Genomic DNA, 56,783 nt, shown 5'->3' on the forward strand with positions numbered 1-56,783 from the left:
TGCCGGGTGAGCCCCTGAAGACACTGATGACGATGGATCATGTGGCCACAGGGGGTGCGTTTTTTGGAGAAAACGCGGTGGTCATGCAGGGCGGCGGTCAGCTGCTTTATACGGGAATGCCGATACGAATGGGCTAGCCAAAAGCATCGCCAAATACGCAGGCTTTGTTATGCTGTGGCGGTTTTGCCGACCGACCGAGGCCACACCTGCTGTCTGTATCGGCATCAAGGGATTTTTTCCAACGAGAGACATCATGAAAAATACAATCTTGTATCTGGCACTGGGCATGGGCGTTGGGCTGGGCACTCTCTCGGGACAGGCTCTTGCCGCCAAGAGCCCGGCACTTCAGCAGGCCGAGCAGGCGGCAAGCCAGGTCGATATTTCCGGGGCCATTGAGCGTGATACGGATGGCATGAGCCGCTCCATGTATCTGGGGTCAAAGCCCATATCGCACGATTTCGACGTCAAGCAGGGCGGCGAATACATCATTGAAGCACGTGCCTTTCATGGCACTTCCGGGCTTTATGAGGTCAATGCAGAACTTCGTGATGATGCCGGCCAGACACTGGCCACGGCCAGCGGCAACAATCAGACCAACGGTCTGATGATCCGTCATCAGCTGGCGCCGGGCACTTATCACGTGGTGATCACCGGTCAAAGCCGCAGCCCGGCACGTGATCAAACCCAGTCCGTGACGGTTTCGGTCCAGCAGGCTGATGCCAGCGTGCGCGGCCAGGGGCTGGCCGATGCCAGTCGTATCGAGCGCCTGGGCAGTGCCAGTGCCGTTGCCGCCAGCAACAATGCCGATGCGCCAGCACGTCTGGGTCGTGACGGCGCAGTTCAGGGCGATGCCACCGCACCTGGCACCGGTGCCTCGCAGCGCAGTGCCAGCGTGACCACCGGCCCTGGCGAGACGCAGCCCGAGCCCGGTCCTTCCGGCAGGGCACTGGAACGTGCCGCGCAATCCGATACTGTCGAGGAAGGCGAGGGGCTGGCAGCCGACCAGGGCAGCGTCGATGCGGCCCATGACGGTCAGCAGGCTGCCGCGACAAGTGACAACGTTTCACCCATTCGCGAGCGGATCCTGCGTGATGTGCCCATGCGTACCGATGGGGAAGTGCTCAAGTTTGAGGTGGTCTCTGCCGGTACCGTGACCGTTGACAGTTTCACAATGGATTCCAGCGGCAACTACCGCATTTCCGGTGAGCTGGTCGACAGCAATGGCCAGGTGGTGGCCAGCGACAGCGGCAGTGGCTTCCAGGGCGATTTCCACCTGCGTGAGTCTCTTGAGCCCGGCATCTACAGCGTACGCGTGCGCGGTCAGAAGTTCGGTGGCGTGCGCAGTGGCGCCAATAACTTTACGCTGCGCATCGAGCAGCCCGGCGACTGACCCTTCCTGTATGGCCCGGGGGCATCCCGGGCCTGATTTATCTGCTTTCAAGGACATGCCCTCATGTACAAGGCCGCTCGTGCGCTGCTGTTTCGTCTCGACCCTGAAACGGCCCATGGCCTGACACTGTCATCACTGGATCTGGCGCATCGCCTTCATTTGCAGCGGGCACTGGCGTCTTCGCCCGTCGAGGATCCTGTCACGCTGATGGGGCTCCGCTTTGCCAATCGGGTCGGACTTGCTGCCGGCCTGGACAAGAACGGCGAACATCTCGACGCACTGGGGGCCATGGGGTTTGGGTTTGTGGAAGTCGGCACGGTAACGCCAAAGGCTCAGTCCGGTAATCCGCGACCGAGGCTTTTCCGTCTGCCTGAAAGCGGGGCGATCATCAATCGCATGGGATTCAACAACCAGGGCGTGGACCAGCTGTTGGCCAATGTGGCCAAAAGCCGTTATGACGGCGTCATTGGCATCAATATTGGCAAGAATCTGACCACCCCGGTCGAGCAGGCCGTGGATGACTACATGACCTGCCTGCGAGCGGTACATGATCATGCCCATTATGTGACCGTCAATATTTCATCACCCAATACGCCCGGGCTTCGCAGCCTGCAGTTTGGCGAGCAGCTCAATGCGCTTTTGTCGGCACTGCAGCAGGAAAACCGCACACTTGATCAGCGCCATGGCCGCCGGGTCCCGCTGGCGGTCAAGATTGCGCCGGACATGAGCGAGTCGGAAACGGATCTGGTCGCCGAGTGTCTGAAAGCCTGCGAGATTGAAGCGGTGATCGGCACCAACACGACCATCAGTCGTGATGGCATCGCGGGCAGTCCGCATGCCGAACAGGCCGGCGGTCTTTCGGGGCGTCCGGTAAGGCAGGCGTCAACGACGATTGTCAGACGCTTGCGCGAAAAGCTGGCGGACATCACCATTATCGGCGTGGGCGGGATCGATAGCGGCGAGGCAGCGCTTGAAAAGCAGCAGGCCGGTGCGGATCTGGTACAGATTTACAGTGGCCTGATTTATGAAGGGCCAGCACTGGTCAAACAGTGTGCCCAGGCGTTAAAGGACTCAAAAAAGGCAGTGTGATCAAAGACCGGGCACGCAGGTCGCGTACCCGGATGTCATGTCATGCGATGGGTTCAATGGTTCCAATGGCGAATCAGGTGGTCGCCATTGGATTAACGTGCAGACCCGAGACCCCTGTCATACCGGACCATTGCGCTTCACGGCCTTCACGCCAGCCGCTCATCCAGGACTCGCGCATTTCGATACCCTGACTGGGGCAGTCATCTCTGGAGCGTCCAGTCACACCGGCCTTGTAACCACTGACATAGGCTTTCTGGAAGGGATCACGTTTCTGTCTTTTCATTGGATAACCTCGCTTCACACAAAAAAGTGTTTCGTCCCGTGACAATGGCAGTGTCACTACCATGGGGGTCGTAGGTTGACAGCGATCGTGCGATCTTTCGTAGCTACCCCTATACCTTTACAGCAGCAGCAAGACGCTGTCGAAAATCATTTTCATCTAAGCAAATCGCTCATTAATCTTTTCAGGAATATGACACCGCATGATGCCCTCCAGCACTGAACACTTACCGGATACGGCTCATGAGGAGCTCTCCTTTCTCGCCACCTGTCCGCGCAGCATGGAAACCCTGCTGGTCGAGGAACTGACCGGACTTGGCGCCAATGTGGCCCGCACCAGTGTGTCCAGCGTCCATGGCAGCGCCTCCCGTGAGGTGCTTTATCGCCTGTGTCTCTGGTCACGTCTGGCCAATCGCATCATTCTGGTTACCGGCCGTTTCGAGGAGGTGGAAGATGGCCCGGCCCTGGTGGCGGCTTCCCACAGTATCGAGTGGGAGACCCTGATCACGCCCGGTGCCAGCCTGCGGGTCGATTTCCACGGCGAAAGCGCCCAGATTCGTCACACACGCTTTGGCGCACAATGCATCAAGGATGGCGTGGTGGATCGTTTTCAGGATCATGGGCTGGCCCGGCCGGAGATCGAGCCGAAAGGGGCAGATCTGCGTCTTTATGCGCATCTGCATCGTGGCCGGCTGGTATTGGGTCTCGATCTTTCCGGCGACAGCCTGCACCTGCGGGGCTATCGCCTGGACGGTGCCAATGCACCGCTCAAGGAGAATCTGGCGGCGGCACTTCTGGTGCGTGCCGACTGGCCCGCGCGCGCCGGACGTGGCGAAAGCCTGTTTGACCCGATGTGCGGCTCTGGCACGCTTTTGATCGAGGCGGCGCTCATGGCCTGTGATGTGGCCCCCAACCTGCAGCGCCGGCGTTTTGGTTTCCACGGCTGGGCCGGCCACGACGAGACGCAATGGCAGGAAGTTCATGGGGAAGCGGCGCATCGAGCCCGCGTTGGTCGACACGACTGTCAAATCACATTCTGCGGTCGCGATCACAACCTGCGTGCCGTGGAAGCGTCGCACGCCAATGCCGAACGGGCCGGCGTTGCGTCATTGATCCGCATCGAGCATGGTGATGCACTCTCCAATCCTCCGGTGATGACTCCCGGACTGGTGGTCACCAACCCGCCCTATGGCGAGCGCCTGGGCGAACTGCCGGCGTTGATCAGCCTGTATCAGGGTCTGGGGGCGCTGCTGCGCGAACACTTCACGGGCTGGTCGGTCGCGCTTTTGACCGGTGATCCAAAGCTTGGTCACCGGCTGGGCATGAAGGCCCATCGTCAGTACGCCTTCAAAAACGGCAGTCTGGATACCAAACTGTTGTTGATTGACGTGCATGCGCGGGCAACACCGGAAGTGCAGGAGCAGACGCCGGCTCCCCGGAAAGCGGATGACACTGCCAGCGCCGTGACCCATTCGGCCGGCGCGCAGATGTTTGCCAACCGTCTCAGGAAAAACCAGAAGCGCCTGTCGAAATGGCTCAAGCGCTCGGGCGTGGAGTGCTACCGGCTCTATGATGCGGACATGCCCGAATACGCGCTGGCCATCGATATTTATGGCGCCTGGGTCCATGTGCAGGAATACGCCGCACCGCGTTCGATCAATGCCGGCCAGGCCGAGCGACGTCTATTGGAAGCGGTAGGGGTGCTGCCGGAAGTGCTAGGCGTGGCGGCGGATTACATCTTCCTGAAGCGTCGTGAACGCCAGTCGGGCCGTGCCCAGTACGAACGTCGCGACAGCTCCGGACAGCGCTTTCAGGTAGGTGAGGGCAGCGCTAAACTATGGGTCAATCTGCGCGACTATCTTGATACCGGCCTGTTTCTGGACCATCGACCCGTGCGCCGCTGGCTGTTTGAAAACGCCTCCGGCAAGCGCGTGCTCAACCTGTTTTGCTATACCGCCACGGCCAGCGTGCAGGCGGTGCTGGGCGGGGCAAGCGAGAGTCTGAGTATCGATATGTCCAATACCTATCTTGGGTGGGCCGAGGACAACTTCCGCCTCAATCGGCTCGACATGTCACGTCATCGACTGGTGCGCGAGGACTGCATGGCCTGGCTTGAAAGATCCGGGCCGCAGTTTGATCTCATCTTCATGGATCCGCCGACGTTCTCCAACTCCAAGAAGATGGACAACGTGCTGGATATTCAGCGGGATCATGTCCACATGATCGAGCGGGCCATGGCGCATCTGACACCCACGGGCACGCTGTTGTTTTCCAACAATCTGCGTCGTTTCCAGATGGATGAAAGCGTCAATACACGCTTTGAAGTGACCGCGCTGTCAAAACAGATGCTGGATCCGGATTTCGAACGACGTCCCGATATTCACCACGTCTACGAGATTCGTCATCGTATTGCCTAGCGGCCATCCAGCAGCGACAGCTGGCGCACGGCGTCCCGGGCTTCCGGGGCGTCGTCACTGGTTTCCAGTACCTTTGCAAAGCCGCGCAGTCCCTGAATATGGTCCACGTCACTGACCCAGGTCATTGCCTGGGTGTAGTCCTCGGCCAGCGCATGCTGAATGCCCCCGTAGGCGGTACCGATCTGTCCCCAGGCGCGGACAAAGATCCAGTCACCGAACATGTCCTGATGAACGTGCACGAGGACATAGTCATGTTCGCTCTCCCAGCGGATGATCAAGGCAGCGCTCCTGTGTAATATTGAGAAGGAAAGTGAGGGCAGTGCTGGCGGCTGCGCCAGCAGGGCGCCGATTGTAACGGTCGCGGGCGTTTCGACAAAGCAGAGCACACCGGCAGTCGTTTGTTGCTCGGTGTGTCATTCATTCACGGCAGTGCAGGTATCGATTGAATCATGCGTATTGTGGCAGATGAGAACATTCCACTGGCCGAGGCCTTTTTCGCGGATCACGGCGAACTGGTGCGCCTTCCCGGTCGTGAGATGACCCGTGAGCAGGTGCGTGATGCCGATATCCTGCTGGTGCGCTCGGTCACTCGTGTCAATGCCGAGCTGCTGACAGGCTCGCGTGTCAGGTTTGTGGGTACGGCGACCATCGGGCGTGATCACGTGGATCAGGACTGGCTGGCTGAGCAGGGCATTGGCTTTGCCAGCGCCCCGGGATGCAACGCCGATTCGGTCGGTGACTATGTGATTTCGACGCTGCTGTTGTTCGGTGAGGAGGATGGCGTGGCGCTGACGGATCGCGTGGTCGGGGTCGTCGGCGCCGGCAACGTTGGCGGAAGACTGGTCGAGCGGCTTCGAGCGCTGGGCATCCGTTGCCTGATCTGTGATCCACCGCGCGCCGCGCAGGAGAGCAGTGAGGACTTTGTCAGCCTTGAAGCGCTGATCGAGCAGGCTGATGTCGTTTCCGTGCATACGCCGCTGATAAAAGGCGGAGACCATCCCACGCACCATCTTTTGTCCGGGTCGCATATCGAGGCACTGCGTACCGACCAGATCCTGATCAGTGCCGGGCGCGGTGACTGCGTGGATGGCCGGGCGCTGAGTGTGCGTCTTGAGCGCGATCCTGATCTGCGCGTGGTGCTCGATGTGTGGGAAAACGAGCCGGACATCGATGAAGTGCTGTATCGCCGGGCCGCCATTGCTACCCCCCACATTGCCGGCTACAGCCTGGATGGCAAGCTGAGGGGTACCGAGATGCTCTACCAGGCCATGAGTCGTCACTTTGGTCTGCCGGTGCGCAAGCAACTGGGACAGCTCAAGCCCGAGAACTGGCTGCGCCGGATTGCCATTTCCCGTCGGGCGCCCCCACAGGAAGCACTGCTGCTGTGTACGCGCACTTGCTATGACGTGCGCCGCGATACGCTGCTGTTTGAGCGCTACCGGCGTCAGTACGGCATGGCAAAGGGCTTTGATCTGATGCGCCGCGAATATCCCACGCGCCGTGAGTTCTCAACGCTGCGCGTGGAGCTCAAGCACAGTGCTGGCGCCGTGAGGGAGGTGCTAGAAAGCGCAGGCTTTGCCATACGCGCGCCGCGAAAGTAATACCTTGTTCAGGGCTATTTGCGGTGCGCCCTGTGTCGAGTTGGAACGCCCGGGCCATCCTGTCGATGAGCTGCCCGGGTCAGCATGCATTATGGGTATCGCTGCAGCAGCCAGAGGCCCAGCGCACTGACGCCAAGGCTTAAGGCGGCAAACATCGTGAAGGTGGCCGTGTAGCCCTGAGACCCCACAAGCCAGCCGGCCAGCGGGGAGCCGATGACCTGACCGATCGAGGTGGCCAGCAGCGGAGGGATGGGGCCAAGGGCGGGGGTATCCAGCATGATTTGTATGCCCCTGACCAGATAGAAGCCGGTCAGGGTCATGTAGCCGGCACCGAACAGGGTCGCTGACAGCAGGGCGCAAGGAAAATTGCCCGGGGCCAGCGCCAGCAGACCAAGCGCCACGGCAATGACCACAAGACCGGCCGCATGCGTCATGATGGCCCCAAAGCGGGCGATAAGATCACCAACGCTGCCGCCGGTCAGCCCACCCAGACCAACGGCAAGCCACATCCATGCTGCCTGACTGGACGCCATGCCACCGCCGGTCATGACAGCGTCAGGCGCAAAGACCCAGTAGGCGGCGCTGGCCATCCCCATCAGGGCTGCCAGCCCACTCAGACGTGCAATACTCAACCACTGCTCTAGTGTCACGGATGAAAGCACTGCCCGCCGCTGTGGCAGCTCGGCGTCTCGCACCTCTCCCGGCAGGTAGTAAAGCGCCCCCAGAGCGCCAAGGGCGGCCAGCGCGGCGAAACCCATATAGGCGCTGCGCCAGGCTTCGGCCCAGATCAAAACGGCCGGCATGGCAAAGGCAATGCCCACGCTGGTGCCTGCATTGGTAATGGCATTGACCCGTCCTCTCAGACTGTCAGGGACGATGCGATAGACGGCTTCGGCCATGACCGGTGAGGAAAGCCCGGTACTGATCCCGCAGGTCAGCACGCCGGCTGCCAAAATTGACGATGAGGGCGCCAGCGCAATCATGACCAGCCCGGCCGTGGCCAGAATTGTCGCGGCCACTGCGGTGCGTCTTACCCCCAGAAACCGTGTGATGCCGGGCGCTGCCACGATGGCGATGACAAAACTCAGAAAGGGCAGGGCGCCGATCACCCCGGCCATGGTGGGCATGATGGTCATCTCATCGCGTATGGCCGGCAGAAAAAGCCCAAAGACGAAGCGCGCCAGACCGTACGTAATGGCGATGATGCCGCTGCCAAGGATGGCCATGCCGACCGAGGTCAAGGGACTCATGGCCCATCCCTCATTGCTGCGTCGAGCACAAGCTCGATCATCTCTCGCGTATCGGCCAGCGCCGTGGCCACGCCCAGCAGCGCCACCGTGGTGTTACTGCCTTCAAGCACCGTGAACAGTCGTCTTGCAAGCCCCGGGCAGTGTGCCAGTCCATCACGGGCCACCGCTGCCTCGATGCGCTGTAAAAGATCATTTTTGGCGCCGACGGCGAGTGCATGAATGGTCGCGCTGTGTTCGGCGAATTCCCCCATGGCCTTGAGCATGATGCAGCCATGCTGACTGTAGGCGTTTAGCCATTGGCCATGTGCCTCGGCCAGTGCGCTTGTCGCATGACCTTCAGGAGCGCTGGCCACGGCGATATCAAGGCTTTTGATAAAGCGCTGGTTGCGCGCGTCCAGCACCGCAAGGATCAACGCCTCCTTGGAGCTGAAGTGATTGTAGAGGGTCATGCGGACCACGCCGGCCGCTGACACGATGCGATCGATCCCGGTGGCGTGAAACCCCTGCTCATGAAAAAGCTGTTCGGCAGTAGTCAGCAAATGGTCACGTTTGGAAACAGGCATGTGCGGCGCCTCCTGTATAGACCGATCTATATAAATTCGATGCAAGACCTCTGTCAAAGCGTTATCCGTGGGTATCGACCAAAGAGATTTAATGCCCCATCAATGGGGGTTGATACGACGAGCGAATCGATGCAAACGCCATGAAACGACCATAAAAAAGCCCGCCAGAAGGCGGGCTTTTTTGTGTCTGTCACGACATGTAGGTCATGGCATTACTGCTGGTAGGCCGCCTTTTTCAAAGCCGCGATGCGATCGTCCAGCGGCGGGTGGCTGGCAAAGAGCCTTTCCATGAGCTTGCGGGTCTGACCGGTCGTGATGGCAAAGGCGGTCAGCGAATCCGGCATCTGATCGGGCATGTTCTGCTGCGCCTTGAGGCGTGCCAGAGCATTGATCATGGCGCCGCTACCGGCAAGCCTTGCCCCGGCTTCATCGGCCCGGTACTCACGATAGCGCGAGAACCACGCCACGATAATGGAGGCGATCAGGCCGAACACGATCTCAAGCACCATGACCACGGCGAAATAGCCCATGAATCCGAGACCGCCGCCTTCATCGTCACGGCGCAGGAAGCTGTCCAGCACCTGGGCGACGATACGAGCGAAGAACATGACAAAGGTGTTCAAAACGCCCTGAATCAAGGACAGGGTGACCATGTCGCCGTTGGCCACGTGGCCAATTTCATGGCCCAGTACGGCGCGGACCTCTTCGGGGCGCATCTGGTTGAGCAGGCCGGCCGAGACACACACCAGCGCGTCGTTCTTGTTCCAGCCGGTGGCAAAGGCGTTGGCCTGCTGAGCCGGAAAGATACCCACTTCAGGCATCTTGATGCCGGCATCGCGCGCAAGCTCGGCCACGGTGTCGTAAAGCCACTGCTCGTTGGCATTGCTCGGGCGGTCGATGATCTGCGCCTTGGTGCTCATCTTCGCCATTTTCTTGGACAGCAGCAGCGATACCAGCGAACCGGCCATGCCGAAGACAAAGCAGAAGATCAGCAGCGAGGTCAGATTGAGCCCGCTGCCGGCAAGGTAGTTTTCCACGCCCAGAAGGCGCAGCGTAATGCTGGCCACCAGCACTACTGCCAGGTTGGTGGCAAGAAAGAGGACAATCCTCATCATGACCGGTGGTCTCCATTGGGTAATGCGTCGATCGGTAGTCCATAGGGACCGCGAGGGTCTCCAGCGACAGACTTTAGATAAGTGCTGTCGCCAGGAGTTTCAATCACACCTTAAGGATCGTTTAGGTGATCACGCCTGACGGCGGCGGGCGAGAAACCGCCCAAGGCGATCAATGGCATCTTCAAGCTGTTCGGCCCAGGGCAGGGTCACGATGCGCAGGTGATCGGGGGTCGGCCAGTTAAATGCGGTGCCCTGAACCAGCAGCATCTTCTCCTCAAGCAGTAGATCAAGCACCAGCTGCTGGTCGTTTTTGACGTCATACATGGCCGGGTCAAGCCGCGGGAACATGTAGAGGGCACCGCGGGGCTTCACGCAGCTGACACCAGGGATCTCGTTGAGCTTTTCCCACGCCGCATCGCGCTGGGCCAGCAGACGCCCGCCCGGCAGGACCAGATCATTGATCGACTGATATCCGCCAAGGGCGGTCTGGATGGCGTGCTGTGCCGGTACATTGGCGCAAAGACGCATGGAGGCGAGCATGTCCAGCCCCTGAATATAATCACGGGCATGGCGCTTTTCGCCGGAGACGATCATCCAGCCGGAGCGAAAACCGGCGCAGCGATAGCTCTTGGAAAGGCCGTTCATGGTAATGATCAAAAGATCATCGGCCAGTGACGCTGTGGGGGTATGGACTGCCCCGTCGTAAAGGATCTTGTCGTAGATCTCATCGGAAAAGACGATCAGGCCGTGCTCGCGGGCGACCTGCAGCACGTTTTCAATCACCTGCCTTGAATAGACCGCGCCGGTCGGGTTGTTCGGGTTGATCAGCACGATCGCCTTGGTGCGCGCCGTGACCTTTTGGCGAATATCCTCGATATCCGGCTCCCAGTCCTGCGCCTCGTCACACAGGTAATGCACGGCCTGGCCGCTGGCGAGATTGACCGCCGCCGTCCAGAGCGGATAGTCCGGGGCGGGCACCAGCACTTCATCGCTGTCATCGAGCAGCGCCTGCATGGCCATCACGATCAGCTCGGAGACGCCGTTGCCGACATAGATGTCCTCGATGCCCACGCCTTCCACGCGGTTGCGCTGGCATTCCTGCATGATGGCCTTGCGGGCCGAATAAAGACCCTTCGAGTCACAGTAGCCCTGTGCGGTCGGCAGGTTACGCATGACATCCTGCAGGATCTCTTCGGGGGCCTCGAAACCAAAGGGGGCCGGGTTACCGATATTGAGCTTCAGGATGCGATGCCCCTCATCCTCGAGCCGTTTGGCGTGCTCAAGTACCGGACCGCGAATGTCATAGGAGACGTGGTCGAGCTTGTGGGATTTTCTGATCGGCGTGGTCATGCTGCTCAATGGGTCCGCTGGAATGAAAGGGGACAGTCAACGGCCGGGCAAATGCTGTCCGGTGGATCTGCCATAACCAAAAAATGACAGACATCGTGGGATGGCTGTCATTTCAGCATACCGCGGCCTTTGCCCGTGATGCCATCGCTGTCTCACCGCATCGGAATCACTGCCCAGGTGGTGTGCCATCGTCGGGTGAGGCGTCATCATCGAGAAAGGTTTCGCCACGATTGAAGCGTTCACGCTCGGCGCGCATGGCTTCGATGCTTGCCTCGTCGGGAATGTCGGTCGGTGTTTCAAGCGACATGGGCCCCAGTTTGCCACCGCGCAGATCCATCAGCAGGACTTCGGCCCCGCGGTGCATGTCGACTTCACCGCCGGCACGCAGGCCACCGCGACGGGTGGCGATCTCGCGCACGATGGATTCACCGGTGTCACCCAGCGTGTCGAGCTTATAACGCTTTTTTAGTGCTTCGGGATAGCGTTCGGCCAATGCCAGGGCGGCCACCGAGGCAACATCAACATATTCCAGGGCGGTGTCGCGAATGGCGCCGCTGGCGGCCAGTCGGTAGGCGCTGTTTTGATCCTCGATGCGTGGCCAGAGCACGCCGGGCGTGTCGGTCAGGGCAATACGCTGACCGATTCGGATCTTCTGCTGTCGCTTGGTCACGGCCGGTTCGTTGCCCGTTTTGGCAATTTTCTTGCCGGCCAGCGTGTTGATCAGTGTGGACTTGCCCACGTTGGGAATGCCCATCACCATGACGCGCACATCACGATCTTCACGAATATGGCCCGCCAGTTCATGGCAGAGCCTGTAAAGCGGTTTGAGCTGACGCGTGTCGGTGGTGACCACGGCCATGGCCCGCACGTCAGGCAGGGCGTCAAAGTGCTCGATCCATTGCCGGGTAATGGCGGGGTCGGCCAGGTCGGCACGCGACAGCAGTTTCAGTGACGGCTTGTGGCGGATCAGGTCGGCCAGCATGGGATTGGCGCTGGAGTAGGGCAGGCGCGCATCCAGTACTTCGATGACCACATCAATTTCGGGCAGGGCTTCGCTGATCTGGCGTCTGGCCTTGTTCATATGCCCCGGGTACCAGCCCAGCATATCTCTCTCCTGTTGCTCTGTAATTTGGCGGGTACACTGCGCGCCCCGCGATGGTGGCCGCGCAGTGTACCCTGTCAGAGGTCGATGCGCTCTACGCGTGAGACAACGGGCTACTCGCCCTGATGAAAGGTCATGGCGACCGAGTTGATGCAGTAGCGAAGCCCTGTGGTGTCGCGCGGGCCATCCGGGAAAACGTGGCCCAGATGCGCATCACAGCGCCGGCAGGTGACTTCGATGCGGCGCATGCCGTGGGTTTCATCGGTATGCTCTTCCAGTGCCGCATCTGCCAGCGGACGATCAAAGCTCGGCCAGCCGCAGTGCGACTCGAACTTGTGCTCGTTTTCAAACAGCGGCGCATTGCAGCAGATACAGTGATAGATGCCCTGGACGGGCTCGACCTGATAGTCGCCGGTATAAGGGCGTTCGGTGCCTGCCTGACGCGTGACCCGATACTGCTCATCGGTGAGCTGTTCGCGCCACTCGCTGTCGCTCTTTTGTACCTTTTCCATGAAGTCCTCCTCGGTCCCTGTTCATGCACATCAGTCATGCACGTCAGTCATGCCAGCCAGACGGCTGTTCGGACAGGCCGGCATCCTAACAGGATAGAACGGTGCACGCCTGTTGGCGCCCTGTCGTGATGCAGGCTGCCTTGTTTCGCGTGATACCGGGTCACCGGAAGCGACCTACAGGCTTGCGGCGCCGCCATCGCTTCGCGGGTCATGCGCGCTTTCGATCAGACCGTCAGGGTGATGCACGATGGCGCCGGCATGTCCCATGGTGTCCGTAAAGGTTTCTGGCAGCACTTCCACGTCGTGGCCGGCCTTTCGGAGTTTATCCACCAGGGGAGGATGGACGCGTGACTCCAGCTTCAGGTTGGTGCTGTTGTCCCCCCAGGTGCGTCCCAGCAACCAGCGGGGGGCGGCAATCGCCTGCTGAAGGGGCATGCCGTGCAGGGCGTAGCGGGAGAAAATGGCCGCCTGGGTCTGCGGCTGGCCTTCACCGCCCATGGTGCCATAGACCATGGTGCGCCCGTCCTTGAAGCGTGCGAGCGCCGGATTAAGGGTGTGAAAGGGCTTGCGACCCGGGGCAAGGCTTCGCGGATGCTCAGGGTCAAGCGAGAAGCTGATGCCCCGGTTCTGCCACAAAATGCCGCTTTCAGCCAGCACCACACCGCTGCCGAACTCCCAGTACAGGCTCTGGATAAAGCTGACGGATCGCCCTTCGCTGTCGACCGTGCCCATCCAGATGGTATCGCCCGGCTCGGGGGTGTGCGGCCAGGCCATGGCCTTTTGTGGATCGATCATGGCGGTTTCCTGGTCCAGACGGTCGCTGCTCAACAGTGTCTGAAGGTCCATCGTCATGCGTCCGGGATCGGTGATGTATCGATCCCGCAGCAAGAAGGCGCGCTTGGTGGCCTCGATCAGCCCGTGCAGATGGTCAAAACCTTCGCCGCTTTCCACTCTGAGGCGATCATAAATCCCCAGGATCATGAGTGATGCCATGCCTTGGGTGGGGGCGGGCAGGTTATAGAGCGTGGCATCCTTCAGCGCCACCTCCAGCGGCGTTACGACCTGTGCCTGATAGTCATGGAAATCCTGAAGGCGCAGAGGGCTGCCGATGGCTTCAAGATCCTTCGCCATACTCTGCGCCAGTTCGCCTCGATAGAAATCATCAAGCCCTGAGCGGGCGAGATGGCGCAGCGTGGTGGCCAGACGCGGCTGACGCAGTCGTTCACCTTCACGAGGTGTCTCACCTTCCTTCAGAAGCGTGTCACTGAATCCGGGACTTTTGGACAGGCGCTCGATATGCTTGCGTGTCAGGGCTGCCTGACTTCTTGAAACAGCGATGCCCTGCTCGGCGTAGCGAATGGCGTCACCCAGAATGGTGCTCAGGGGCAGGGGAGCCCCCCAGTCTGCACCAATGTCGAGCGCCTTCTGCCAGCCACTGACGGTGCCTGCCATGGTGAGCGTGGCTTCAGGGCCGCGTTCCGGGATAGCCGGTTGGCCGGCATAAAAATCGGGTGTGGCCAGTTGCGCTGCGCCACCGCAGGCATCGATGGCAATTGGCGCCTTGCCCGGCTCATTGATCAGCCAGAAGCCGTCACCGCCCAGTGCATTCATGTGCGGGTAGGCCACCGCAATGGCTGCCGCGGCCGCCACCATGGCTTCGATCGCATTGCCGCCCTGTTTAAGAACATCCCGCCCGGCATTGGCGGCCAGATGATGAGGGGCGACACAGCTGCCGCCTCCATAACTTCGCTGGGTGTTAAAGGCAGCATCGACCTGAAAATTTGTGGTGGCCGGGCTTGCCGAGTGAGCCGGCACATCGGCTCTGCCAGCAGGCGTGCCGGCCGGGCCGGTGGTGGGCAGCTCGGTCGAAAGCGGCACTGCAGCAGCGTTTGACGCTTCGGGACGCGTAAGGGACATCAGACACCCGCCATTTGGAAATGAGTAGCACTGAATGCAAGAAACGCGCCAGATATCAGGCGGGTAGAACGGGTTAGTGCTCGGGCGGGATCTGTCGTTATTTCTTTTGTCGTGCCACGGGCAGGATCAAAAAATGAGGTTGATGTGAGTTGCATGCTTGACACGCTGGGCGTGCGTGGGTAATATGCGCGCCACTCGGTGAGGCGAACCGGATACGTCCCATTCGTCTAGTGGTCTAGGACACCGCCCTTTCACGGCGGTAACAGGGGTTCGAACCCCCTATGGGACGCCACTCGCTTCATTGATGACCGGTGCGGGAATAGCTCAGTGGTAGAGCATCGCCTTGCCAAGGCGAGGGTCGGGAGTTCGAATCTCCTTTCCCGCTCCAATGCGTCCCATTCGTCTAGTGGTCCAGGACACCGCCCTTTCACGGCGGTAACAGGGGTTCGAACCCCCTATGGGACGCCACTTCTTGTTTGATGCGGGAATAGCTCAGTGGTAGAGCATCGCCTTGCCAAGGCGAGGGTCGGGAGTTCGAATCTCCTTTCCCGCTCCAGTTTTAATAGACAGAACCAAATGAACCGAATCGTTGCTTAAAGTCAGGGCCGATCGGTTTCTTTTGTTTGCGTCAATACGTCCCATTCGTCTAGTGGTCCAGGACACCGCCCTTTCACGGCGGTAACAGGGGTTCGAACCCCCTATGGGACGCCACTTCTGCAGGCCTCTGCATTTCCATTCGAGTGATCATGTCGCCCTTGCCTGCGGTTTCAGGGCAATGCCGGTCATCTGCTTTTTTATGGTTGATCAGTGCCGTGCATCGCGTGTTCGACTATCATGATTGCCTGGTATTACGCATCTCTTTAAACGACGCTGAATGGCGTTTCGATAAATGATGCTTTCATTTCAACGCCCCCGCGTCGGGCGTCCCCCTGTCGCCGCCTTTTTCTGCTCTGCCCTGCAGGGTGACGTGGCTCACCCTTGAGTGCGCACGTTCGCGGCGATATTTCTGATCGTCATGGAGTTCTGATTGTGCATGCTGCCCTCTCCATAAGAGGCCTGACCAAGGTTTACGACAACAATTTTCACGCGCTCAAGGGCATCGATCTGGAAGTGCCGCAGGGCGATTTCTTTGCGCTGTTGGGTCCCAACGGGGCCGGCAAATCCACCACGCTCGGTGTGGTCAGCTCGCTGGTCCGCAAGACCGCCGGCGAGGTGTCGATTTACGGTATTGATGTCGATCGCGATTTTGCCCGTGCTCGCTACCATCTGGGCGTCGTACCTCAGGAGTTCAACTTTAACCAGTTTGAAAAGGTTGAAGACATCATACTGACCCAGGCCGGCTACTATGGCATTCCACGTCGTCAGGCCGAAGACCGCGCTCACCAGCTGCTGGAAGATCTCGGGCTCTGGGACAAGCGTCATGACGCCGCGCGCATGCTCTCCGGCGGCATGAAACGACGCCTGATGATCGCGCGCGCCCTGATCCACCGTCCAAGACTTCTGATTCTTGATGAGCCTACGGCCGGCGTGGATATCGAACTGCGCCGCAGCATGTGGGAATACATGAAGCGCATCAACGAGCAGGAAGGCACCACCATCATCCTCACCACACACTATTTGGAGGAGGCGGAAAGCCTGTGTCGCAATATTGCCATCATCAATCATGGCGAAATTGTGCATAACACCAGTATGCGCGAGCTTCTGGGCCAGCTCAGTCGCGAGACCTTCGTGCTGGACCTGGCCTCGCCGGTCACGCACTCCCCGGTGATTGAAGGCTTTGATGTGGAACGGCTGGATGACGCTCAGTTGGCGCTGTCGGTCGACAAGGGGCAGCGTATCAACGACGCCTTTGCACGTCTGAGTGAGCAAAATATCGAGGTGGTATCGATGCGCAATCGGGCCAATCGGCTCGAGGAGCTTTTTGTGCGCATGGTAGAAGGCAGCAACGACACGAAAGGGCAGCAGGGAGGCATTCGCTGATGAACACTCGACAGATGATGGTGGCGCTCTGGACCATCGTGCGCAGCGAAATTCGCCGCTTCATGCGTATCTGGCCGCAGACGCTGCTGCCGCCTTCCATCACGATGACGATGTATTTCATCATCTTCGGCAACCTGATCGGTGCCCGTATCGGGAAGATGGATGGCGTGGATTACATGGACTATATCGTGCCCGGCCTGATCATGATGTCGGTCATCACCAACAGCTACTCCAATGTGGCGTCCTCGTTTTTTGGCAGCAAGTTTCAGCGCAGCGTGGAAGAGATGATTATCTCGCCTATGCCCAACTGGCTGGTGCTGTCGGGCTTTGTCATCGGCGGCTCGGCACGCGGGCTGGCGGTGGGCATTATCGTGACCGCGGTATCGCTTTTTTTCACCGATCTGCAGATTCATCATCCGTTTTTGACCATTCTGGTCGTGATCATGACCGCGATTCTTTTTTCGATCGGGGGGTTTATCAATGCGCTGCTGGGCAAGAAGTTCGATGACATCTCGATTGTGCCCATTTTTGTGCTGACCCCTCTGACCTATCTGGGCGGCGTGTTCTATTCGATCCACACGCTGCCGGAGTTCTGGCAGAACGTTTCCCTGATCAATCCGATTCTGTATATGGTCAATACTTTCCGATACGGTATCCTTGGCGTTTCCGATATCAATGTTGGCGCAGCTGTCGGGGCCATTGCGGTGTTTATCGTAATTTTCTTCTCCGCAGCCATGTGGCTGCTGCGCCGTGGCAAGGGGCTGCGTAGCTGATCATGAGCGACGACCTGAAGGATGCACCACTGGGACAGACCAGTGCCTACATCACCGAGTACGACCCGTCACTGCTTTTTCCCATCGCGCGCAGTGTCAACCGGGCGTCGCTGGATCTTGATGAGGATGATCTTCCCTTTGAAGGGGAGGATGAATGGCAGGCCTTTGAACTGTCCTGGCTGACGCCGACCGGCAAGCCGGTAGTGGCCATCGCACGCTTTCGGGTGCCTGCCAGTTCGACGCATCTGATCGAGTCCAAGTCCTGGAAGCTCTATCTCAACAGCTTCAATCAGACCCGGTTTGCCTCTTCTGTCGAGGTGCGCCGGGTGCTCAGGCAGGACCTGTCACGCGTGGTGGATGCCGAGGTGGAGGTCACGCTGTTTGGCGTGGATGATATGGCACTGGCCCCCGGGCGCCTGCCAGGTCTTTGTCTGGATGATCTTGAGGTCGAGGTGGATACCTATCAGCCCGACCCCGAGCTGATTATCACCGACAACGAAATCGTTGAAGAAACCGTGCACTCGCACCTGCTGAAGTCCAACTGCCCGGTCACGGGTCAGCCCGACTGGGGCAGCGTGCTGATTCGCTATCGCGGCCCGGCGCTCGATCATCATGCCCTGCTGGCCTACATCATCTCCTTTCGCGAGCATCAGGAGTTTCACGAGCATTGCGTCGAGCGCATGTTCATGGACATTCTGCGTGAGGCCGAGCCGGATCAGTTGCTGGTCATGGCACGTTATGTACGCCGGGGCGGGCTGGACATCAGCCCATGGCGAGCGCTGCCGGGTGAGACGCCCATCAAGACACTGCGCCTGATGCGCCAGTAAGGCAGGAGAGCATAATGGACGCCATGGCATTACTGCTGGATCGTGAGTCGCACGGCAAGCTGGAGGGGCCGGCCCCCACGCCCGAGCAAATGGAACTGATCTATCGCGCCGCCCTGCGCGCGCCGGATCACGGTGAGCTGCGTCCCTGGCGCTTTATCGAATACACCGGCGCCGGGCGTGAGGCACTCGGGGCGATGTTTGCGTGCGCCGAGCAGGTCGATAACCCGGAGGTCAGTGATAAAACGCTCGAGAAAGCGTGCAGCAAGCCCTTGCGTGCTCCTGTGGTGATTGCTGTCATCGCGGCGGTAAGGCAGGATCACAAGGTGCCGCGTATCGAGCAGGTCATCTCGGCCGGTTGTGCAGCTCACGCCATGCTTTACGCCGCGCATGCCCAGGGGCTTGGCGCCATGTGGCGTACCGGCGGTTTTGCGCACCATCACAGTGTGCATCAGGCAATGGGGCTTGAGGGTGAGGATGAGCTTGTGGGTTTTCTCTATCTGGGGCATTGCGCCGGTGGAGACCGGATGCCCAGGCCGCTCGACCCTCGCGATTTTGTCGAGCGTATCGAGGCTTAAGGCTTGCAATTATCAGGCCGTCATGTCAGGATGTGCGCCGTTCTCGCAGACAAGTCTGCGCGGATGACAATGCGGAGAGGTGTCCGAGTGGTCGAAGGAGCACGCCTGGAAAGTGTGTAAGCCGCAAGGCTTCGAGGGTTCGAATCCCTCCCTCTCCGCCACGCATTCAGAATCAGCCGGCTCTTGTAGCCGGCTTTTTCATGTCTAAAAAATGACATGAGGCAATAGGCGCGGTCTGGCTTATGCTGAAGGGCAGGGCACCCTGAGCAACAGCCTTTTCATGCCATCGCTTCAAAACATTAAAGGGGAACCAGGCCAATGCCTGGTTCCCCTTTAATGTTTTGGGTAGATAGTCACTCGACATCAATGATCCAGAAAATCGACCTGTCCGGCAGCGCGTTTCCGATCCATCCTTGAGACAGCAAACCACTCAGGAGAGACCATGCGCTATTTTTTCAATTACCAGTATCTTCCCAAAGGTGCCGAGCAACCGATAGATACCGGCGACGCCGTTCAGATTACTGATGAACAGACTGCCAAGCCACCGACCCTGCCGGCCGTGGGCGATAACGTGCGTATCAACCACGTCGGTGTAGAGGAAAAGAGCTTTGCCGGTCGGGTGAAAAGCCGCCTGTTTGAATACCATGTGAGTGATGAGCAATCGGATCTTCATCGCTGCATGATCAATATCGTGGTGGAAGAGATCGACGAGGACTGGGGGAAACTGATCAAGTAATAGGGAAAGGACAGGACTCAAGGGCGCCTGGCGATTCGCTGGGCGCTCTTGTCATGAGTTGACGCCTGCTTCGTTTCTTGCGCGCCAGCGATTGACGTCGACCACCCGCCACCCGCCAATCCTGCCGGACAGAAGGTCATCAGCGGCGCCAATGGACTTTGCAAGGCTGAGTTCTAGGATGGCGGTTTCCAGCATGTCGATATCGAGGTCGGCAGCTCAATTTCGGTGTAGATGGCTTGCAGGGAAATATTTTAACAACAATCTGGATGGTAACGCTTTGTGTCATCTTGACGTGTATCAAGTATAGCTAAAGCAAATGCTGGATACTGCAAATGGGCAGGATGCCTGGACGGTCACGGAATACCTTCTGCACAGGGATGTGCCTGTTTTTGAAAAAGTTTATTCAGCGCTTGGGGCAGGGCTTTTTCGATTTACTCCAGACATAAAAAAAGACCGGTTGCGAGGGTGCGTGACCGGCCTGAAAATATCGTCGTGGTTATTCACCCGCAACGTTGATCTATTGTTACACAAATTATGTCTTTTGGTAACAAAAGTTTAGTTAAGAAAGCGTGCTTTCTCGTTCATGGTGGACTTTCATACTGTCACATCGTGCTCGTATCAGGCATGGCCATGATAAAGATCGTGGCGCGCACGCTTTTGCCTGTTCAAAAGCCTGTCCTGAATGGCCATGCGCATCCGATTCACCAGCTGCTCCTGAAAGAGCACGCACACCACCACAACGCCTGCCAGAAAAAACGGGTACATCCACAGTTCCCGCGTTTGTTCGCCTGCCAGCTGGATCAATGACGATATAGAAACGGGCGCCTGAGTGGTGAATATTTCAATGGAGGCCTGTACCAGTTTTTCAATCTTCGAAGAAACCATGTTAAGCGGCGTATGCAGGGCGAAAATGGACAGCGAGGCCACGCCCAGGCGTGTTGCCAGTCTTGCCTGCGCCGTATTGCTGTCGGGTTGAAACCAGGCACACATCAATACCAGCAGCAGCTGGGAAGGCAGCAGCAGACCGTTATGCAGCAGGTAATACCAGCTGCCTCGAACTTCAGCATGAATCCATGCACTGAAGGCAAAGCATCCCAGGATAAAGCCGATACAGGCAAGCGTACCGCGTGCGCTGAAAAGCGTCGCCATCAGTGACTTGTGGCGCAAATAAACCTGATGCAGGACGACGCCGGCGAGAAATTCGGGCAGGCGGAAAAGTGGGTTACGGTGCATAAGACCGTGCGCAACGACATTGTCATTGGTGCCTGTCAAAAACATGTATAACGCCGGCAGGGCGTAGATGAGGCCAATGGCAACGAGGGCCAGCAGGGGGCGACGAATGCGTGCCAGCGCAGGGCCGATAAAGGGAAACACCAGATAAAAGAAGAACAGGGCCGATAGTGACCAGGTCGCAAAATTAAAGGTGGTGTAAAAGGGGCTCCAGGCATGCAGCAGGCTGACATGCAGCAAAAGGTTACTCAAAAAGCCGCTTGTACCCAGTGCGTGGGAGGCCATGCTGCCGCCTTCCGCCCAGTCGTTGGTATTGGGGGTGACCGTAATCTGGGTAATGCCGCCTGCATTGATGACCACCAGTGGCAGCACAATGATCAGGGCAAGAATATGGATAGGGTAAAGTGAGGCAAAGCGCTTGATCCAGAAACGCTTGTAATCAAGATGGCGTCCCTGGTCCCTGCCGATATACACATGCGCCAGCAGAAACCCGGAAAGGATAAAGAAGGTGCTTGTGGAGTAAAAGCCCAGACTCATGCTGCTGTATATCCACTGTACTGCCTTGATATCGCCATACTCCTTGAGGGTATGGAAAAGCACCAGGTAAATCGCCAGTGCAAATCGCAACCAGTCCAGAGCAACAAACTTTTCCCGGTGCATGGTATTTCCACTCCCTGTTGGACTTGTCATGACAGGCATGTCCGCTAAACGTTGCATAATGATTCTTTAAGTCACTATTCGTAACCTTGACAGCTTTACGGTAATGGATAGCCTGCCTCATATAAATGCCGGCTCTGTGCCATGTTGCGCGCCCGTATGTGCGCCTTAAGGCTCATATAAAAGCCTGAGCACATCGGCATAGCTGAAAAGGATGTATAGTTTTTAACTATCAACTCGCGGCAGGTATAAGCCGGTGGCAAGAGGCAGAAAACCGGCTCCTTTGTTAAACTCTTGATCACGATATTGACGTTGTTGGGCCTGGCGGCCTGACTGGCAACGAGACGGGAGCGCGATAGTGAAACTAGGAATTGTTGGTCTTGGCAGAATGGGCGGCAATATTACGCGTCGCCTGATGGACGCCGGTCACGAATGCGCCGTGTTCGATACCAGTGATGAGGCAAGAGAAGCGCTTGAAAAGGACGGCGCCGACAGCGCAGATTCCCTGAAGGCTTTGGTGGAAAGGCTTCCCGCGCCGCGTAATATCTGGCTGATGTTGCCGGCAGGCGAGATTACCGAGTCCACCATCAGCAAGCTGTCGGAACAGCTTGAGCCGGGCGATACCCTGATCGAGGGCGGTAATGCCTTTTTCAAGGACGATGTCCGTCGCGCTCGCGAGCTTGCCGAGAAGGACCTGCATTACGTTGATGTCGGCGTTTCTGGCGGCGTATGGGGCCGTGAACGTGGCTATTGCCTGATGATTGGTGGCGAGAAGGACATTGTCGAGCGTCTGGACCCCATTTTCGCAACGCTTGCGCCCGGCACCGGCGATATCGAAAAGACCCCGGGTCGTGAAGGCGAGCGTTTTGATGGCCGCGCCGAACAGGGGTATCTGCACTGTGGTCCGGTCGGTTCCGGCCACTTCGTCAAGATGGTTCACAACGGCATCGAGTACGGCATGATGCAGGCCTATGCCGAAGGGTTTGATATTCTCAAGAATCGTAATCTTGAGACGCTTCCTGAAGGCGAGCGCTATGATCTTGATCTGGCAGACATTGCTGAACTGTGGCGCCGTGGCAGCGTGATCTCCTCCTGGCTGCTGGATCTTACCTCGATCGCCCTGTCCGAAGATCATGATCTCGAACAGTACAGCGGCCAGGTCAACGATTCGGGTGAGGGGCGCTGGACGATCGAGGCGGCCATTGAAGAGGCTGTCCCTGCCAACGTATTGACCAGTGCGCTCTTTACGCGTTTTCGTTCGCGCAGCGATAATACCTACGGTGAAAAACTGCTGTCCGCTATGCGTCAGCAGTTTGGCGGGCATGTGGAAACGCCCATGTCGCCAACCGAATAAGCCTTTAACGTATTAAATGAACAGGGGCCGCTTTTGCGGCCCCTTTCTCTTTTGTCCGAAACAGGCCCCAGGGCATCCGATGGAGACATGAAAAGCGAATGAGTCATTGGGATGTAGTGATCATTGGTGCCGGTGCCGCAGGCATGATGTGCGCCCTGCAGGCCGGCTATCGCGGCAGGAGTGTTCTGCTGCTGGATCACGTCAAACGCCCCGGCAAGAAGATCCTGATGTCAGGTGGCGGGCGATGCAACTTCACCAACATGGCAACGGCCCCCGGCCATTTTTTCTCGAATAATCCGCATTTCACCATTTCTGCCCTCAAGCGCTATACGCCTGGCGATTTCGTGGAAATGGTCGAACGTCATGGTATTGAGCCGATCGAAAAGGCACCGGGACAGCTTTTTTGTGCCGATTCCAGTCAGCCGATCGTGGACATGCTGTTGACCGAATGCCAGTGGGCCGGCGTAGAGCTCAGGCTGTCGACGTCAATTGAGCGCGTGGATGTTCAGGACGAAGGCGTTGTGCTGTCGACCTCAAGTGGACAGGTACTGGCAGACAAGCTGGTCATCGCGACCGGTGGGCTCTCGATTCCAACCCTGGGGGCGACCGGTTTTGCCTATGACATTGCCCGTCAATACGGCCTTGAGGTCATCAAGCCTCGTCCGGCGCTGGTGCCGCTGACGCTTGATATGCCATGGAAAGAGCGCATGGCGGCGCTGTCGGGTGTCTCTGCCCCAACCATCGTACGATGTGGTGAAGGGACTTATCGCGATGCCACGCTCCTGACACATCGCGGCCTTTCAGGACCGGCCATATTGCAGGCATCGAGTCACTGGCAGGGCGGTCAGGAGGTTCACATCAACTGGCTGCCGGACGTGGGTGATCTGTTTGCCACGCTTAAAGGCGTACGTCAGGACGCGTCCAGAAAAACGCCGGGTGGCTGGCTGAGTGAGCATCTGCCCAAAAGGCTGGCGCAGGCGCTGGAAGAGTGGCTGGGGCTTTCCGGTAGCATGGCAGACTACAGCAACCAGAAACTTGAAACGCTTGCCCGACAGATCTCGGATTTCACTATCAAACCGGCCGGCACGGAAGGGTGGCGTACGGCAGAGGTCACCATTGGCGGCATTGACACCCGCGCCATTTCTTCAAAGAGTTTTGCTGTTCAGGGCTGGCCGCGCCTGCATTTCATTGGAGAAGCGCTTGATGTGACGGGTCAGCTGGGCGGGTTCAATTTTCAGTGGGCCTGGGCTTCGGGATATGCCTGCGCGCAGGCACTCTAAGAGTGCGGTACCTGCGCTCAGGAAAAGGCTGCTGTGACGTCATGAGCATGACTAGCGGCCGATCATCTTTTTGGCACGGCGCGCCATTGTATAGACAACGATGGAGCGCTTGAACAACCGGCCGACTCGGCCCTTGTTGCGTGACAGCATGGTCACCAGAAGGCCCGAGCCCAGAAGGATCGGACCCTTGTAGCGAGAAATCTGCTGCCATCCATGATCGATCGGGGCAGTCGCTTCATTCCAGTCACGTATGGCGCTTGTGATCTGAAGGCGCTCCTGCATGATGCGCTGTTCAAAGCGATGGCGCCGAGCGGCCAGTTCAGCTTTCTTCATGGCGTTCTCCCACACGAGTGTGGTCGATGCGCGTCTGATCCAGCAGTTCCTTGTCTTCGCTAAAGCGCGCAAGCGTTGAGCGCAAAAGACTTGGTTCACGCGAAATGGAGCGCACGCGTAGCGCCACCAGAAGACCCGAGACGATCAGTACGCCGGCAGCGATGCCAATGGCCAGCAGGCGATGATCCTGCCAGAAGGCCACGATGATCAGAAGCATCAACATGCCGATGCCGAAGGCAAACAGCATCAGGGCAATGCCCGAGAGCAACAGCAGCGAAAAGAGCCTTGCGCGTTCTTCCTGAAGCTCGATAACAGCGAGACGCAAGCGCGTCTCGCCGGTATCCAGAAGATTTCGTAGAAGACGCCGCGCGGCCAGGATAACGCGTTCGGCAGGGCCGCTACCGGAAGACATCAGCTGCGACCGAGAATCAGGCCTACCACGACACCCAGCGCCGCACCATAGCCGACACTTTTCCAGGGATTGCTGCGTACGTACTGATCAGCACATTCCATGCTGTCCTGTGCCTGATGACGAACACGCTCGCCGCTGGCAGACAGGCGCTGGCGGGTTTCTACAAGTTTGGCTTCTGCGCGTTCACGAAGACGCGCCACGTTTTCACGGGAGTCATCGGCAGTCGCATGCATCAACTCCTCGATCGTGCTGGAGAGCTGACGCAGATCCTCGCGCAGCTGCTCCTGGCTTTCGTGTTCATTACCCCTGATAGGCTTCATGGCCATGCGATGTCCCTCCGTTGACAATAAAATTGCCTACTCATCATAGCAGCCTGGGCGGCGGCATCAATGTAAAGACATCGCAGGTTAGACAATGGCCTTAAATGGTGTCCGGAATGCCCAGAAATGACGTGTTGAGTGAAAAGCCCAGACCGATGCGCCGATTGTAATGATTATAGTCGATCAGGCTTTCTCCATAGCCTTCGTAGTACTGCACAAAGCCACGGATCTTGCCATGCAGTGGGAACGAGTAATCGATCTGATTGCCGTAATTGCCCTTGGCCGGGTTGCCGCGGGCAAGCCAGCTGACTTCATGCTGGTTGCTGAAGAGATAACTCGTCGTGATGTCGGCATAGCCCACGTAGTTTTCGATATCCGGGTTATCATCGTCATTTTCGGATTCCGGAATACGCCAGAAAGGCGCCACGGACAAGGTCCAGTTACCCGTTTGCCAGATGCTGTCGACATAAATACGGTTCCAGCTGCGGGACAGCGGATCTGAGCGGCCGTTGGACTGATGCACAAAACCCACGCGATTGGCCGTATTGGTCCAGCCGCCCAGCACGGTGCTGTTGTCGAAACTCATGAAAAGTTCCGGCTCATAATTGGTTTCGCGAAAGGGCGAGGAGGCATCACCATTGAAGGCCTGCCACCAGGAGCGCTGCGTGTAGGCAAAATACAGATCGCCGTTATCGCCGAAGACGTCATCAAGCAGGCCGACCTTGACGCTGAACTGAAACTTGACTTCGCCGCGATCGATATCGCTGTCTTCGGTGATTTCCCTGAATGCCCTTTCATTTGGACGCGTGTTGTAGGTATACGGCATCAAATAGTTGCGCTTGTAGACCGTGATGGCGACCGGGTTCATTGTCGCCTGGCGCTCAAGCGCCTCCCTGTCCCGATCCCGTTGCATGGCAAGGGTATCGGTATCGTTTTCTGCGGCACCGGCCAGCCCGCTGCCTGTCATGAGCCCCAGTAGAAGGGACTTTACTACCAGACGTTGAACATGATGAGTCATAAAGATCCATTCCAGAGATGACAGGCGTCGTGATGAGATTATCATGGCGCCCTGAGTTCGACATGCCCAAGGGTGGGGCAGGCGCTGTCGGGATGACCGTCATTATCGGCCGTCCCGGGCAGCGTTTTAGTTATTTCCTGGTAGATCGATATTATGTCTGCACAGGAAGTTCTAATCCAGAGATGTTCATTCATGTGGGGTATGGCCAGCGTGGTAAAACCTGTCAGGGCCTCGAGATATCGGGGCATACTGTTTTTAACGATTTTAATGCTATGTCTGACGGCACCCTGGGCGCTGGCCGATGAGCAGGACATTCCGTCTCGTCAATCCATCGACGAACAGATAAAAAAGCTTGAGGGCGGTGACGCCCAGAGCGCTGCCGGCCAGCAGACGCTCGAGACGCTGAACAAGACGCGAGAGGCACTGGGTGCGCTGGAGAGCACGCAGCAGGAACAGGCCGCGCTTGAGGACAGGGTCAATCAGGCTGACCGTCAGCGGCGACAGTATCAAAATCAGCTGCAGGGGCTGGAAAGTGATCGCGCGCTGAATAGTGAGGCGCTGGGCAAGAGTTCGCTCGAGCAGCTGGAGCAGCGCCTTGGGAGCACCATTGAGGATCTCAAGCGCCAGCAGGATCAGCTCAGCGAGGTCTCGCGGGCCCTGATCAGCGCTCAGACCCTGCCGGAACGGGTACAGGCCACCATCAGTGATGCTCGTCATGAGCAGCAACAGCTCAGCGATTCGCTGGAGTCCAACGATGGCAGTGCTCCGAGCAGCGAACGACGCCAGTTGGTCAATGCGCGCATGGCGCTGCTGGACGCCCGCATCGAGCTGGGAGAGCGTCAGCTGGCCAACAGTACGATACTGCGTGACGTCAATCAGGTGCATCGAGAGCTTCTGGCGCGCCAGATCGATATCAACCAGAACACGCTGCTGGTGCTACAGGAAGCGATTAACCAGAAGCGCCGCGATGCCTCGGAGCAGGCCATCGCCGAGGCGGCTCATATTGGTGATAACGACCGCATCAGCAACCCGGTGGTGGATGAGGCCCGTGCGCAGAACCAGGCGCTGGCCCAGGAGCTTTTACGCACCACTGATCGCGCCAATACCATGATTCGCGATGTCATCAACACCCGTGCCCGGCTTGAGCAGGTGCGTCAGGTCGAACGCACGCTCAATGAGCAGATCGAGGCCCTGCGTGGCAGTCTTTTGCTGTCGCGCGTGCTGCGTCAGCAGCGTGGATCGCTGCCCGATGTTCAGAATCAGAACAGTCTTCAGGAAGAGATCGGCGATCTACGGCTTCGTCAGTTTGATATCGGGCAGCTGCGTCAGGCGCTGGCCAATCCTTCAAATTATATCGAAAGCCAGCTTGAAGGTGAGGAACCGCTGACACCCCAGGCGCGTCAGGTGCTATTGCAGACGCTGGAGATGCGTCGTGACCTGCTCGATCAGCTGGATCGGGAGTATGGCAACCTGTTGAGCCGGGCCATTGATGTCCAGCTCAATCAGCAGCAGCTGGTCGATATCAGTCATTCGGTGCGCGACACCATCGAAGAGCAGCTGTTCTGGGTCGCCAACGGACAGCCGCTGGGACTGTCATGGCTCAAGGATCTGCCGAAGCGTCTCGGCAATCAGCTGTTGGGCGGCCAGTGGTTTCAGACACTGAGTTCGCTGTGGATCATGCCGTCTGCACATGCGCTGCTGGCAGTGCCGCTACTGATCGTTGCCGGGTTAATGGCCTTTTTCCGCCGTCGCATCAAGGCCTATCTGCTGGAGCTGCACAACCAGATCGGCCGCCTCAAGCGGGATACGCAGCTGCATACGCCACGGGCCATCGTGCTCAATCTCATCTTGTCCTCAACGCCGCCCCTGATCCTTTTGACGGCCGGTGTCGCCCTATGGCTGGGCGGCGAAGGGTTTTCCGTCTCGCTAGGACGAGCACTTTTGCAGCTGGCGCTTGCCGTGCAGGTGTTTGGCCTGATTCGGCGTCTGCTGGTGCCGGATGGGGTAGCAACCCGCCATTTTCACTGGCCGGCGTCCTACGTTGACCAGCTAAGACGCAATATCTTCTGGCTGGGCTGCAGTGTGGCGCCGGTGGTCATGGTGGCCAGCATTGCCGAGCAGGCCGATGGCCGACTGGCCGAGCAGCCGCTGGCCCTTCTGATTATGCTGGTGGGGCTGGTGGGCATGAGCGTTTTCATGCTGCGCCTGATTCTTGCCCATGTGCCGTGGATGGGCGTGCGTCTTTTCCGGCTGCTGCTGGGGGTGACACTTTCCATGGTGCCATTGGCCCTGATCGGCATGATTCTTTTTGGCTATGAATACACGGCGCTGCGCCTGTGTGGCCGCTTTATCCTGACGCTTTATATTCTGGCGCTGTGGCTTCTGGTCGAGGCCAGTGTGGTCCGGGGGCTGGCGGTGGCGGCCCGGCGGCTGGCCTACCGGCGCGCGGTTGCTCGTCGTCGCGCTCAGGGCCGTGACAGTGCTGCTGAAAGCGGTGTAGAGCTTGTCGATGAGCCGCCGCTGGACATGGAGCAGGTCAACCAGCAGTCGCTGCGCCTGTCCAAGCTGATTCTGTTTTTGATCTTTATCAGCGTGCTGTATCTGGTCTGGGCTGATCTCTTGGGCGTGCTGTCCTATCTGGATAACGTCAGCATCGGTCAAATCAGCGAAAGCGATGCAGCCGGTGGTAATGTCAATGTGGTGACGCTGGCCGATGTGATGACGGCCCTGATCATTGTCGGGCTGATGGTGATCATGGCGCGCAACCTGCCGGGGCTTTTGGAGGTCATGGTGCTCTCCCGGCTCAACCTCAAGCAGGGCAGTGCCTATGCGGTTACCTCGCTTTTGTCCTACACCATTGTCGGCAGCGGAATCGTGGCGGCACTGGGGACGCTGGGCGTCACCTGGGACAAGCTGCAGTGGCTGGTGGCGGCGCTGTCGGTCGGGCTTGGTTTTGGCCTGCAGGAAATCTTTGCCAACTTCATTTCGGGTCTGATCATCCTGTTCGAGCGCCCGATCCGTATCGGCGACACCATTACGCTGGGCAATCTTCATGGCACGGTCAGCCGGATTCGGATTCGCGCCACGACGGTGACGGATTTTGATCGCAAGGAGATCATCATCCCCAACAAGACCTTCGTGACCGATCAGCTGATCAACTGGTCGCTGACCGACAACATCACGCGCGTGGTGCTGACCTTCGGCGTGGCGCACGGCACTGATCTCGATCTTGCACACAGGATCCTGCGGCGTATTGCCGATGAACATCCCAAGGTGCTGACCGACCCCGAGCCGCAGGTGTTCTGCATGGCATACAGTCAGAGCGCCTTCAATTTCGAGCTGCGGGTGTTTGTCAACGAGCTGGTGGACCGGCTGGTGGTGACTGATGAGATCAATCGTCGGGTGGATGCCGAGTTCCGCACCAATGAGCTGCGTGTGGCCTTTCAGCAAATGGATGTCTGGCTGCACAACGAAAAGGGCGACAGGCGTCTGGTGCAGAAGCGGGCCACACGGGATGGTCGCCCGTCACCTCATGCCAGCAGTGCGCACGATGGTGACCCGGGCGATGCCTCGCCCGGCGAGCTGACCTGACAGGTCAACAAGCGTTGCGGGTGGCATGCATTAAAAACTCCCGGTTGCCGTCTCCTCCGGTAATCGGGCTGTCGCCCCAGTAGTGCAGAGTAAAACCTGTCTGCTGACAGCAGGTGCGTAGACGCGCTTCGACCTGCTCGTAGTGGCGTGCATCGCGCACGATGCCGCCACTGCCGATCTGCTCGGGGGAGAGCTCGAACTGTGGCTTGACCAGGCTGAGCAGGTGCGCACCGGCCGGCAGCAGCCTGGCCAGTTCGGGTATGATCAGCGTCTGGGAAATGAACGACACGTCCATGACCGCCCCCGCCAGCCCGTCGGGGGCCAGCGCCATGATCTGCTCGACAGGCAGGTGGCGTGCATTGACGCCTTCCATGCAGTGCACCCGCTCATCGTCGCGCAACAGTGAGTCCAGCTGATCGTGACCGACTTCGATGCCGATCACGCGCGCGGCGCCATGATGAAGCAGGCAGTCGGTAAATCCCCCCGTCGACTGGCCCACGTCCAGCAGGGTCAGCCCTTCTGGTGCCATGCCGGTGGCTTCGAGCAAGGCTTCAAGCTTGAGCCCGGCCCGGGAGACGTAGCGCTCCTCGGGGTCCTCCACGACATGAAACTCACTCTCTTCGGGCAGCTTCTCGCCGGGCCGGGTCAGGGTACGCGGCTGCCCTGCCTGGATCAGCTGTACCCGGCCGTGGCGAATCAGGCGCTGGGCGCGCGTGCGTGAACGTACCAGTGCCTGGGCGACCAGAAGCTGATCGACACGTACCATCCTGCTCATGTTCATGTCCTGCGGTGCAAGGGGGTGATGGCCCGCCGCCAATGTCCGGGCCCTTGATAAACGCTATTCTACCTCGCCTGTGTCGGCATGCGAGCCGGCAGGATCATGAGGCGTAAAGATCATCTGCCAGCGATGTAGCAGTGCCTCCCGTTTGAGCGGGTCAATCAGCGCCAGAAGCCCCGGCACCAGTTGAATGGGCTCCAGTGAGGTAGCGGCAGGCGTGGCGTTGTCATCGGTCGGCAGCGGACTGCCCAGCGGCGTTCGGGTGGTCATGATCTGCTGGCCCTCACTTGAGGTGATAAAGGCCAGAAAGCGTCGGGCCATGTCGGGATGCGGCGCCGTTTTCGGAATCAGGGCCAGTCTTTGCAGGGCCAGGGCGTAATCATCAGGGACCTGCAGAACCAGCTCGGGATGGCTCTGAACGGCGCGGCGGGCGTAGGAGCCCATCAGGTTATAGCCGATCAGATAGCGACCCTCGATCAGCCCCTTGAGCATCGCGGCGGTGGAATCCACCAGCTGAGTGTCGGCCTTGCCCATGGCCTCGAAAAGCGTCCAGGCCTCCGTGGAGCGCGCCACATCCTGCGCCACGGCCATAAAGCCGGTCGGGCTTCGAGCCGGGTCGTACGTCACGATGCGCCCGGTCAGCGCGTTGCGATGGTGATTCAAAAACGTCAACAGGCTGGCGTGATCCACTGGCGGCGGGCCCATGTCAGCCAGTTCCCGACGATAAACCATGACCAGCGGCTCATGGGTCAGCCCGATGAGCTCGTCGCGCCAGCGGGCGCTGTCCGGCCAGACAGGGTTGACCACACCATCGCCCAGCGACTGGGCCAGGCCTGCGTTGGCCAGCTGGTACTGCTGCGCCATGGCCGAGGACATCAAAAGATCGACGTCGCGTGGTACCCCCTCGGGTTTCCGGCGTTCGCCACGTGAGGCATCGCGGTAGTCCAGCGTGATCTGCGGGTAGCGCTGGTGAAACGCTTCGAGCACCGGACGCAGAACATCGGCCTCTACAACGCCCTGAATGTTGAGCCTCTCGCTGCCCTTGCCCTGACACCGCATATGGCCCGGTGACGATGCGCAGCGCTCATCGGCGCTGGCGGTCACCACGGGTATCAGCAGTATCACGGACACCATGATCAACGCCGTGCGGTACAGGGTCCTGAGGGCATTCGGCATCAGCAGGCAGTCTCGGGCAGATGTAGACCAATCATGAAATCACCATTGGCCGCGTGTCTCATGATCATGTGACCGTCATGGGTCCGGGCCACCCCGTCGGCAATGGCCAGCCCCAGGCCGCTGCCGGGCCCCTGCTCCTGATCACGGTAAAACGGACGCAGGACCTCCGCCCGGGCGCTGGCATGGATGCCCGGGCCGTCGTCTTCGACATAAAGCACGCGGTCGGTGGCATCGATGCCCACGGTCACCCGGCTGCGGGCGTAGCGCAGGGCATTGTCGATCAGATTGCTCAGCGCTTCTTCAAGCTGCCAGTCATCGCCCTGGACGGTCAGCGCCGGGCAGTGCTCGGCAAGACCCAGATCAATGCCGGCGCGGTCGGCGGCGGGCAGAAAACGTATCAGCGTCTCCCGGGCGAGTGTCTCCAGTGATACCGGTTGTCGCGTCAAGGGCGCCTGCGGGGAGTCAAGGCGTGTCAGTGACAGCAGCTGCTCGGCCAGGCGGGTAGCGCGTCGGGTGCCACCCTGTATTTCCTGCAGGGCCTGCTGCCAGTGGGCCGTGTCACTGCTTCGAAGGGCCAGCTCTGCGCTGGCGGCGATACCGGCCAGAGGCGTGCGCAACTGATGGGAAGCGTCACCGATAAAGCGCTGCTCGTGAATGCGCACCTGTCGCTGGCGGGCCAGAAGGGCGTTCAGCGCCTCAAGCAGCTCCTGAAGCTCGCGCGGCACGCTCATGTCGATCGGCGAAAGATCGTGCGCCGAGCGGGCCTTTAATTTCGTACGCAGATGCGCCAGGGGATTCAGGGCCAGACGCAGGGTCATCAATAGCCCTGCCAGCGCCAGCACTACGATGCCCGCCAGGCGCAGGCTGCTGTCGCGAAACAGTGCCAGGGTCATGGCCCGACGCGCTTCCAGTGTATGTGCCACCAGCAGAGTATAGGGTTCGCGGTGATGCCAGGCGGTCAGGCGAGCGCCCAGCGCCCCGACGCGCAGTGACAGGCCATTGAGGTTGGCCGAAACGGTGCGGAAGGTGCCGGGTGTCGGCAGGGGCGACATCAGCGCGTTGAGATCGGCATTGCCACTGACAGCGTGTCCCTTATGGTCAACCAGCGTATAAAAAACCCGCTCATCGCCCTGAGGGGCCAGCATGTTGAGTGCCGAGGCGGGCACATCAAACCAGAGTCGGCCATCGCGCCAGCTGACATGATCGCTCATGACCTGGGCGGCTGATGACAGCAAACGATCATGGACACGATCGGCGCTGCGCTGCGCACTGTACCAGGACTGGAGCAGCAGCAGGACACAGGTCAGCAGTAACAGCACGGTGAGCCCGCCCAGAAGGCGCCGATGAAGACTGGCAGCAGGGGACACGGTCTAGTTCAACTCCAGACGATAGCCCATGCCACGTACGGTGCGAATGCGGACATCGCTGCCCTCCAGGCGTCGACGCAGCCGATGAATATAGACCTCAAGGGCATTGTCTCCCGGCAGATCATCGCCGCCGAAGGCTTCGAGCATGAGATCCGCGCGGCTGATGATCTGTTCACCGTGGCGCAGCAGACAGGCGAGCAGGTGCTGTTCGCGGGAGGGAAGTGCCATGGCAGTCTTGTTCAGCTCCAGCCGCTGGGTCGGCACGTGTAGCATGAGCTGACCCAGCGCCAGGGTGTCAGGGGCCGTCGGCCGTGCACGGCGCAAAAGGGCACGTACGCGTGCCTCGAACTCACTGAGCGAGAAGGGCTTGGTCAGGTAGTCATCAGCACCCAGATCCAGACCGGCCACGCGGTCCTCAACCGAGGCGCGGGCGGTCAGAATCAGCACCGGGGTCAGGCGATCATGTCCACGCAGGGTGGTGAGTACCTCAAGGCCGCTGCGATAGGGCAGGTTGAGATCCAGAATCACCAGATCAAGCCTTCGGGGAGTTATGAGGTAGTCGCAGGCGTGATCACCGCGCGTCATGACGTCTACCTGATCATCATGCTCACGCAGCAGGGTTTCAAGAGTCTGTGCCAGCAGCACATCATCTTCGATGAGCAGTAGCGCCATGAAGGCTCCGCAGCGACCGAACGCAAAAGAAGAGGGGAGTCTACCCTGGGCGGGTGGCGTATCACGACTGTTGTGATCGTTTGCTGGCATCCGTGATCGTTTGCCGGCATCGCTTGCGATGGTGGGAACCGTGCTGTTAAGATGCGCGCTCGGTTGATCAGGGGCTGGCCAGTGGCCGGCAAATATCATGCCCTGACCTCCGGTGATGGTGACCCTTGATGGTCCTCTCGCAACGCGATATCGCGAACCCCGCCAGGCCCGGAAGGGAGCAACGGTAGTGATGGATGCGTGTGCCGGGATGTGGCTGTTGAGGGTCGCCACCCTTCTCTGCAATGACCTCCTCCTGTATTGATTTTCGATTCGACCTTCGAGCCGACACTCTTTTGCTGTCTGCCTGTTTCTGCGTGTTCGAACCTTTGCCCTGCCGCCACGCGGCAACAATGACACCGGCCCCTGGCAGGGATTGATTGGCGCGTGTACGTCCAGCCGATAGAATGGTCGGCCTATCCATCGGATCGACGACCCTTGCGTGCGTCGACACTTCACCGCTTTGATTACAGGCTATCGCGCTGCATGAGCTATCAGGTACTGGCCCGCAAATGGCGGCCGCGCACATTTCATGAGCTGATAGGACAGGAGCATGTCAGTCGTGCGCTGGTCAATGCGCTTGATCAGGGGCGGCTGCATCATGCCTATCTGTTTACCGGGACGCGTGGGGTGGGCAAGACCACGCTGGCCCGCATTCTGGCCAAGTGCCTGAACTGTGAAACCGGCGTCACGTCACGCCCATGCGGTCAGTGCCGAACGTGTCAGGACATCGATCAGGGTCGCTTTGTCGATCTGATCGAGGTGGACGCCGCCTCTCGTACCCGCGTTGAAGATACCCGCGAGCTGCTTGATAACGTGCAGTACGCGCCCACCCAAGGACGTTACAAGGTGTACCTCATTGATGAGGTGCACATGCTGTCGACCCACAGTTTCAATGCGCTTTTGAAGACGCTGGAAGAGCCACCACCGCACGTACGCTTTCTGCTGGCGACCACCGATCCGCAGAAGCTGCCCATTACGGTGCTGTCGCGCTGTTTGCAGTTTGCCCTCAAGCGCATGACGCCCGAGCGCATCGTCGACCATCTTGGCCATGTGCTCACTCAGGAACAGACCGCCTTTGATACCGCAGCGCTCTGGCTGCTGGGCCGTGCCGCCGATGGCTCGATGCGCGATGCCATGTCGCTGACCGATCAGGCCATTGCCTTTGGTCATGGTGAAGTGCGTGAACACGATGTCATCGCGATGCTCGGCACGCTGGATCATCGCCAGATTCTGGCGCTGGCCGAATCGCTGGCCGGAGGCGATGCCGCTGACGTGCTGGCAAGAGTGGCGCATCTGGCCGAGCAGGGTCCCGACTTTGCGGGTGTGTTGGATGCCCTGTGTGGCGTCTTTCACCGGCTGGCCATCGCGCAAATGGTGCCGGCGGCACTGGACAATGCCCAGGGGGATCGCGAGGCGCTGGTCGCACTGGCTGCGCACTTCACGCCCGAAGACGTGCAGCTTTACTATCAGATTGCGCTGAACGGCCGCGGTGACATGGACAATGCTCCGGAGCAGCGAACGGCGCTGGAGATGACGCTGCTGCGCATGCTGGCCTTCCGCCCGCAGGGCGCCCCAGCTCCGGATCACAAGCCGCTGCCGATACGCGGTAACGTGTCGACGCCGACGCCTTCGACGGATACCGCCGCGGCCCACCAGGAGGGCCCGCAGGAAACCCCTGCCGATGAGCCATCTGAATCGGACGACCCGGCGGCGCAGGCGCTCGCCCCCGAGCCTCCGATGTCGCCCCCGACAGCGCCGGTTGAGGTGGCTGCGCCCGAGACCTCTCATGTTGAATTTTCAGCGTCGGCTTCCGCGCCGGTTCCCGCGCCGCCCTGGAATGACGATGACGCGGCGGCCTCGCTGGCCGACGCTGCAGAGAGCGCCGCCTATGGCGAGGCGTTTCATGAGGAGGTCGGGGAGGATGTGCCCGCTGATCATCCTCAGCCGGGCGTCACGCCTGAGGTGCCCGAGGTGTCGGATACCCATCAGGCCCTGTTTGGGGCGGCACCCGCTCAGGCACCGCCGGTAGAACCGGGCAGTGAGGTCCTGGTCGATGACGATGAGCAGGACGCCCCGCTTGATGAGTACATGAACGAAGCGGTCGGCGATTATGCCGCAGGTCAGGCTCAGGCACTGGCGGCGATGGTTGAAGGGCTTTCCGATGAACCCTCCCTGGATGAGCCGGAGGCGCCGAAAGACGATGAAACGTCAAACGCCGAGGTCGGCCACCATGCCCTCCCGGTCAAGGCAGATCATACGCCGATCGACAACGCGGGCTGGCTTGAACTCTTTCCCGGGCTCGGGCTTTCAGGCATGACCGCCAATCTGGTGGCCAACTGCATTGTGCGCCATGATGATGGTCAGCATCTCGGGATGTGGTTGCACCACTCCCAGAGCGCCATGAATGCCGAAGTACATCGGGAGCGTCTTGAAAAGGCCCTGGCCGCGCGCGGTCTGTCGCGCCGGGTCAGTATTGAGGTGGGCGAGATAGATGAACAGATCGAAACGCCTGCCCGCCGCCGTGCAAGGCTTGAAAAGGCGCGATTGCAGCGTGCCATTGAAGCCTTGCGTGATGACCCGCATATTCAGTCTCTACAGGAAGTATTCGGCGCCCGTCTGCTGGAGCGCAGCGTGACCTCGTTCGAGCGGGATGATGCTGGTAACAGCTGACCATGGCGATCGACAACAGTTTGATTTAACGACTCTTGAGGGAAGCAATCATGATGAAGGGTGGCATGGGCAACCTGATGAAGCAGGCTCAGGAAATGCAGGACAAGATGCAAAAGGTGCAGGAAGAAATTGCCGACACCGAAGTGCATGGCGAAGCCGGTGCCGGCATGGTCAAGGTGACCATGAACGGTCGGCACGATGTCACCTCGATCGATCTTGATCCGGCCATCATGCAGGAAGACAAGGAATTTCTTGAAGACCTGCTCGCAGCGGCCATCAATGACGCCGTGCGCAAGGTAGAAGTGAACTCGCGCACCAAAATGGAAGAAGCCACTCAGGGGCTTAATCTGCCGCCTGGCTTCAAGATGCCGTTCTAGGATACGCGCACTTCATGGCGACATTTTCACCGCTGATTGACCGTTTGCTTGAAACGCTGCGTGTGTTGCCGGGCGTTGGTCCCCGCACGGCGCAGCGCATGGCCTTTCACCTGCTGGAGCGTGACCGCGAGGGCGGGCGGCGACTGGCACAGGTGCTGGGTGAGGCACTCGAGAAGGTGGGTTACTGCGAGCAATGCCGTAATCTGACAGAAAGCCGGCTGTGCAGCATCTGCGAGGATACGCGGCGCGACGATCACGCCCTGTGTGTGGTGGAGTCTCCGGCGGATCTGCTGGCCATCGAAGAGGCCGGCGGCTTTCGCGGACGCTACTTCGTGCTGCATGGCCATCTCTCGCCCATTGATGGCGTTGGCCCGGAGGATCTGGGGCTGGATCAACTGGAAGCGCTGGTGCACCAGCAGCAAATAGAAGAGCTGATTCTTGCCACCAATCCCACCGTGGAAGGCGAGGCGACCGCGCACTACATTGCCGAACAGCTTCGAGCGCTAGGCGTGCGCTGCTCGCGCCTGGCTTACGGCGTGCCCATGGGCGGCGAGCTTGAGTATGTCGATGGCGGCACACTGTCGCGTGCGTTCATGGGGCGCCTGCCCTTTGGCGAGCCGGGGCAGTAGATCAGTGTTGTGGCGGGTGGCCGCTGAAGGCTGAACGTTACGGATGCGACAGGCCGCCCTGCGGCCTGTTTTATTTTATTCCCTGTCGGCCCGAAGGTCGGCAGGCGGCTGTAGACAAAATGACCATGCCCACTGATGTAACCTGGCACTTTATCGATACCGAAGAGGCGCTCGAGCGCGCCTGCACCGATCTGGCAACCCGTGAGGTGATCGGGGTAGACACCGAGTTCATGCGCGAAACCACCTTCTATCCGGTGCCTGCACTGATTCAGCTGGGTGATGCCGAGGTCGTCTATCTGATCGACCCGACCGTGATCGCGCCTACCAAGTCGCTGCGCACGCTGCTGGGAGATGAAGGGCCGCTGAAGATACTGCACGCCTGCAGTGAAGACATGGAGATCTTCACGCTCTGGGTGGGGGATGTGCCGTCACCGCTGGTGGACACCCAGATGGCCCACGCTCTGCTGGGCACGGAGAATTCCATCAGCTATCAACGGCTGGTGGATCACTGGGAGCAACAGCATGTGCCCAAGGGGGAGACCCGCTCCAACTGGCTGCAGCGTCCGCTGAGTGAAGAGCAGTGTCGCTATGCCGCGCTGGATGTGGTGTGGCTGGCATCGATCTGGCAGCGCCAGCAGGCACGTCTTCGCGAGCAGGACCGCCTTGAATGGCTGCTCGAGGACTGTCATGCCCTCGTTGAGGCCGCAAGAGGCCCGCGCGATGATGCGCGCTGGTATCTGCGTCATCGCAACGCCTGGCGACTGGAACCACGACAGCTGGCAGCCTTTCAGCGATTGTGTGTCTGGCGCGAACGTGCCGTGCGTGAGCGCAACCTGCCGCGCAACTGGCTGGCCAGTGATGCCATGCTCATGGAAATGGCCGCGGCGCTGCCGAGCAATCGCTATGAGCTGTCCCGGGTCGATGGCATCAAGCCCGCCCTGATCAAGCGCGAAGGCGATACGCTTCTGGCACTGATCGAAGAGGCGGTACGACTGGAGGCGTCCGGCTTGCCCGCGCCCCTGCCTTCGCCGGTCAGCGATGCGTACAAAAAACGCATGAAGGCGTTAAAGGCCGCGGTCAATGAGCGCGCTGCGGCGCTGTCATTGCCTTCCGAGGTCCTTGTGACGCGTCGCGAGCTCGAGCGCTGGATCAGTGCCGATCTTCAGCGCACCGACTGGCCTTTACTGAGCGGCTGGCGCGGCGATGTTCTTAACGATGCTCTGGTGTCGGCCCTGTCAGGGGATGCTCGTGCCCGCGCTTCGGCCCCTGATGCGCCCTGAAGCGGCCCTGTATTGGCGGAGATCCTAATGACCCCGACACCGTTACTGTGTCAGATTTATAAAAGTCCGCGTCAGGAAGAGATGTTTCTTTACGTGGATCGCACGCGTGGACTCGACGTGGTGCCTCAGGCGCTGTTGGAAGGCTTCGGCCCCCCGCAATCCATCATGATGATGATCATGACGCCGGAGCGGACGCTGGCGCGTGTGGATACTGCCCGGGTCATCGAGGCGCTGAAGGAGAAGGGGTATTACCTGCAGATGCCGCCCGGTGGCGATGCGCGAACGCGTGATCAGGCCTTTGACGTGAGCGGCGGTGCTGATGACCAGAGCGCTTGAAAGACGTGTCGGGAGGCAATATGCGTGAGCGTTTTTGGGAACGATTTCCGCTGGAAGCACTGACGCCCGTCGAATGGGAGGCCATCTGTGATGGTTGCGGTCAGTGCTGTCTGGTTCGGCTGGAGGATGAGGAAAACCAGGAAATCGTGACCCTGTCGGTGGCCTGTCGACTCTTTGATACCACCGCCTGTCGCTGCAGTGATTACGAGCATCGCTTTAACAAGGTGTCCGATTGTCTTCAGCTGACGCCGGAGCGGGCTCGCGCGTTTCACTGGCTGCCCGACACCTGCGGCTATCGACGTCTGGCACAGTCAAAGCCGCTGCCCAAATGGCATCCGCTGATCAGTGGTGATCCGCAGGGGGCTCGCCGCGCCGGTGTCAGCATGCATGGCATGGCTGTCAGTGAAGCGAAGGTGCCTGAACGGGACTATGAGGATTACATCATTGCCGTGATACCCTGCCAGTCATGATGGCGCCTGACGGATTCCAGGCATTTGATGTCAATCAATAAAAGGGGCGCACCTCGCTTGTGAGGTGCGCCCCTTTTATGGGTATGGGCAGGATCGTTTTTCAGTCCGGTCCTCCCAAGGTAACCCCTTTCAGGATCGGCGCCTTTAAGGCGCCGATCGCAATCAGGCGTCTGGCGCCGTGGTTTTGGCCGTTGGCTCAACCCGTGAAAGCCCCAGTGCCCACAGGATAAAGGCGTCCTGACGGGCCACATCGCGCCAGGCATGAAAGCGCCCGGAGGCGCCGCCGTGACCGGCACTCATGTCAGTGCGCAGCATGACCGGTCCACGGGCGCTGTCGAGCTCGATCAGGCGGGCATAGAGCTTGGCCGGCTCCCAGTAGGGTACCCGCGAGTCATGCCAGCTGCCCTGTAGATAGACGGCCGGCCAGGGGGCCGGGACCAGATTGTTCAGCGGTGAATAACCCTTGATGCGTCGATGGGCTTCCGGTTCTTCAGGATTGCCCCATTCGGTATATTCCGCCGTTGTCAGCGGCAGGTCCGGATTTTCCATGGTGCGCAGCACATCGACAAAGGGGACATCCAGCACCGCTGCGCAGAAGGCATGAGGGTCAAGATTTACGCTAGCGGCCACCAGCAGTCCGCCGGCACTGGCACCGTAGGCAGCAATGTGGCGTTCCTCGGCAAGGCCATGTTCGACCAGCACATTGCGAGCGGCCAAAAAATCCTGAAAGCTGTTTTCCTTGTGCTCCAGCTTGCCACCCAGATACCAGGGCTCGCCCCGGTCACCGCCGCCGCGAACGTGGGCGACGGCAAAGGCGCCGCCACGGGCCAGAAGTTCAAGACGCGAGATGGAAAACCAGGGATCCAGTGTCTGACCATAAGCGCCGTAGCCATACAGCAGGGTGGGGAGCGGTCCGCGGTCGATCAGGTCCGCCCGTGCGACCACGGATACCGGCACGCGTTCGCCATCAAAGGAAGTGGCCCAGAGTCGGCGGCAGGCCAGATGACCGGGCTGAATGTCGCCATAAACGGGCTGCTGGCGCAGCAGTCGCCGCTCGCCGCTGTCGATATCGAACTCGACCCAGCGGGGCGGGGTCGTAAAGGACTCTTCGTGCAGGCGAAGCTGTCGTGTATCGAAATGGGGCGTGTCGGCAAGCCCGAGACTGCAGGGCATTTCCGCAATGGGCAGCCATTCATCGCGGGTCACGTCATGGTGCTCATCAATCTGCATCAAGCGTAGATGTACCTGGGCACTGTCATGGTCCCGCTCGGTCAGCACCAGCCCCCATGAGAAGGCGTCCACATCCTCAAGCGTTGTGCCGTCGCGATGTTCGATCATCGGTAGCCACTGCCCAAACGCGTGCTCTTCGGCCCGGTCGAGGCAAAAGTGCACGGCATTTCTGTTGTGAAGCACATAGAACATGCCCGGGCGGTGATCGATGCCATACTCCACGCCACTCTCGCGCGGATGAAAACATTCTGGCGCGCTTTCCGGTGTGGTCGCGGGAACCAGATGGGCTTCACTGGTGTCCTTTGAGGCACTGTGGATGATCAGCCATTCCCGTGAGCGGGTCTTGTCCAGGCCGACCCAGAACTCGACGTCGTCTTCTTCAAAGATGCAGACGGCATCATCGTGGTTGCGATGGCGTCGCCAGACCGTGGCAGGACGCTGAGTCGTGTCGTAACGCGTAAAGAGAAGCGTGGCGTTGTCTTCCGCCCAGCACAGATCCGGTCCGATACCGCGCTCAAGGCGAATCGTCTCGCCATCCGGCAGATGGCGCAGATAGAGATCGAAGTACTCGTTGCCCTGAGTATCCAGTGTCCAGGCCATCCACTGCTCGTCTTCGGACAGGGCAAGATCACCCAGTTCGAGAAAGCTGTTGTGAGTAGAAAGTTCCTGCAGGTCGATCAGGCATTCGTGACCGCGGCGCTCGATATCAAGATGATCGAAATCATTTCCGATCGGATGGCGCCAGAAAACCGGATAATCGGCATCGGAGGCGGTTTCGCTCCAGTACACGAAATGATCAAAGGGCGTGGCAAGACCTGTCACGGCCAGCTCGCGGCGGGCAAGATGACTGTCAAACAGGGTCTGTGTGAGGGATTCAAGTGGTTCAAACCACTGATCACACTCAAGATTGACGGCCTCGAGAAACTCGGCCACCTCTGGCGCATCACGGTTTTCAAGCCAGTGCCAGTGGGGGTCTTCGATTTTTTTGAAGCGCGCAACCGGCGCGGACGGTAGGTGTTCTTTCATAATGTGCAGTGTAACATTGGTCGCTGTATTTAACCCGGAGGTATCAAGGGCGTGCTGATTTCAGACTCGATCCCACTATTGTGGCTATGCTGGTTCGTATTATCCGTTGCAGTGCTGGTCTTCGGCTACTTTGCCATTTCATTTCTGCCGCGCCTGCCTCGCTGGCTGGTCACTGGCGGCGTGGCGGGTCTGCTCTGGATGCCGGCATTTTTCTCGGTGCCCGGCCCGCAGTCAGAGCTTGGGTATTCAGGCTGGGCGCCTTCGCTGGTCGTGACGGCTGTCGGCTTTTTGCAGCATAACGGTGGTCAGATCTTCCTTGGCGGTATCCTGATGGTCATCGGCGCTGTGCTGGGGATGCTGGTGACCTTTTTCATCGGCCGACGCGGTCGCCATGACAAGGATGACGATGACCGCTCCGGCAGCGCCCGGGCCAGGAGTCACAGTGACGATCGTGAGGGTGCCCATCGACGTCGTGACAGTGCGCCAGCGCGTCGGGAACCTTCGCTCGGGAGATAGGCCCTATGCTGTATCGGTGGCTGATGACAGGTGCATGGTTGCTGCTGGTCCTGCTGGCACTGCCCGTTCAGGCGGCGCCACAGGGCTCGCCCGAACAGGGCGACGTTCGTCTGGCGATCGATGTCTCCGGCAGCATGAAGGACAACGATCCTGACAACCTGCGCGCCAGCGGTGTTCGCCTATTGGTGGATCTACTGCCCGATAATGTTCGTGCCGGGCTCTGGACCTTTGGTCAGCAGGTGGCCAATCCACTGGCGATGGGCACTGTCAACGACCAGTGGCGCCAGCATGCGCTGTCCGTTTTGCCTCAGCTGACCCGATACGAGCAGTTTACCGATCTTGAATCAGCGCTGAACCTTGCCACCCAAGGGGTACGAGGGGAGGGCAGGACGCATCTCATCGTATTGACCGATGGCATGGTGGATGTCCCTGCCCTCAGCGACAAGCCTGCTCGGGATCGTGCGTCACGTGAGCGCATCATCAAAACGCTCGCGCCGGATCTGGCCGGGCGCAATGTGGTCATTCATACCATTGCGCTGTCCCGTAATGCCGATACCGATCTGATGCGCGCCATCTCGCAGCAGACCGGCGGGCTGGCGTCGGTGGCTGAAGACTCTCGAGCGCTCTTGCGCTCCTTCCTGGATGTCCTCAATCAGGTTGCCCCGCGCCAGCAGCTGCCGCTGGAAGATGGCCGATTTCAGGTCGACGACCAGGTGCAGGAATTTACGGCGCTGATCTTTCACGATCAAAGGGACGGGCCGATCACCCTGGTCAGCCCGGACGGCGAGCGTCTGAGCATCGATGATCCGGGCGTGGCAAGTCGCTGGCGTCATGACGACCGCTATGAACTGATTACCGTTCCCGACCCTTTCGCCGGGCAGTGGCAGATCGAGGGGCCGGTCGGTGCCGGCTCGCGTATTCTGATCGACTCCAGCCTGCAGCTGCGAAGCGCCAATATTCCGGCCACGTTATATGCCCACATCGATCAGCCTCTTGACGTCTGGCTGGACGGTATGGCCAAGCAGGGGGATGACCCGTCACGGCAGCCTGTGGTCGATGCCGTTCTGCGCGGCGCGCAGGGCGAGATCACCAGCACTCGTTTACAGCGTGAATCGGATGGACACTATCGCGGGCATCTTGATCGCATCGACCAGACAGGGAATGCCGAACTGGCCCTGCAGGCGCGCACCGAGGCGTTTGCACGACTGCTGACCCGTAGCGTCAACGTGGTACCGGTTATTGATGCCTCGCTCTCCGGTGATCAGTCGCGCATTACGCTAAAGGCGGCCTGGCCTCGTTTGACGCGTGACAACACGCGTATCAACGCAGACCTTCTGGGGGAAACCCTGGACGTTAAACCGCTGGCAGATGATCGCTGGCAGATCACGCTACCCGATGACCTGCCCGACGAGTCCGTTCCGGTCGACCTTGTGGCGACCGTGGCGCTGGATAATCGAATACTCGAAATTCCGCTGCCACCGGTAATGCTCAATAGCGATGCCGCCACCAGCCTTTCCGGTGCGCGTCTTGACCGGGATGCGGTCCAGGGTGAGCAGATGGCATCTTCTCAAGAAGAAGGGCAGGACCAGCCATGGTCGCTGCAGCGGCTATGGCATCTGGCGCAGGAGAACTGGCCTGCGGCCAGAGCGCAGGCCATGCAGTGGATGCAGGACCCGCGTGCGTGGTGGGTGGCTGCCGCGCTGATTGTGCTTTGTTTATTGCTTGCCTTCAGAAGGCGTCGCCTGCGGCGCCAGCGTCCCCGACACAGGAGAGACCCGAGTGTGTGAGCTATTGGGCATGAGCGCCAATCAGCCGGTCAATACCGGCTTCAGCTGGCGCGGCTTCAAACAGCGAGGGGGCTGCGATGGTCCTCATTGTGATGGATTCGGTATCGGCTTTTATCGCCGGGACGGCTATCACGACTTTCATGATGTGCGCGCCGCCATAGACTCGCCTCTGGCAGAGTTGCTCGGTCAGGATGATATTGCGGCACTGATCATGATGGGGCATCTGCGCCATGCCAATGAAGGCGGCGTTGAAATTCAGAATACCTATCCGTTTACGCGTGAAATGGAGGGGCGGCACTGGTGCTATACCATGCAGGGTCAGTTGGAGGGCTTTGAGGCGCTCAAGCTTTCCGGTCGGTTTACGCCGCTGGGCAGTACGGATGGCGAGCATGTCTTCTGCTGGCTGCTCGATCAACTGGCGCAGCAGGATTGTGATGATGTCTCCGCCACCTGTGAGCTGCTGGCCCAGTGTGGTGATCAACTGGCACAGATGGGTGTTTTCAACATGATGCTCAGTGATGGGCGGGTGCTGTATACCTATTGCAGCAAGAAAATGTGCTGGCTGACGCGGCGTGCGCCCTTTGGTACCGTCACGTCGCTGGACAACGGTGAGCATATTGACCTTGCCAGCCGCTGTGACAGCGCCACGGTGTATACCCTTCTGGCGACAAACCCCCTGACCAATGAGTCAGGCTGGCAGGATATGCACCCTGGTGAGGCCATGGCCTTCTGCGATGGCGAGCAGTGTGACGTCATTACGCCGCAGGCCATGTCTGCCTGATGGCGCACTGAATCTGGAAAGACCTTTACGTCTAAAAAAGACGCCGCAGAACATCACGTGTCTGCGGCGTCTTTTTATTCTGGCACTCGCCCTTTTGTTAGCTCAGTTCTTCTTCAGTAAACATGCCCTCAAACAGCGCCGTCGAGAGATAGCGCTCGCCGCTGTCGGGCAGAATAACGGCAATGGCCTTGTCCTTGTACGCCGGGTCTTCGGCCAGACGCAGGGCGGCCACCATGGCAGCGCCACAGGAAATCCCTACCAGCATGCCTTCTTCACGCATCAGGCGGCGTGCCATGGCCATGGCGTCTTCGCTGGTGACGGCTTCTACCTGGTCGACATGGTCCAGATCCAGGTTGGCCGGGATGAAGTTGGCACCGATGCCCTGGATTTTGTGGCCGGCCGGCGTCAAATCCTCACCACGCAGACGCTGACTGATGATGGGCGACTCGGACGGCTCCACGGCAACGCTGTGCAGCGCCTTGCCCCTGATTTTCTCGAAATAGCGGGAAATGCCGGTAATCGTGCCGCCGGTGCCGACGCCTGCCACCAGAACATCAAGGTCACCGTCGGTGGCGTCCCAGAGCTCCGGGCCGGTGGTCTTTTCATGAATCTCGGGGTTGGCCGGGTTTTCGAACTGGGCCGGCATGAAATAGCGCTCGGGTTCGGCGTCGCGCAGTTCGGTGGCACGCTCCACGGCGCCTTTCATGCCGCGGGCGGGTTCGGTCAGCACCAGCTCGGCGCCCAGCGCCTTGAGTACCTTGCGGCGTTCAATGCTCATCGAGGCCGGCATGGTCAGCTTGACCTTGTAGCCGCGCGCCGCGCCCACAAACGCCAGGGCGATACCAGTGTTGCCGGAGGTGGGTTCGATGATTTCCATGCCCGGTTTCAAGACGCCACGCTTTTCGGCGTCCCAGATCATGTTGGCCCCGATTCGGCACTTGACCGACAGCGCCGGGTTGCGCGACTCGAGCTTGGCATACACGCGAGGATGATCCGTCAGGTGTCTGACCCTGACCAGCGGCGTTTGTCCGATTGCCTGGGAGTTGTCTTCCAGAATGTTGCTCATCGCGTGCTCCATGTCAGTAGACTGTCTGATAAGGACAGAGGAAAGAACCTGCGCCATTGTGACGAGAGGGTACGACCTTCGTCGAGCCCCTGGTGTCCGGCCCTGGTCACAGGCTTTCATGCTATTTTAGGGGTTTTCCATAAAACGGTATTTGGCCGCAAGCGGCATGATGATCGGGAGATGGCATGAGCGAGATGAAGACGGCACCTGCGCTGCTTGAAGGGCCCGCGCTCGAGAAGGATGACGGTTACCGATCGATTCTCGACGTGTTTGAAAGGGCCTGTTCGCAATACGCTGACCGCCCCGCCTTTACCTGCATGGGCAGCACATTGACCTACGCAGGCATGAAGGATCTGGTGGATCGATTTGCCCACTGGATTGTCACCCGCACGTCCATGTCGCCCGGGGACCGTCTGGGCATTGTGCTGCCCAATCTGCTGCAGTACCCGGTGGCCGTGTTTGGTGCCCTGAAGGCAGGCCTTGTCATCGTCAATACCAATCCCCTGTATACCGCCGACGAGATGTATCATCAGTTCGCGGATGCCGGGGTGAGCGGCGTCGTGGTGTTTGCGCACATGGCCCACAAGCTGGAAGCAGTGCTCAAGCGCCTGCCGATTGCCCATGTCATCGTCACCGAGGTGGCAGATCTTCACCCCTGGCCATCGCGTTTCAAATATAACCTTGGTGCGCGCTATATCGCCCGCCAGGTGCCGCGCTACCATCTGCCCGATGCCGTTCCCATGCGTCAGGTTTTAAAGCAGCAGGGCAAAGTCGATGACAGCCGCTGGGGCCGCGATGAGGATCTGGCCATTTTGCAATATACCGGCGGCACGACCGGTACGCCCAAGGGCGCGATGCTCTCCCATGCCAACCTGGTGGCCAATATGCGCCAGACCGGCGAGGTGCTGGGCAGCGCCGTGACCCGCGGACAGGAAACCATCATTGCACCCCTGCCGGTCTATCACATCTATACCTTCACCGTGAACTGCATGTTCGGCTGTGAAACCGGTAGCCACAGCGTCCTGATTCCCAACCCGAAGGATCTGGACAGCTTTGTCAAAACGCTCGCTCAGCAGCCCTTTTCGGCCTTTATCGGGCTCAATACACTGTTTGCCGCCCTGTGTCGGCGTCCGGATTTCCAAAAGCTGGATTTCAGTCCTTTAAAGCTCAGCGTCTCCGGCGGCATGGCGCTCAATACGACCACGGCCAACCGGTGGTACGAGGTGACCGGCTCTGCTGTGCTGGAAGGGTATGGCATGACCGAGACGTCGCCAGTGGTGTGCGTCAACCCTCCCGACAGGATACAGCCGGGGGCCATTGGCCGGCCGGTCGCCGGTACCCGCCTTCAGGTGCTGGATGATAACGACCAGCCGCTGGGTTACGACACGCCCGGCGAACTTTGTGTGCAGGGCCCTCAGGTCATGAAGGGATACTGGAAACTGCCGGAGGAAACGGCCAAAACGCTTTCTGAAGATGGCTGGGTCAGATCAGGTGATATCGCGGTGCTGCAGCACGATGGGTTTGTGCGCATTGTGGATCGCAAGAAGGACATGATCGTCAGCTCCGGTTTCAATATTTACCCCAACGAAGTAGAGGATGTGCTGCTAAGGCATGAAGACATTCATGAGGCTGCCGTAATCGGCGTGCCCGATGAGGACAGCGGGGAGAGCGTGGTGGCGTTCATCGTGCCGCGAAACGGGGTCAATCTTGATGCCGCAGCCCTCAAGCAGTGGTGCCGGCAGGAGCTGACCGGCTACAAGGTGCCAAGGCGTTTTGAATTTCGCGATCAGCTGCCGCGCAGCAGTGTCGGCAAGGTGCTGCGTCGTGTCCTGCGTGATGAGCTGACCGACACCGCACGCAAGGACGCTTCCTGATCCACAGGCCGGTTGGCTGCCAGGGCCTGATTGGCGCTACAATCATCTTCCTGTAACCATTGGTAGAACACCTTTTCTTGAACGGTCATGGCGCTGTCATGACCGTTGTCACTACCGCCTTGGCGGTTTCAAAAGTCCAGAGGGTACCTTGAGCGATAACGTGACTGACTCCGGTGAGTCGGCGCAGCAGACGCACGCATCACTGCGTCGCCGCCTTGACGATGTGCTGATCAGCGATGCCGTGACGCAGGGGCAGCGTCTGGAACGTCTGACCGGGCGCATTCGCCGCGGCCAGCCCGTGGATAAGGCCCTGAAGGATATCGATGCCCGCCTGACGCGCTCCATGGCACTGGCGCAGGGGCGTCGCGACCAGCCCGTCACGCTTGAATATCCACCAGAGCTGCCGGTCGCCGAACGTCGTGACGATATTCTAGAGGCCATCCGCGATCATCAGGTCGTGGTGGTGGCAGGCGAGACCGGTTCCGGCAAGACCACCCAGCTGCCCAAGATGTGTCTGGAGCTGGGGCTTGGTGTGCGTGGTCTGATCGGCCATACCCAGCCACGCCGGCTGGCGGCCCGCAGCGTGGCGCAGCGCCTGGCGCAGGAAACCAGCAGCGCACTGGGCAGCGCCATCGGTTATCAGGTGCGCTTTACCGATCAGACCGACCCTACCACCCGGGTCAAGCTGATGACCGATGGGATTTTGCTGGCCGAGACCCAGCACGACCCGCAGCTTTTGCGCTACGACGCGATCATTATCGATGAAGCGCACGAGCGCAGTCTCAATATCGATTTCCTGATGGGCTATCTCAAGCGCCTGCTGGTAGAGCGTCCTGATCTCAAGGTCATCATCACCTCGGCCACCATTGATGTGGATCGCTTCTCGCGCCACTTTGGCCGGCAGCATGACGATGGCACCACAACGCCCGCCCCGGTGATCGAGGTTTCCGGGCGAACGTATCCTGTGGAAACGCACTATCGCCCGCTGGTTCGCGATGAGCGTGAGGAGGAGGATCAGACGCTTCAGGAAGGCATCGTGACCGCCGTCGAGGAGATCGGACGTATCGAGCGTGAAAAGCGCTGGTACACCGGCCCGCGCGACATCCTGATCTTTCTGCCCGGGGAGCGCGAAATTCGCGAAACGGCCGATACGCTGCGCCGGCTGGAACTGCGTGATACGGAAGTGCTGCCGCTGTATGCGCGGCTATCCAACAGCGAGCAGAATCGCGTGTTTGCCCCGCACACCGGCCGGCGGATCGTGTTGTCCACCAACGTGGCCGAAACCTCGCTGACCGTGCCCGGCATTCGCTATGTGATTGATCCGGGCCTGGTGCGCATCAGTCGCTACAGCTATCGCGCCAAGGTGCAGCGTCTGCCGATCGAGCCGATCAGTCAGGCCAGTGCCGATCAGCGCCGCGGCCGCTGTGGTCGTATCGCCGAGGGCGTGTGTATTCGGCTTTATAGCGAAGAGGATTACCTGTCGCGCTCGGCTTATACCGAGCCCGAGATTCAGCGTACCAATCTGGCCTCGGTCATTCTCTCCATGCTGTCACTGGGGCTGGGAGACATCGGGCAATTTCCCTTTGTGGACATTCCCGACAGCCGCTTTATCAAGGACGGCTTCCGATTGCTCTTTGAGCTTGGCGCCGTTGATGAACGCCAGCTTCTGACCAAAACCGGCCGTCAGGTGGCACGACTGCCGATTGACCCTCGCCTGGCTCGCATGGTGCTGGCGTCCAGCGAGTTTGGCAGCCTGCGCGAAACCCTGATCGTGGTCAGTGCGCTTTCCATTCAGGACCCAAGAGAGCGCCCTGCCGACAAGCGCGAGGCGGCGGATCAAAAGCACCGGCAGTGGCAGGACAAGGATTCCGACTTCACGGCCTGGATCAATCTGTGGCAGGGCTTTGAGGCCAGCCGCGCCGAGCTTTCGGCCAATCAGCTGCGGCGCTGGTGTCGCGACAACTACCTGAGCTATCTGCGCCTGCGCGAATGGCATGACACCTATCGCCAGCTCAAGCAGCTCACGCGGGAGCTGGCGCTGGTCGAAAACGAGGGCGAGCCTGACATTGCTCGTCTGCATCAGGCGCTTTTGACCGGGCTTTTATCCAATCTGGGCCTGCACGCAGGCTCCGACAAGGAGCCGCGGGAATACCTGGGCGCGCGTAATCGAAAGTTCATGATCCATCCGGGATCAGGTCTTGCCAAGCGCACGCCCAAATGGATCATGGCAGGCGAGATGGTGGAGACAACGCGTCTTTTCGCCCGCCAGGTCGCCGCCATTCGACCCGAGTGGATCGAGCCGCTGGCGGTGCATTTGACCAAACGCAGCTTCAGCGAGCCGCACTGGGAGATGAAGCGTGCCCAGGTCGTGGCTTATGAGCAGGTCACGCTGTTCGGCCTGCCTGTCGTGGCGCGCCGCAAGGTGCACTATGGCCCCATCGCGCCCGAGGAATCCCGGGAGCTGTTTATCCGCCATGCGCTGGTGGAAGGGCAGTTTCAGACGAAAGGTGCCTTTTTTGAACATAACCGGGCACTGATCGAGGAGGTCGAGGATCTCGAGGATCGCGCCCGTCGTCGCGACATCCTGGTGGATGAACAGACCCTGTTTGAATTTTATGATGCGCGCCTGCCGGCCGATATCTACAACGGCAAGAGTTTCGAGCACTGGCGGCGCCACAGCGAGCAGCACGACGCCAATATCCTGTTTCTCGACATGGAGACCCTGCTGGCACGTGAAGCCAGCGAGGTTACGGTCGATCAATATCCGGATGCCCTCGAGCTGAGCTATCAGGGCGGCGGGATTCGCTATCCCTTGTCGTATCACTTTGCGCCCAACGAGCCGGATGATGGCGTTACCATCACGGTACCGGCCTCCATGCTCTCCACGCTGCCTGGCGAGCGGCTGGAATGGCTGGTGCCCGGGCTTCGTCGCGACAAGGTCATTGCGTTGATGAAGTCGCTGCCCAAGCAGTATCGTCGCCAGGTGGTGCCGATTCCGGACTGGGCCGATGCGGCGCTGTCGGCACTGACCCCCGGCAATGTCTCGCTGACCTCGGCGCTGGCAGAGTTCCTGCGCCAGAAGACAGGCATTCGGCTGGCGGCAGATGAGTGGCGCCCGGAGCAGTTGCCGATGCATCTGATCATGAACATTCGTGTGGTCAATCACGAGGGGCAGGTACTGGGAGAGGGGCGAGACCTCAACGCCCTGATCGAGCGCTTTGAGCAGGAAGCCGTGGCAGGTACGAAGGCCATGGCGGGGGACGCATTGTCGCAGCAGGGTCTGACGCAGTTTCCGGACGGTCAGTTGCCGCAGTCTCACGTGCGTGATCAGGCCGGTATTCGCGTCGAGGCCTGGCCGGCACTGGTGGATGAGGGTGATACTTTGGGGGTGACGCTGTTTGATCATCCCGACAAGGCCTGCATGCAGCATCGTCATGGCATCAAGCGCCTGGCCATGCGTCGCCTGCCGGATCAGGTCCGCTTTCTGGCGCGCGATCTGCCCGGGCTTGAGCGCTGTGTTCTGCTGTATGCCAGGGTCGGCACGCGCCGGGATCTGGTGGATGATGTCATCGAGGCCGTGTTTTTGAGCGTCTTTGCCTTCGATCCGCTGCCGCGCGATCAGGCGGCCTTTGAAGCGCGTCTTGAAAGCGAGCGCTCGCGATTGCATGAGACGGCCGAGTCGCTTGTGGCACTGCTGGAGCGCATTCTCAAGCGACACCTTGAGGTCAGCAAGGTCCTCAAGGGCAAGGTGACCTTCAACCTGGCGCTCAGCTTCAGTGATGTCCGCGCCCAGATGCAGCGTCTGGTTTATCCAGGCTTTATCAGTGCCGCGGGAGAGTGGCTGGCCCAGTATCCACGCTATATTGAGGCGGCGCAGATTCGGCTTGAAAAGGCGCCGCGCGAAGTCCGTCGCGATCAGCTGGCCATGGAGGAGGTCAACGACTTCCAGCGTCGGCTTGAGGAAAGGCGCCGGAGGCAGGGGGCCAACGGCCTGCAGGATCAGGCTCTGGATGCATTCGGATGGTGGCTTGAGGAGCTGAGGGTCTCGCTTTTCGCCCAGCAGCTGGGGACGCTGGCGCCGGTGTCGGCCAAGCGACTGGAACGCCAGTGGCAGGACATCACGGCTTCCTGACCCGTGACTGATGGCCGCTGGGCTGTACAGTGACCTGAAATCGGCTGACAATGCGGCGCTTGACTCCTTTGCGCGCTATTGAAATCGCATGGCGCCAGACGAAGGCCATCATGCAGACGGTTGCCGCAGTAGAACAGGATGCAGTCGCGTCAGGGCTGCAGATAACAAGGGACAGGGTGAACGAATGAAAACATGGACGAACATTGCCGCGGCAACCTTTACCTGTGTCACGCTGGCAGGGTGTGCCGGCGCGCAAACGCAGGACAGCAATCCGCAGGATCCCTGGGAGGGCTTTAACCGGGGCGTATACTCCTTTAATGACACGCTGGATCGCTATGCGCTCAAGCCCGTCGCTCAGGGGTATGACTACATTACGCCGACGCCCGTGCAGGAGGGGGTGGGCAATTTCTTCTCCAACCTCGGAGAAGTCGGCAACTCCTTCAATAGCCTGCTGCAGTGGAAGCTGACCAACGCCGGCACCTCGATCGGGCGGCTTTTGATCAATACCACCCTGGGTCTGGGCGGCTTTCTGGATCCGGCAACCCGTATGGGCATCGATCAGCACGACGAAGATTTCGGTCAGACGCTGGCCACCTGGGGCGTCGGTTCGGGACCCTACCTGGTCCTGCCTTTCCTCGGACCAAGCACCGTACGTGATACGGCCGGCATGCCGGTGGATTTCTATACCGACCCGGTCACCTATATTGATCATGACGTGACACGCTGGAGCGTGCGGTTTATCGATCTGGTGCAGGCTCGTGCGTCTTTGCTGGATCAGGAAAAGCTGATTCAGGGCGATCGCTACTCGTTTATTCGCGATGCCTACCTGCAGCGTCGGGCGTTTTTGATCAATGATGGTCGGTCGGGCAAGGATCCCTTCGGCAGTGACGATCTTGAATTCGATGACAGCGACTTTGCAGAATAAATCCTTCGAACGACCACGGCGGAAAAGCGTTCATGCCTGCCAAAACGGATAGGATAGCGCTTGTCGATCAGCCTGGAGCGCGTCGCGATGCGCTTTACCAGGCGTTGTCAGCGTGTGGCCGGTTTACGCTGCTGGTGGCTGACGACATCCATGTGCTGCCCGAGTGGCTCGATGGTCTGGTCGTGCACGCCGATATCGTGCCGACATCACAGTGGGCGGCGCTGGTGCAGCGTCTGCCCATTGTGGTCATCAGTCAGGAGCGCGACAGTCGAGCGCTAATGTCAGCCGTTGAGGCCGGCGTTCTCGATTATGTGGTTGATCCAGTGGGGCATGCGTCGCTTTTGACCCAGCTCATGCTCAGAGCGCTGGACTGTCGGCGTGTTCATGCCTCGGCGCTGCGCGACCGGGATCGTCTGGAGCAGCTTAACGAGCAGCTTCAGACGCATTTGAGCACGCTGCGTACCGATCTTCAGGCCGGTGGGCAGATTCAGCGTCGGTTACAGCCCATGCCGTGTGCCAGACTCAATGGCATCGAGGGTGATTACTGGATGGCGCCGTCGCTTTATCTGTCAGGAGACTTTCTCGACTATCAGGCCCACGGTGATCGTTACGTCCTGTTCTGTTTTGCAGATGTGGCAGGGCATGGCGCTTCCTCTGCCTTTGTGACGGTGCTTTTAAAGGCACTGTTTCAGCGCTGGCTGTCGCGCTGGAACGCGCGCCTGCCGGAAAACCTGCCAGCCAGATGGCTTGCCCGACTCAACCGGGAGCTTCTGGATACCGGGGTCGGCAAACATGCGGCCATCGTGGTCGGTGTGATCGACTGCCAGACGCGTACATTGCACTATTCCCTGGGCGCACAGATGCCCATGCCGATTTTGACCACCAGGGGCAGCGTGCGTCAGCTTGAAGGGGAGGGGCCGGCTGTCGGGCTGTTTCCGGACGTCGAGTATCCGACCTATCATTGTGAGCTGCCGGCGGATTTCAGGCTCTGGCTCTGTTCGGATGGTGTTTTTGACTGCCTGGCAGGCAACAATCTCGAAGAGCGTCTTTCTGCGCTGTGCGAGCATATCGGCAATGCAGACAGCATCAGTGATCTGAAATCATCGCTGGCCCTGTCCGATGCACTGCCGGATGACATTACCTTTCTTACCCTGAGCGGTTTCAACGATGGATGAAGGACGACTTCAGGCGGCGTTTGAAAAGGGCACCTTTGTGCTCAGACTGGCCGGGGATGTGCGCCTGACACTCTGTGCCACCCTGGACCAGCAGGTACAGCCTCTGGCGGAGCTGCCGGGCCTTGAACGTGTCGTCATTGATCTGCGTCAGGTGATCAACATGGATTCCACGGCGCTCGGGTTTCTGGCCAAGATTGCACTGGCCGTACGCCATCGCATCCCCGGTCAGCCGCTGGTGGCCGTTGATCATCCCGACGTCAGGCGCATGCTGGACGTCATGGGATTTCAGAAGTACGTCACCATTATCGATATGCCGTGGTCGGAGCCTGCCGATTTCAGCGATCTGCCGGTTCTGGAAACCAGCGAAGAGGAGATGCGGGAGCGAATCCTTGAAGCCCACCACACGCTGGCGGCCATGAGCGAACAAAATCGCATCGAGTTTCAACCGCTTATTGACCTGCTGGAGTCCCAGCGAGAGCACTGACCGCGATGGCTGTGTCCCTTCAAGGGGCCTCATGCGGCATTCGTGGTCTGATATGGAGAATGACTTGCCTATTATCGGCGCCAGACGCCTGGCCCTGCTGGTGGCTGCCAATACGGCCCTGGCGCCCTTTGCCATTGATGCTTACCTGCCAGCCATTCCTGCCCTTGCCCTGCACATTGATGCCAATATCCATTTGACCGAGCTTTCGATCAGTATCTTTTTGCTGGGGATGGCGCTGGGTCAGCTGATTTTTGGCCCTCTGTCGGATCGTGTCGGGCGCAAACCGGTACTGCTGGGGGGCATCATTACCTTTACGCTGTCCAGCTTGCTGATCACCCAGATCGACACGTTCTGGTCGCTCATGATCCTGCGGTTTTTGCAGGCGCTGGGCGGCGGGGCCTGTGTCGTGAACTCACCGGCTATCGTGCGTGACTGTTTTTCGGGACGGGAAGCGGCCCGCGTTCTCTCAACGATGGTCATGATCCTGATGCTGGCACCGCTGGTCGCCCCGACGGTCGGGAGCGTGCTGCTGACGCTTGTCGACTGGTGGGCCATATTTCTGTTCCTGGCCCTTTACGGCGCTGCGTTGCTGTATCTGATCCTGACCTATTTGCCTGAAACCCGTATGCCCGAACATCGATCATCCGGTGGGGCAGGGCAGGTTCTTGGCAACTATGCGAGTGTGTTGAAACACCGCGAAGCCATGGGGTATATCGCCGCCGTTTCCCTGTCCTTTGCCGGCATGTTTTGCTTTATTAACAGTTCTCCATATGTCTATATGGAGTATTACGGCGTCTCCAGTCAGCTTTATCCGTTTATTTTTGGTGCCAATATCGTTGTCATGGCCCTGTCCAATCGGCTGAATATACGGCTTCTGGGACGTTATTCGCCTCAGCAGTTGCTGAGGCTGGGACTGGGTATCCAGCTCACTGCCGGTATGCTGATTGTCATGACGGTAGTGGCGGGGCTGGATGCACTATGGTTGATGGTACTGCTGGTGATGTTTTTCGTCGGCGTGAACGGTCTCATTTCACCCAATGCCGTCTCCTCCATGCTGGATCATTTCCCCAACATGAGTGCCACGGCCAATGCCGTTCTGGGTAGCCTGCAGTTTACGGCCGCCGGCCTGGCAGGTGCGCTGGTGAGTGGCCTTCAGATGGAGAGTATCTGGCCGATGGTATTGGGTATGGTCGGCGCAAGCCTTTGCGCCAATACGCTTTTGCGGGTACTGACGCCGCCTGTTCGTGCAAGGGGAAAGGCATTGTGAAACGCGCGCTGCGTGGCGGGTGCATGTCGTTGCAGTGTCTGACATTGGTATTCAAGAGGCTGCCATGAAAAGCGACCCCGAGCAGGATCAGCACCATTTTCCCTACCACCTGATACTTACCTTTGCCTCGCTGGTCATCATCGTGACCGGTCTGAAGCTGGGAGCGGGCCTGTTCATTCCGGTACTGCTTTCGCTGTTTATTGCCATTTTGTGCTCTCGTCCAGTTAAATGGCTCCATGGACGAGGGATGAGCGTCAATCTGTCGATTCTTTGTGTGCTGTTTGTTGTGACGCTGGCCAGTACCCTGCTGATCTGGCTGGTCATGGCACGTCTGGGAGATCTGGTCAATCAGCTGCCAGCGCTCGAGGAGTCTCTAAGTCAGCACTATACAGGGCTTCTCAAGTGGTTCGATGCTCTGGGGCTGCCGTTTAATGCCAGGGCGCTGCAGGATAATCTGGATCCCGGCATGCTTATGGATTCGCTGCCGTCGCTGCTGGGGGGAATCGGCAACTTCATTACTCAGCTTGGCATCATCGCCATTTTAATCATTTTTATTTTGTATGAGACGCTGGATTTCCCCTACAAGCTTTCTCAGGCCATTAAACAGCCTCATGGCAGTCTGGCGCGTTTTACCCAGTTTTCCCGAACGCTACAGCGCTATCTGCTGGTAAAAACGGTGATCAGTGCCATTACCGGCGCACTCATTGCCACCTGCTGTCTGATTCTTCAGGTCGAGTTTGCGCTGTTGTGGGGAGTGTTGGGGTTTTTTCTCAATTTTATTCCCAACATTGGTTCGATCATTGCGGCCGTGCCTGCAGTCCTTCTAACCCTGATCATGCCGGAAGGTGGTGTCGTCAAGGCAACCATTCTCAGCAGTGCCTATATCACGATCAATTTTGTGCTGGGCAATCTCATTGAGCCTCGCATCATGGGGCAGACGCTGGGGATGTCCACGCTTGCGGCCTTCATGTCGCTGGTGTTCTGGGGATGGCTTTTCGGGCCGG

At 59.5% G+C, this 56,783-nt stretch carries 50 protein-coding genes, 6 tRNA genes and 1 other RNA gene (2 of these 57 running past the window's edge); 36 read left to right on the forward strand and 21 right to left on the reverse strand.

The window, feature by feature from the left end:
* The 3 genes from KSP9073_RS12760 to KSP9073_RS12770 form a co-directional block, all read left to right on the forward strand.
* A protein-coding gene (locus KSP9073_RS12760; protein ID WP_108843317.1) for an MOSC domain-containing protein crosses the window boundary here: on the forward strand, positions 1–137 show its end. The gene continues 688 nt to the left of window position 1, outside the view; 137 of the gene's 825 nt are visible here — the last part of the coding sequence; the start codon falls outside the window, past its left edge; its stop codon occupies positions 135–137.
* A 116-nt stretch (positions 138–253) separates the two neighbouring features.
* Entirely contained in the window at positions 254–1,390 is a 1,137-nt protein-coding gene (locus tag KSP9073_RS12765; RefSeq protein ID WP_133241026.1) for a hypothetical protein, read from the forward strand.
* Positions 1,391–1,453: 63 nt separating this feature from the next.
* Positions 1,454–2,479 carry a quinone-dependent dihydroorotate dehydrogenase gene (locus KSP9073_RS12770; protein WP_108843319.1) on the forward strand — a complete coding sequence of 342 codons (1,026 nt, stop codon included), beginning with the start codon at positions 1,454–1,456 and terminating at the stop codon, positions 2,477–2,479.
* Between the two features lie 73 nt (positions 2,480–2,552).
* Here KSP9073_RS12770 and rmf read toward each other — a convergent pair whose 3' ends face one another.
* Positions 2,553–2,762 carry a ribosome modulation factor gene (gene rmf, locus KSP9073_RS12775; protein ID WP_086901243.1) on the reverse strand — a complete coding sequence of 70 codons (210 nt, stop codon included), beginning with the start codon at positions 2,760–2,762 and terminating at the stop codon, positions 2,553–2,555.
* Between the two features lie 199 nt (positions 2,763–2,961).
* Here rmf and rlmKL point away from each other — a divergent pair, with 199 nt between their 5' ends.
* Complete coding sequence (gene rlmKL / locus KSP9073_RS12780; RefSeq protein WP_439330951.1) at positions 2,962–5,175, forward strand: bifunctional 23S rRNA (guanine(2069)-N(7))-methyltransferase RlmK/23S rRNA (guanine(2445)-N(2))-methyltransferase RlmL; 2,214 nt, start codon at positions 2,962–2,964, stop codon at positions 5,173–5,175.
* Here rlmKL and KSP9073_RS12785 read toward each other — a convergent pair.
* On the reverse strand, positions 5,172–5,453 hold the full coding sequence (locus KSP9073_RS12785; RefSeq protein WP_108843320.1) for a hypothetical protein: 282 nt from the start codon (positions 5,451–5,453) through the stop codon (positions 5,172–5,174). The two genes, rlmKL and KSP9073_RS12785, sit on opposite strands and share 4 nt — an antisense overlap.
* A gap of 171 nt (positions 5,454–5,624) precedes the next feature.
* Here KSP9073_RS12785 and pdxB point away from each other — a divergent pair, with 171 nt between their 5' ends.
* Positions 5,625–6,776: a 4-phosphoerythronate dehydrogenase PdxB gene (gene pdxB / locus KSP9073_RS12790; RefSeq protein WP_108843321.1), complete on the forward strand. Its 1,152-nt coding sequence runs from the start codon at positions 5,625–5,627 to the stop codon at positions 6,774–6,776.
* 89 nt (positions 6,777–6,865) lie between these two features.
* On the opposite strand, the gene KSP9073_RS12795 is transcribed toward pdxB, so the two are convergent.
* The 7 genes from KSP9073_RS12795 to KSP9073_RS12825 all read right to left on the reverse strand — a co-directional run bounded on the left by KSP9073_RS12795 (position 6,866) and on the right by KSP9073_RS12825 (position 14,585).
* Complete coding sequence (locus KSP9073_RS12795) at positions 6,866–8,026, reverse strand: MFS transporter (RefSeq protein ID WP_108843322.1); 1,161 nt, start codon at positions 8,024–8,026, stop codon at positions 6,866–6,868.
* The gene (locus KSP9073_RS12800) at positions 8,023–8,589 is read right to left on the reverse strand and encodes a TetR/AcrR family transcriptional regulator (protein WP_108843323.1); all 567 of its coding nucleotides are present in this window, start codon (positions 8,587–8,589) and stop codon (positions 8,023–8,025) included. Before KSP9073_RS12800 ends, KSP9073_RS12795 begins: the two co-directional genes overlap by 4 nt.
* A gap of 212 nt (positions 8,590–8,801) precedes the next feature.
* Complete coding sequence (gene htpX, locus KSP9073_RS12805; RefSeq protein WP_108843324.1) at positions 8,802–9,704, reverse strand: protease HtpX; 903 nt, start codon at positions 9,702–9,704, stop codon at positions 8,802–8,804.
* A gap of 129 nt (positions 9,705–9,833) precedes the next feature.
* On the reverse strand, positions 9,834–11,054 hold the full coding sequence (locus KSP9073_RS12810; RefSeq protein ID WP_108843325.1) for a pyridoxal phosphate-dependent aminotransferase: 1,221 nt from the start codon (positions 11,052–11,054) through the stop codon (positions 9,834–9,836).
* A gap of 166 nt (positions 11,055–11,220) precedes the next feature.
* Positions 11,221–12,159 (reverse strand): ribosome biogenesis GTPase YlqF, encoded by a 939-nt coding sequence (gene ylqF, locus KSP9073_RS12815; RefSeq protein ID WP_108843326.1) that lies wholly within the window; start codon positions 12,157–12,159, stop codon positions 11,221–11,223.
* Positions 12,160–12,269: 110 nt separating this feature from the next.
* A complete protein-coding gene (gene msrB, locus KSP9073_RS12820) occupies positions 12,270–12,668 on the reverse strand; it encodes a peptide-methionine (R)-S-oxide reductase MsrB (RefSeq protein ID WP_108843327.1) in 399 nt (132 codons plus the stop codon).
* Between the two features lie 174 nt (positions 12,669–12,842).
* A complete protein-coding gene (locus tag KSP9073_RS12825; RefSeq protein ID WP_108843328.1) occupies positions 12,843–14,585 on the reverse strand; it encodes a gamma-glutamyltransferase family protein in 1,743 nt (580 codons plus the stop codon).
* A 216-nt stretch (positions 14,586–14,801) separates the two neighbouring features.
* Here KSP9073_RS12825 and KSP9073_RS12830 point away from each other — a divergent pair.
* From KSP9073_RS12830 to KSP9073_RS12880, 11 genes are all read left to right on the forward strand, one after another.
* Positions 14,802–14,877, forward strand: a tRNA-Glu gene (locus KSP9073_RS12830).
* A 21-nt stretch (positions 14,878–14,898) separates the two neighbouring features.
* Positions 14,899–14,973: transfer RNA gene (locus KSP9073_RS12835), tRNA-Gly, on the forward strand.
* A 4-nt stretch (positions 14,974–14,977) separates the two neighbouring features.
* Positions 14,978–15,053, forward strand: a tRNA-Glu gene (locus tag KSP9073_RS12840).
* Positions 15,054–15,066: 13 nt separating this feature from the next.
* Positions 15,067–15,141: transfer RNA gene (locus tag KSP9073_RS12845), tRNA-Gly, on the forward strand.
* A gap of 79 nt (positions 15,142–15,220) precedes the next feature.
* Positions 15,221–15,296 (forward strand) — tRNA-Glu (locus KSP9073_RS12850).
* Between the two features lie 315 nt (positions 15,297–15,611).
* Positions 15,612–16,565: an ABC transporter ATP-binding protein gene (locus tag KSP9073_RS12855; RefSeq protein WP_108843433.1), complete on the forward strand. Its 954-nt coding sequence runs from the start codon at positions 15,612–15,614 to the stop codon at positions 16,563–16,565.
* Positions 16,565–17,338, forward strand: coding sequence for an ABC transporter permease (locus KSP9073_RS12860; protein WP_108843329.1), 774 nt, complete (start codon positions 16,565–16,567; stop codon positions 17,336–17,338). The genes KSP9073_RS12855 and KSP9073_RS12860 overlap by 1 nt, the downstream gene beginning before the upstream one ends.
* A 2-nt stretch (positions 17,339–17,340) precedes the next feature.
* Positions 17,341–18,165, forward strand: coding sequence for an NADPH-dependent 7-cyano-7-deazaguanine reductase QueF (gene queF / locus KSP9073_RS12865; protein WP_108843330.1), 825 nt, complete (start codon positions 17,341–17,343; stop codon positions 18,163–18,165).
* Positions 18,166–18,179: 14 nt separating this feature from the next.
* Positions 18,180–18,740 carry a nitroreductase family protein gene (locus KSP9073_RS12870; RefSeq protein WP_108843331.1) on the forward strand — a complete coding sequence of 187 codons (561 nt, stop codon included), beginning with the start codon at positions 18,180–18,182 and terminating at the stop codon, positions 18,738–18,740.
* 73 nt (positions 18,741–18,813) lie between these two features.
* A tRNA-Ser gene (locus KSP9073_RS12875) sits at positions 18,814–18,901 on the forward strand.
* A gap of 281 nt (positions 18,902–19,182) precedes the next feature.
* Complete coding sequence (locus tag KSP9073_RS12880; RefSeq protein WP_108843332.1) at positions 19,183–19,476, forward strand: hypothetical protein; 294 nt, start codon at positions 19,183–19,185, stop codon at positions 19,474–19,476.
* A 51-nt stretch (positions 19,477–19,527) separates the two neighbouring features.
* On the opposite strand, the gene KSP9073_RS17635 is transcribed toward KSP9073_RS12880, so the two are convergent.
* Together KSP9073_RS17635 and KSP9073_RS12885 are read right to left on the reverse strand one after the other, a co-directional pair.
* Entirely contained in the window at positions 19,528–19,671 is a 144-nt protein-coding gene (locus KSP9073_RS17635) for a hypothetical protein (protein WP_165814251.1), read from the reverse strand.
* A gap of 423 nt (positions 19,672–20,094) precedes the next feature.
* Positions 20,095–21,366: an acyltransferase family protein gene (locus tag KSP9073_RS12885; RefSeq protein WP_165814252.1), complete on the reverse strand. Its 1,272-nt coding sequence runs from the start codon at positions 21,364–21,366 to the stop codon at positions 20,095–20,097.
* 355 nt (positions 21,367–21,721) lie between these two features.
* Here KSP9073_RS12885 and gnd point away from each other — a divergent pair, with 355 nt between their 5' ends.
* Both gnd and KSP9073_RS12895 read left to right on the forward strand, forming a co-directional pair.
* A complete protein-coding gene (gene gnd / locus KSP9073_RS12890) occupies positions 21,722–22,717 on the forward strand; it encodes a phosphogluconate dehydrogenase (NAD(+)-dependent, decarboxylating) (RefSeq protein ID WP_108843334.1) in 996 nt (331 codons plus the stop codon).
* A 98-nt stretch (positions 22,718–22,815) separates the two neighbouring features.
* On the forward strand, positions 22,816–23,997 hold the full coding sequence (locus tag KSP9073_RS12895) for a BaiN/RdsA family NAD(P)/FAD-dependent oxidoreductase (RefSeq protein WP_108843335.1): 1,182 nt from the start codon (positions 22,816–22,818) through the stop codon (positions 23,995–23,997).
* A gap of 51 nt (positions 23,998–24,048) precedes the next feature.
* Here the strand turns inward: KSP9073_RS12895 and KSP9073_RS12900 are convergent, their stop codons facing one another.
* The 4 genes from KSP9073_RS12900 to KSP9073_RS12915 form a co-directional block, all read right to left on the reverse strand.
* Positions 24,049–24,330, reverse strand: a complete 282-nt coding sequence (locus tag KSP9073_RS12900; protein WP_108843336.1) for a YqjK-like family protein — start codon at positions 24,328–24,330, stop codon at positions 24,049–24,051.
* Positions 24,317–24,742, reverse strand: a complete 426-nt coding sequence (locus KSP9073_RS12905) for a phage holin family protein (protein ID WP_108843337.1) — start codon at positions 24,740–24,742, stop codon at positions 24,317–24,319. Before KSP9073_RS12905 ends, KSP9073_RS12900 begins: the two co-directional genes overlap by 14 nt.
* Entirely contained in the window at positions 24,742–25,068 is a 327-nt protein-coding gene (locus KSP9073_RS12910; protein ID WP_086901261.1) for an ElaB/YgaM/YqjD family protein, read from the reverse strand. Before KSP9073_RS12910 ends, KSP9073_RS12905 begins: the two co-directional genes overlap by 1 nt.
* Positions 25,069–25,162: 94 nt before the next feature.
* Positions 25,163–26,080 (reverse strand): phospholipase A, encoded by a 918-nt coding sequence (locus KSP9073_RS12915; protein WP_108843338.1) that lies wholly within the window; start codon positions 26,078–26,080, stop codon positions 25,163–25,165.
* A 201-nt stretch (positions 26,081–26,281) separates the two neighbouring features.
* Between KSP9073_RS12915 and mscK the strand changes: the two genes are divergently transcribed.
* Entirely contained in the window at positions 26,282–29,671 is a 3,390-nt protein-coding gene (mscK, locus tag KSP9073_RS12920) for a mechanosensitive channel MscK (RefSeq protein WP_279310075.1), read from the forward strand.
* A gap of 4 nt (positions 29,672–29,675) precedes the next feature.
* On the opposite strand, the gene KSP9073_RS12925 is transcribed toward mscK, so the two are convergent.
* The 4 genes from KSP9073_RS12925 to KSP9073_RS12940 all read right to left on the reverse strand — a co-directional run bounded on the left by KSP9073_RS12925 (position 29,676) and on the right by KSP9073_RS12940 (position 33,664).
* Positions 29,676–30,437, reverse strand: coding sequence for a TlyA family RNA methyltransferase (locus KSP9073_RS12925; RefSeq protein WP_108843340.1), 762 nt, complete (start codon positions 30,435–30,437; stop codon positions 29,676–29,678).
* 72 nt (positions 30,438–30,509) lie between these two features.
* The gene (locus tag KSP9073_RS12930) at positions 30,510–31,583 is read right to left on the reverse strand and encodes an ABC transporter substrate-binding protein (protein WP_165814253.1); all 1,074 of its coding nucleotides are present in this window, start codon (positions 31,581–31,583) and stop codon (positions 30,510–30,512) included.
* A 41-nt stretch (positions 31,584–31,624) separates the two neighbouring features.
* Entirely contained in the window at positions 31,625–32,992 is a 1,368-nt protein-coding gene (locus tag KSP9073_RS12935) for a sensor histidine kinase (protein ID WP_108843342.1), read from the reverse strand.
* A gap of 3 nt (positions 32,993–32,995) precedes the next feature.
* Complete coding sequence (locus tag KSP9073_RS12940; RefSeq protein ID WP_108843343.1) at positions 32,996–33,664, reverse strand: response regulator transcription factor; 669 nt, start codon at positions 33,662–33,664, stop codon at positions 32,996–32,998.
* A 216-nt stretch (positions 33,665–33,880) separates the two neighbouring features.
* Between KSP9073_RS12940 and ffs the strand changes: the two genes are divergently transcribed.
* The 7 genes from ffs (at position 33,881) to KSP9073_RS12975 (ending at position 39,516) form a co-directional block, all read left to right on the forward strand.
* An RNA gene (gene ffs, locus KSP9073_RS12945) (signal recognition particle sRNA small type) lies at positions 33,881–33,977 on the forward strand.
* 260 nt (positions 33,978–34,237) lie between these two features.
* The gene (dnaX, locus tag KSP9073_RS12950; RefSeq protein WP_108843344.1) at positions 34,238–36,424 is read left to right on the forward strand and encodes a DNA polymerase III subunit gamma/tau; all 2,187 of its coding nucleotides are present in this window, start codon (positions 34,238–34,240) and stop codon (positions 36,422–36,424) included.
* A 50-nt stretch (positions 36,425–36,474) separates the two neighbouring features.
* Positions 36,475–36,801: a YbaB/EbfC family nucleoid-associated protein gene (locus KSP9073_RS12955; protein ID WP_108843345.1), complete on the forward strand. Its 327-nt coding sequence runs from the start codon at positions 36,475–36,477 to the stop codon at positions 36,799–36,801.
* 14 nt (positions 36,802–36,815) lie between these two features.
* Positions 36,816–37,430 (forward strand): recombination mediator RecR, encoded by a 615-nt coding sequence (gene recR, locus KSP9073_RS12960; RefSeq protein WP_108843346.1) that lies wholly within the window; start codon positions 36,816–36,818, stop codon positions 37,428–37,430.
* Between the two features lie 125 nt (positions 37,431–37,555).
* The gene (gene rnd / locus KSP9073_RS12965) at positions 37,556–38,710 is read left to right on the forward strand and encodes a ribonuclease D (protein WP_243409237.1); all 1,155 of its coding nucleotides are present in this window, start codon (positions 37,556–37,558) and stop codon (positions 38,708–38,710) included.
* A gap of 27 nt (positions 38,711–38,737) precedes the next feature.
* Positions 38,738–39,046, forward strand: a complete 309-nt coding sequence (locus KSP9073_RS12970) for a YcgL domain-containing protein (protein ID WP_108843348.1) — start codon at positions 38,738–38,740, stop codon at positions 39,044–39,046.
* 20 nt (positions 39,047–39,066) lie between these two features.
* On the forward strand, positions 39,067–39,516 hold the full coding sequence (locus KSP9073_RS12975; protein ID WP_108843349.1) for a YcgN family cysteine cluster protein: 450 nt from the start codon (positions 39,067–39,069) through the stop codon (positions 39,514–39,516).
* 162 nt (positions 39,517–39,678) lie between these two features.
* On the opposite strand, the gene KSP9073_RS12980 is transcribed toward KSP9073_RS12975, so the two are convergent.
* Entirely contained in the window at positions 39,679–41,772 is a 2,094-nt protein-coding gene (locus KSP9073_RS12980; protein ID WP_108843350.1) for a S9 family peptidase, read from the reverse strand.
* Between the two features lie 51 nt (positions 41,773–41,823).
* Between KSP9073_RS12980 and KSP9073_RS12985 the strand changes: the two genes are divergently transcribed.
* The 3 genes from KSP9073_RS12985 to KSP9073_RS12995 are packed head-to-tail and all read left to right on the forward strand — an operon-like array spanning position 41,824 to position 44,856.
* Entirely contained in the window at positions 41,824–42,288 is a 465-nt protein-coding gene (locus KSP9073_RS12985) for a hypothetical protein (protein WP_108843351.1), read from the forward strand.
* A 5-nt stretch (positions 42,289–42,293) separates the two neighbouring features.
* Positions 42,294–44,075 (forward strand): VWA domain-containing protein, encoded by a 1,782-nt coding sequence (locus KSP9073_RS12990; RefSeq protein WP_108843352.1) that lies wholly within the window; start codon positions 42,294–42,296, stop codon positions 44,073–44,075.
* The gene (locus KSP9073_RS12995; RefSeq protein WP_133241027.1) at positions 44,068–44,856 is read left to right on the forward strand and encodes a class II glutamine amidotransferase; all 789 of its coding nucleotides are present in this window, start codon (positions 44,068–44,070) and stop codon (positions 44,854–44,856) included. The genes KSP9073_RS12990 and KSP9073_RS12995 overlap by 8 nt, the downstream gene beginning before the upstream one ends.
* A 97-nt stretch (positions 44,857–44,953) precedes the next feature.
* On the opposite strand, the gene cysK is transcribed toward KSP9073_RS12995, so the two are convergent.
* On the reverse strand, positions 44,954–45,922 hold the full coding sequence (gene cysK / locus KSP9073_RS13000) for a cysteine synthase A (protein ID WP_108843354.1): 969 nt from the start codon (positions 45,920–45,922) through the stop codon (positions 44,954–44,956).
* Between the two features lie 185 nt (positions 45,923–46,107).
* Between cysK and KSP9073_RS13005 the strand changes: the two genes are divergently transcribed.
* The 7 genes from KSP9073_RS13005 to KSP9073_RS13035 form a co-directional block, all read left to right on the forward strand.
* Positions 46,108–47,796 carry an AMP-binding protein gene (locus tag KSP9073_RS13005; RefSeq protein WP_108843355.1) on the forward strand — a complete coding sequence of 563 codons (1,689 nt, stop codon included), beginning with the start codon at positions 46,108–46,110 and terminating at the stop codon, positions 47,794–47,796.
* Positions 47,797–47,944: 148 nt separating this feature from the next.
* A complete protein-coding gene (hrpA, locus tag KSP9073_RS13010; protein WP_108843356.1) occupies positions 47,945–51,928 on the forward strand; it encodes an ATP-dependent RNA helicase HrpA in 3,984 nt (1,327 codons plus the stop codon).
* Between the two features lie 184 nt (positions 51,929–52,112).
* Positions 52,113–52,853 carry an MlaA family lipoprotein gene (locus KSP9073_RS13015; RefSeq protein ID WP_108843357.1) on the forward strand — a complete coding sequence of 247 codons (741 nt, stop codon included), beginning with the start codon at positions 52,113–52,115 and terminating at the stop codon, positions 52,851–52,853.
* Positions 52,854–52,885: 32 nt separating this feature from the next.
* The gene (locus KSP9073_RS13020) at positions 52,886–54,028 is read left to right on the forward strand and encodes a PP2C family protein-serine/threonine phosphatase (RefSeq protein WP_108843358.1); all 1,143 of its coding nucleotides are present in this window, start codon (positions 52,886–52,888) and stop codon (positions 54,026–54,028) included.
* The gene (locus KSP9073_RS13025) at positions 54,021–54,512 is read left to right on the forward strand and encodes an STAS domain-containing protein (protein ID WP_108843359.1); all 492 of its coding nucleotides are present in this window, start codon (positions 54,021–54,023) and stop codon (positions 54,510–54,512) included. Before KSP9073_RS13020 ends, KSP9073_RS13025 begins: the two co-directional genes overlap by 8 nt.
* A gap of 64 nt (positions 54,513–54,576) precedes the next feature.
* Positions 54,577–55,779 carry a Bcr/CflA family multidrug efflux MFS transporter gene (locus KSP9073_RS13030; protein WP_243409238.1) on the forward strand — a complete coding sequence of 401 codons (1,203 nt, stop codon included), beginning with the start codon at positions 54,577–54,579 and terminating at the stop codon, positions 55,777–55,779.
* A 64-nt stretch (positions 55,780–55,843) separates the two neighbouring features.
* Positions 55,844–56,783: the 5' portion of an AI-2E family transporter gene (locus KSP9073_RS13035; RefSeq protein ID WP_108843361.1), read on the forward strand. 146 nt of this gene lie beyond the right edge of the window; 940 of the gene's 1,086 nt are visible here — the first part of the coding sequence; the start codon lies at positions 55,844–55,846; the stop codon falls past the right edge of the window.

Source organism: Kushneria phyllosphaerae, assembly GCF_900312995.1.
GTDB lineage: Bacteria > Pseudomonadota > Gammaproteobacteria > Pseudomonadales > Halomonadaceae > Kushneria > Kushneria phyllosphaerae.

What these genes read in the sequence shown, in the direction of transcription:
- queF (WP_108843330.1), top strand. Translation starts at nt 17,341, where the DNA reads ATGAGCGACGACCTGAAGGATGCACCACTGGGACAGACCAGTGCCTAC.
- KSP9073_RS12765 (WP_133241026.1), top strand. Translation starts at nt 254, where the DNA reads ATGAAAAATACAATCTTGTATCTGGCACTGGGCATGGGCGTTGGGCTG.
- ylqF (WP_108843326.1), bottom strand. Translation starts at nt 12,159, where the DNA reads ATGCTGGGCTGGTACCCGGGGCATATGAACAAGGCCAGACGCCAGATC.
- KSP9073_RS12975 (WP_108843349.1), top strand. Translation starts at nt 39,067, where the DNA reads ATGCGTGAGCGTTTTTGGGAACGATTTCCGCTGGAAGCACTGACGCCC.
- KSP9073_RS13025 (WP_108843359.1), top strand. Translation starts at nt 54,021, where the DNA reads ATGGATGAAGGACGACTTCAGGCGGCGTTTGAAAAGGGCACCTTTGTG.
- cysK (WP_108843354.1), bottom strand. Translation starts at nt 45,922, where the DNA reads ATGAGCAACATTCTGGAAGACAACTCCCAGGCAATCGGACAAACGCCG.
- KSP9073_RS12885 (WP_165814252.1), bottom strand. Translation starts at nt 21,366, where the DNA reads ATGCACCGGGAAAAGTTTGTTGCTCTGGACTGGTTGCGATTTGCACTG.
- KSP9073_RS12980 (WP_108843350.1), bottom strand. Translation starts at nt 41,772, where the DNA reads ATGAAAGAACACCTACCGTCCGCGCCGGTTGCGCGCTTCAAAAAAATC.
- KSP9073_RS12905 (WP_108843337.1), bottom strand. Translation starts at nt 24,742, where the DNA reads ATGTCTTCCGGTAGCGGCCCTGCCGAACGCGTTATCCTGGCCGCGCGG.
- KSP9073_RS12955 (WP_108843345.1), top strand. Translation starts at nt 36,475, where the DNA reads ATGATGAAGGGTGGCATGGGCAACCTGATGAAGCAGGCTCAGGAAATG.
- KSP9073_RS12800 (WP_108843323.1), bottom strand. Translation starts at nt 8,589, where the DNA reads ATGCCTGTTTCCAAACGTGACCATTTGCTGACTACTGCCGAACAGCTT.
- KSP9073_RS12895 (WP_108843335.1), top strand. Translation starts at nt 22,816, where the DNA reads ATGAGTCATTGGGATGTAGTGATCATTGGTGCCGGTGCCGCAGGCATG.
- KSP9073_RS13020 (WP_108843358.1), top strand. Translation starts at nt 52,886, where the DNA reads ATGCCTGCCAAAACGGATAGGATAGCGCTTGTCGATCAGCCTGGAGCG.
- KSP9073_RS12990 (WP_108843352.1), top strand. Translation starts at nt 42,294, where the DNA reads ATGCTGTATCGGTGGCTGATGACAGGTGCATGGTTGCTGCTGGTCCTG.
- msrB (WP_108843327.1), bottom strand. Translation starts at nt 12,668, where the DNA reads ATGGAAAAGGTACAAAAGAGCGACAGCGAGTGGCGCGAACAGCTCACC.
- KSP9073_RS12810 (WP_108843325.1), bottom strand. Translation starts at nt 11,054, where the DNA reads ATGACCACGCCGATCAGAAAATCCCACAAGCTCGACCACGTCTCCTAT.
- htpX (WP_108843324.1), bottom strand. Translation starts at nt 9,704, where the DNA reads ATGATGAGGATTGTCCTCTTTCTTGCCACCAACCTGGCAGTAGTGCTG.
- rlmKL (WP_439330951.1), top strand. Translation starts at nt 2,962, where the DNA reads ATGATGCCCTCCAGCACTGAACACTTACCGGATACGGCTCATGAGGAG.
- recR (WP_108843346.1), top strand. Translation starts at nt 36,816, where the DNA reads ATGGCGACATTTTCACCGCTGATTGACCGTTTGCTTGAAACGCTGCGT.
- KSP9073_RS13005 (WP_108843355.1), top strand. Translation starts at nt 46,108, where the DNA reads ATGAGCGAGATGAAGACGGCACCTGCGCTGCTTGAAGGGCCCGCGCTC.
- KSP9073_RS12795 (WP_108843322.1), bottom strand. Translation starts at nt 8,026, where the DNA reads ATGAGTCCCTTGACCTCGGTCGGCATGGCCATCCTTGGCAGCGGCATC.
- KSP9073_RS12770 (WP_108843319.1), top strand. Translation starts at nt 1,454, where the DNA reads ATGTACAAGGCCGCTCGTGCGCTGCTGTTTCGTCTCGACCCTGAAACG.
- dnaX (WP_108843344.1), top strand. Translation starts at nt 34,238, where the DNA reads ATGAGCTATCAGGTACTGGCCCGCAAATGGCGGCCGCGCACATTTCAT.
- KSP9073_RS12930 (WP_165814253.1), bottom strand. Translation starts at nt 31,583, where the DNA reads ATGGTGTCCGTGATACTGCTGATACCCGTGGTGACCGCCAGCGCCGAT.
- rnd (WP_243409237.1), top strand. Translation starts at nt 37,556, where the DNA reads ATGCCCACTGATGTAACCTGGCACTTTATCGATACCGAAGAGGCGCTC.
- rmf (WP_086901243.1), bottom strand. Translation starts at nt 2,762, where the DNA reads ATGAAAAGACAGAAACGTGATCCCTTCCAGAAAGCCTATGTCAGTGGT.
- KSP9073_RS12860 (WP_108843329.1), top strand. Translation starts at nt 16,565, where the DNA reads ATGAACACTCGACAGATGATGGTGGCGCTCTGGACCATCGTGCGCAGC.
- KSP9073_RS12870 (WP_108843331.1), top strand. Translation starts at nt 18,180, where the DNA reads ATGGACGCCATGGCATTACTGCTGGATCGTGAGTCGCACGGCAAGCTG.
- KSP9073_RS12970 (WP_108843348.1), top strand. Translation starts at nt 38,738, where the DNA reads ATGACCCCGACACCGTTACTGTGTCAGATTTATAAAAGTCCGCGTCAG.
- KSP9073_RS12880 (WP_108843332.1), top strand. Translation starts at nt 19,183, where the DNA reads ATGCGCTATTTTTTCAATTACCAGTATCTTCCCAAAGGTGCCGAGCAA.
- KSP9073_RS12940 (WP_108843343.1), bottom strand. Translation starts at nt 33,664, where the DNA reads ATGGCGCTACTGCTCATCGAAGATGATGTGCTGCTGGCACAGACTCTT.
- KSP9073_RS12910 (WP_086901261.1), bottom strand. Translation starts at nt 25,068, where the DNA reads ATGGCCATGAAGCCTATCAGGGGTAATGAACACGAAAGCCAGGAGCAG.
- KSP9073_RS12925 (WP_108843340.1), bottom strand. Translation starts at nt 30,437, where the DNA reads ATGGTACGTGTCGATCAGCTTCTGGTCGCCCAGGCACTGGTACGTTCA.
- KSP9073_RS12825 (WP_108843328.1), bottom strand. Translation starts at nt 14,585, where the DNA reads ATGTCCCTTACGCGTCCCGAAGCGTCAAACGCTGCTGCAGTGCCGCTT.
- KSP9073_RS12900 (WP_108843336.1), bottom strand. Translation starts at nt 24,330, where the DNA reads ATGAAGAAAGCTGAACTGGCCGCTCGGCGCCATCGCTTTGAACAGCGC.
- KSP9073_RS17635 (WP_165814251.1), bottom strand. Translation starts at nt 19,671, where the DNA reads ATGCTGGAAACCGCCATCCTAGAACTCAGCCTTGCAAAGTCCATTGGC.
- KSP9073_RS12915 (WP_108843338.1), bottom strand. Translation starts at nt 26,080, where the DNA reads ATGACTCATCATGTTCAACGTCTGGTAGTAAAGTCCCTTCTACTGGGG.
- pdxB (WP_108843321.1), top strand. Translation starts at nt 5,625, where the DNA reads ATGCGTATTGTGGCAGATGAGAACATTCCACTGGCCGAGGCCTTTTTC.
- KSP9073_RS13015 (WP_108843357.1), top strand. Translation starts at nt 52,113, where the DNA reads ATGAAAACATGGACGAACATTGCCGCGGCAACCTTTACCTGTGTCACG.
- mscK (WP_279310075.1), top strand. Translation starts at nt 26,282, where the DNA reads ATGGCCAGCGTGGTAAAACCTGTCAGGGCCTCGAGATATCGGGGCATA.